This window comes from Azospirillum oryzae, assembly GCF_008364795.1.
Lineage (GTDB): Bacteria > Pseudomonadota > Alphaproteobacteria > Azospirillales > Azospirillaceae > Azospirillum > Azospirillum oryzae.
The window spans coordinates 336,331-392,116 of the sequence record NZ_VTTM01000001.1 but is presented as its reverse complement, the minus strand read 5'-3'; the positions used below and the strand labels follow the sequence as shown (position 1 = coordinate 392,116).

General features: G+C 68.1%; 53 protein-coding genes, 1 tRNA gene and 1 riboswitch (2 of these 55 running past the window's edge). Of the genes, 26 read left to right on the top strand and 28 right to left on the bottom strand.

What is annotated here, in order from left to right:
• The 4 genes in view from serS to FZ938_RS01885 are tightly spaced (at most 8 nt apart) and all read left to right on the top strand, a layout consistent with a single transcriptional unit that may run on beyond the window.
• Positions 1–824, top strand: the 3' portion of a protein-coding gene (gene serS, locus FZ938_RS01900) for a serine--tRNA ligase (RefSeq protein ID WP_149197010.1). Its footprint begins 448 nt before the window's first position; the window shows 824 of its 1,272 coding nt (coding positions 449–1,272); the start codon falls outside the window, past its left edge; the stop codon is at positions 822–824.
• Complete coding sequence (surE, locus tag FZ938_RS01895; RefSeq protein ID WP_149197009.1) at positions 824–1,606, top strand: 5'/3'-nucleotidase SurE; 783 nt, start codon at positions 824–826, stop codon at positions 1,604–1,606. The genes serS and surE overlap by 1 nt, the downstream gene beginning before the upstream one ends.
• Complete coding sequence (locus FZ938_RS01890) at positions 1,603–2,256, top strand: protein-L-isoaspartate(D-aspartate) O-methyltransferase (protein WP_149197008.1); 654 nt, start codon at positions 1,603–1,605, stop codon at positions 2,254–2,256. The genes surE and FZ938_RS01890 overlap by 4 nt, the downstream gene beginning before the upstream one ends.
• 8 nt (positions 2,257–2,264) lie before the next feature.
• Entirely contained in the window at positions 2,265–3,557 is a 1,293-nt protein-coding gene (locus tag FZ938_RS01885; protein ID WP_246457425.1) for a peptidoglycan DD-metalloendopeptidase family protein, read from the top strand.
• Here FZ938_RS01885 and FZ938_RS01880 read toward each other — a convergent pair.
• Positions 3,514–4,380 (bottom strand): ATP-binding protein, encoded by an 867-nt coding sequence (locus FZ938_RS01880; protein ID WP_149197006.1) that lies wholly within the window; start codon positions 4,378–4,380, stop codon positions 3,514–3,516. The two genes, FZ938_RS01885 and FZ938_RS01880, sit on opposite strands and share 44 nt — an antisense overlap.
• Before the next feature lie 252 nt (positions 4,381–4,632).
• Here FZ938_RS01880 and yajC point away from each other — a divergent pair, with 252 nt between their 5' ends.
• The 6 genes from yajC to FZ938_RS01850 all read left to right on the top strand — a co-directional run bounded on the left by yajC (position 4,633) and on the right by FZ938_RS01850 (position 8,785).
• Positions 4,633–5,058, top strand: coding sequence for a preprotein translocase subunit YajC (gene yajC, locus FZ938_RS01875; protein WP_149197005.1), 426 nt, complete (start codon positions 4,633–4,635; stop codon positions 5,056–5,058).
• A 125-nt stretch (positions 5,059–5,183) separates the two neighbouring features.
• Positions 5,184–6,782, top strand: a complete 1,599-nt coding sequence (secD, locus tag FZ938_RS01870) for a protein translocase subunit SecD (protein ID WP_149197004.1) — start codon at positions 5,184–5,186, stop codon at positions 6,780–6,782.
• Positions 6,783–6,793: 11 nt separating this feature from the next.
• A complete protein-coding gene (secF, locus tag FZ938_RS01865) occupies positions 6,794–7,750 on the top strand; it encodes a protein translocase subunit SecF (RefSeq protein WP_149197003.1) in 957 nt (318 codons plus the stop codon).
• A 30-nt stretch (positions 7,751–7,780) separates the two neighbouring features.
• A complete protein-coding gene (locus FZ938_RS01860; protein WP_149197002.1) occupies positions 7,781–8,158 on the top strand; it encodes an Mth938-like domain-containing protein in 378 nt (125 codons plus the stop codon).
• Between the two features lie 62 nt (positions 8,159–8,220).
• On the top strand, positions 8,221–8,436 hold the full coding sequence (locus FZ938_RS01855) for an AbrB/MazE/SpoVT family DNA-binding domain-containing protein (RefSeq protein WP_149197001.1): 216 nt from the start codon (positions 8,221–8,223) through the stop codon (positions 8,434–8,436).
• Complete coding sequence (locus tag FZ938_RS01850; protein ID WP_149197000.1) at positions 8,423–8,785, top strand: type II toxin-antitoxin system PemK/MazF family toxin; 363 nt, start codon at positions 8,423–8,425, stop codon at positions 8,783–8,785. The genes FZ938_RS01855 and FZ938_RS01850 overlap by 14 nt, the downstream gene beginning before the upstream one ends.
• Before the next feature lie 63 nt (positions 8,786–8,848).
• Here the strand turns inward: FZ938_RS01850 and FZ938_RS01845 are convergent, their stop codons facing one another.
• The 4 genes from FZ938_RS01845 to FZ938_RS01830 all read right to left on the bottom strand — a co-directional run bounded on the left by FZ938_RS01845 (position 8,849) and on the right by FZ938_RS01830 (position 12,696).
• Positions 8,849–9,442 carry a superoxide dismutase gene (locus tag FZ938_RS01845; protein ID WP_109075681.1) on the bottom strand — a complete coding sequence of 198 codons (594 nt, stop codon included), beginning with the start codon at positions 9,440–9,442 and terminating at the stop codon, positions 8,849–8,851.
• 5 nt (positions 9,443–9,447) lie between these two features.
• On the bottom strand, positions 9,448–10,824 hold the full coding sequence (gene hpnE, locus FZ938_RS01840; protein ID WP_149196999.1) for a hydroxysqualene dehydroxylase HpnE: 1,377 nt from the start codon (positions 10,822–10,824) through the stop codon (positions 9,448–9,450).
• Positions 10,824–11,753 carry a presqualene diphosphate synthase HpnD gene (gene hpnD, locus FZ938_RS01835; protein WP_246457424.1) on the bottom strand — a complete coding sequence of 310 codons (930 nt, stop codon included), beginning with the start codon at positions 11,751–11,753 and terminating at the stop codon, positions 10,824–10,826. Before hpnD ends, hpnE begins: the two co-directional genes overlap by 1 nt.
• Before the next feature lie 70 nt (positions 11,754–11,823).
• The gene (locus tag FZ938_RS01830; protein ID WP_149196998.1) at positions 11,824–12,696 is read right to left on the bottom strand and encodes a squalene/phytoene synthase family protein; all 873 of its coding nucleotides are present in this window, start codon (positions 12,694–12,696) and stop codon (positions 11,824–11,826) included.
• Positions 12,697–12,819: 123 nt separating this feature from the next.
• Here FZ938_RS01830 and FZ938_RS01825 point away from each other — a divergent pair, with 123 nt between their 5' ends.
• On the top strand, positions 12,820–13,674 hold the full coding sequence (locus FZ938_RS01825) for a phytoene/squalene synthase family protein (protein ID WP_149196997.1): 855 nt from the start codon (positions 12,820–12,822) through the stop codon (positions 13,672–13,674).
• A 22-nt stretch (positions 13,675–13,696) separates the two neighbouring features.
• On the opposite strand, the gene trmFO is transcribed toward FZ938_RS01825, so the two are convergent.
• From trmFO to FZ938_RS01790, 7 genes are all read right to left on the bottom strand, one after another.
• Positions 13,697–15,040, bottom strand: a complete 1,344-nt coding sequence (gene trmFO / locus FZ938_RS01820; RefSeq protein WP_149196996.1) for a methylenetetrahydrofolate--tRNA-(uracil(54)-C(5))-methyltransferase (FADH(2)-oxidizing) TrmFO — start codon at positions 15,038–15,040, stop codon at positions 13,697–13,699.
• A gap of 51 nt (positions 15,041–15,091) precedes the next feature.
• Positions 15,092–15,499 carry a nucleotidyltransferase substrate binding protein gene (locus tag FZ938_RS01815; protein ID WP_149196995.1) on the bottom strand — a complete coding sequence of 136 codons (408 nt, stop codon included), beginning with the start codon at positions 15,497–15,499 and terminating at the stop codon, positions 15,092–15,094.
• Positions 15,487–15,792 carry a nucleotidyltransferase family protein gene (locus FZ938_RS01810; RefSeq protein WP_149196994.1) on the bottom strand — a complete coding sequence of 102 codons (306 nt, stop codon included), beginning with the start codon at positions 15,790–15,792 and terminating at the stop codon, positions 15,487–15,489. The genes FZ938_RS01815 and FZ938_RS01810 overlap by 13 nt, the downstream gene beginning before the upstream one ends.
• Before the next feature lie 149 nt (positions 15,793–15,941).
• On the bottom strand, positions 15,942–16,136 hold the full coding sequence (locus FZ938_RS01805) for a hypothetical protein (RefSeq protein ID WP_149196993.1): 195 nt from the start codon (positions 16,134–16,136) through the stop codon (positions 15,942–15,944).
• 62 nt (positions 16,137–16,198) lie between these two features.
• A complete protein-coding gene (gene uvrA, locus FZ938_RS01800) occupies positions 16,199–19,066 on the bottom strand; it encodes an excinuclease ABC subunit UvrA (RefSeq protein WP_149196992.1) in 2,868 nt (955 codons plus the stop codon).
• 158 nt (positions 19,067–19,224) lie between these two features.
• Complete coding sequence (locus FZ938_RS01795; protein ID WP_149196991.1) at positions 19,225–20,832, bottom strand: CYTH and CHAD domain-containing protein; 1,608 nt, start codon at positions 20,830–20,832, stop codon at positions 19,225–19,227.
• Positions 20,833–20,915: 83 nt separating this feature from the next.
• Entirely contained in the window at positions 20,916–21,434 is a 519-nt protein-coding gene (locus FZ938_RS01790; protein ID WP_149196990.1) for a SixA phosphatase family protein, read from the bottom strand.
• A 175-nt stretch (positions 21,435–21,609) separates the two neighbouring features.
• On the opposite strand from FZ938_RS01790, the gene FZ938_RS01785 reads away from it, so the two are divergent.
• The gene (locus FZ938_RS01785; protein ID WP_149196989.1) at positions 21,610–23,757 is read left to right on the top strand and encodes an RNA degradosome polyphosphate kinase; all 2,148 of its coding nucleotides are present in this window, start codon (positions 21,610–21,612) and stop codon (positions 23,755–23,757) included.
• A 23-nt stretch (positions 23,758–23,780) separates the two neighbouring features.
• Positions 23,781–25,373, top strand: coding sequence for a Ppx/GppA family phosphatase (locus FZ938_RS01780; RefSeq protein WP_149196988.1), 1,593 nt, complete (start codon positions 23,781–23,783; stop codon positions 25,371–25,373).
• Positions 25,374–25,423: 50 nt separating this feature from the next.
• Here the strand turns inward: FZ938_RS01780 and FZ938_RS01775 are convergent, their stop codons facing one another.
• Positions 25,424–26,188 carry an SDR family oxidoreductase gene (locus FZ938_RS01775; RefSeq protein WP_211101030.1) on the bottom strand — a complete coding sequence of 255 codons (765 nt, stop codon included), beginning with the start codon at positions 26,186–26,188 and terminating at the stop codon, positions 25,424–25,426.
• A 599-nt stretch (positions 26,189–26,787) separates the two neighbouring features.
• Between FZ938_RS01775 and FZ938_RS01770 the strand changes: the two genes are divergently transcribed.
• A complete protein-coding gene (locus FZ938_RS01770; RefSeq protein WP_149196986.1) occupies positions 26,788–28,002 on the top strand; it encodes a DUF2252 family protein in 1,215 nt (404 codons plus the stop codon).
• Here the strand turns inward: FZ938_RS01770 and FZ938_RS01765 are convergent.
• Genes FZ938_RS01765 through FZ938_RS01755 form a run of 3 tightly spaced genes read right to left on the bottom strand, consistent with a single transcriptional unit; the run spans position 27,978 to position 30,562 of the window.
• Positions 27,978–29,267, bottom strand: coding sequence for a CCA tRNA nucleotidyltransferase (locus FZ938_RS01765; protein ID WP_149196985.1), 1,290 nt, complete (start codon positions 29,265–29,267; stop codon positions 27,978–27,980). The two genes, FZ938_RS01770 and FZ938_RS01765, sit on opposite strands and share 25 nt — an antisense overlap.
• Positions 29,268–29,324: 57 nt before the next feature.
• On the bottom strand, positions 29,325–29,963 hold the full coding sequence (locus FZ938_RS01760) for a CoA pyrophosphatase (protein WP_149196984.1): 639 nt from the start codon (positions 29,961–29,963) through the stop codon (positions 29,325–29,327).
• A gap of 32 nt (positions 29,964–29,995) precedes the next feature.
• Positions 29,996–30,562 carry a DUF1285 domain-containing protein gene (locus tag FZ938_RS01755; protein WP_149197647.1) on the bottom strand — a complete coding sequence of 189 codons (567 nt, stop codon included), beginning with the start codon at positions 30,560–30,562 and terminating at the stop codon, positions 29,996–29,998.
• A gap of 327 nt (positions 30,563–30,889) precedes the next feature.
• Between FZ938_RS01755 and FZ938_RS01750 the strand changes: the two genes are divergently transcribed.
• From FZ938_RS01750 to FZ938_RS01730, 5 genes are all read left to right on the top strand, one after another.
• A complete protein-coding gene (locus FZ938_RS01750; RefSeq protein ID WP_149197646.1) occupies positions 30,890–31,855 on the top strand; it encodes an AAA family ATPase in 966 nt (321 codons plus the stop codon).
• A gap of 20 nt (positions 31,856–31,875) precedes the next feature.
• Entirely contained in the window at positions 31,876–32,793 is a 918-nt protein-coding gene (locus FZ938_RS01745) for a DUF58 domain-containing protein (RefSeq protein ID WP_149196983.1), read from the top strand.
• Between the two features lie 69 nt (positions 32,794–32,862).
• A complete protein-coding gene (locus FZ938_RS01740; protein WP_149196982.1) occupies positions 32,863–35,586 on the top strand; it encodes a DUF4159 domain-containing protein in 2,724 nt (907 codons plus the stop codon).
• Positions 35,587–37,692 (top strand): glutamine amidotransferase, encoded by a 2,106-nt coding sequence (locus FZ938_RS01735; protein ID WP_149196981.1) that lies wholly within the window; start codon positions 35,587–35,589, stop codon positions 37,690–37,692.
• 120 nt (positions 37,693–37,812) lie between these two features.
• Positions 37,813–37,887, top strand: a tRNA-Gln gene (locus FZ938_RS01730).
• A 31-nt stretch (positions 37,888–37,918) separates the two neighbouring features.
• On the opposite strand, the gene FZ938_RS01725 is transcribed toward FZ938_RS01730, so the two are convergent.
• On the bottom strand, positions 37,919–38,773 hold the full coding sequence (locus tag FZ938_RS01725) for a helix-turn-helix transcriptional regulator (protein ID WP_149196980.1): 855 nt from the start codon (positions 38,771–38,773) through the stop codon (positions 37,919–37,921).
• A gap of 98 nt (positions 38,774–38,871) precedes the next feature.
• On the opposite strand from FZ938_RS01725, the gene FZ938_RS01720 reads away from it, so the two are divergent.
• Positions 38,872–39,636 (top strand): class I SAM-dependent methyltransferase, encoded by a 765-nt coding sequence (locus FZ938_RS01720; RefSeq protein WP_149196979.1) that lies wholly within the window; start codon positions 38,872–38,874, stop codon positions 39,634–39,636.
• Here FZ938_RS01720 and FZ938_RS01715 read toward each other — a convergent pair.
• Complete coding sequence (locus FZ938_RS01715; RefSeq protein WP_149196978.1) at positions 39,633–40,814, bottom strand: MFS transporter; 1,182 nt, start codon at positions 40,812–40,814, stop codon at positions 39,633–39,635. The two genes, FZ938_RS01720 and FZ938_RS01715, sit on opposite strands and share 4 nt — an antisense overlap.
• A gap of 130 nt (positions 40,815–40,944) precedes the next feature.
• Here FZ938_RS01715 and FZ938_RS01710 point away from each other — a divergent pair, with 130 nt between their 5' ends.
• Positions 40,945–41,847: a LysR substrate-binding domain-containing protein gene (locus FZ938_RS01710; RefSeq protein WP_149196977.1), complete on the top strand. Its 903-nt coding sequence runs from the start codon at positions 40,945–40,947 to the stop codon at positions 41,845–41,847.
• 71 nt (positions 41,848–41,918) lie between these two features.
• Here FZ938_RS01710 and FZ938_RS01705 read toward each other — a convergent pair whose 3' ends face one another.
• From FZ938_RS01705 to FZ938_RS01695, 3 genes are all read right to left on the bottom strand, one after another.
• Positions 41,919–42,416, bottom strand: coding sequence for a single-stranded DNA-binding protein (locus FZ938_RS01705; protein ID WP_149196976.1), 498 nt, complete (start codon positions 42,414–42,416; stop codon positions 41,919–41,921).
• 351 nt (positions 42,417–42,767) lie between these two features.
• The gene (locus FZ938_RS01700; RefSeq protein ID WP_149196975.1) at positions 42,768–43,196 is read right to left on the bottom strand and encodes a response regulator; all 429 of its coding nucleotides are present in this window, start codon (positions 43,194–43,196) and stop codon (positions 42,768–42,770) included.
• A gap of 206 nt (positions 43,197–43,402) precedes the next feature.
• Positions 43,403–44,167 carry a hypothetical protein gene (locus FZ938_RS01695; RefSeq protein ID WP_149196974.1) on the bottom strand — a complete coding sequence of 255 codons (765 nt, stop codon included), beginning with the start codon at positions 44,165–44,167 and terminating at the stop codon, positions 43,403–43,405.
• Between the two features lie 269 nt (positions 44,168–44,436).
• Here FZ938_RS01695 and FZ938_RS01690 point away from each other — a divergent pair, with 269 nt between their 5' ends.
• Positions 44,437–46,116 carry a hypothetical protein gene (locus tag FZ938_RS01690; RefSeq protein ID WP_246457421.1) on the top strand — a complete coding sequence of 560 codons (1,680 nt, stop codon included), beginning with the start codon at positions 44,437–44,439 and terminating at the stop codon, positions 46,114–46,116.
• Positions 46,117–46,192: 76 nt separating this feature from the next.
• On the opposite strand, the gene FZ938_RS01685 is transcribed toward FZ938_RS01690, so the two are convergent.
• The 3 genes from FZ938_RS01685 to FZ938_RS01675 form a co-directional block, all read right to left on the bottom strand.
• A complete protein-coding gene (locus FZ938_RS01685; RefSeq protein ID WP_149196973.1) occupies positions 46,193–46,747 on the bottom strand; it encodes a hypothetical protein in 555 nt (184 codons plus the stop codon).
• Positions 46,744–47,346, bottom strand: coding sequence for a hypothetical protein (locus FZ938_RS01680; RefSeq protein WP_136705638.1), 603 nt, complete (start codon positions 47,344–47,346; stop codon positions 46,744–46,746). The genes FZ938_RS01685 and FZ938_RS01680 overlap by 4 nt, the downstream gene beginning before the upstream one ends.
• A 174-nt stretch (positions 47,347–47,520) precedes the next feature.
• Complete coding sequence (locus FZ938_RS01675) at positions 47,521–48,648, bottom strand: acetoin utilization protein AcuC (RefSeq protein WP_246457420.1); 1,128 nt, start codon at positions 48,646–48,648, stop codon at positions 47,521–47,523.
• Between the two features lie 147 nt (positions 48,649–48,795).
• Positions 48,796–48,902, top strand: a riboswitch (TPP riboswitch).
• Positions 48,903–48,949: 47 nt separating this feature from the next.
• On the opposite strand from FZ938_RS01675, the gene FZ938_RS01670 reads away from it, so the two are divergent.
• The 4 genes from FZ938_RS01670 (at position 48,950) to FZ938_RS01655 (ending at position 52,384) form a co-directional block, all read left to right on the top strand.
• Positions 48,950–49,681 (top strand): ABC transporter ATP-binding protein, encoded by a 732-nt coding sequence (locus FZ938_RS01670; RefSeq protein WP_246457419.1) that lies wholly within the window; start codon positions 48,950–48,952, stop codon positions 49,679–49,681.
• On the top strand, positions 49,678–50,445 hold the full coding sequence (locus tag FZ938_RS01665; RefSeq protein ID WP_149196970.1) for an ABC transporter permease: 768 nt from the start codon (positions 49,678–49,680) through the stop codon (positions 50,443–50,445). The genes FZ938_RS01670 and FZ938_RS01665 overlap by 4 nt, the downstream gene beginning before the upstream one ends.
• A gap of 47 nt (positions 50,446–50,492) precedes the next feature.
• Positions 50,493–51,434, top strand: coding sequence for an ABC transporter substrate-binding protein (locus tag FZ938_RS01660; protein WP_149197644.1), 942 nt, complete (start codon positions 50,493–50,495; stop codon positions 51,432–51,434).
• A gap of 122 nt (positions 51,435–51,556) precedes the next feature.
• Positions 51,557–52,384 (top strand): universal stress protein, encoded by an 828-nt coding sequence (locus FZ938_RS01655; protein WP_149196969.1) that lies wholly within the window; start codon positions 51,557–51,559, stop codon positions 52,382–52,384.
• A 104-nt stretch (positions 52,385–52,488) separates the two neighbouring features.
• Here FZ938_RS01655 and FZ938_RS01650 read toward each other — a convergent pair whose 3' ends face one another.
• The 4 genes from FZ938_RS01650 to hflX all read right to left on the bottom strand — a co-directional run.
• Complete coding sequence (locus FZ938_RS01650; protein WP_149196968.1) at positions 52,489–53,301, bottom strand: inositol monophosphatase family protein; 813 nt, start codon at positions 53,299–53,301, stop codon at positions 52,489–52,491.
• Between the two features lie 37 nt (positions 53,302–53,338).
• The gene (locus FZ938_RS01645) at positions 53,339–53,950 is read right to left on the bottom strand and encodes a hypothetical protein (RefSeq protein ID WP_149196967.1); all 612 of its coding nucleotides are present in this window, start codon (positions 53,948–53,950) and stop codon (positions 53,339–53,341) included.
• A gap of 84 nt (positions 53,951–54,034) precedes the next feature.
• Positions 54,035–54,343: a hypothetical protein gene (locus tag FZ938_RS01640; protein ID WP_149196966.1), complete on the bottom strand. Its 309-nt coding sequence runs from the start codon at positions 54,341–54,343 to the stop codon at positions 54,035–54,037.
• Between the two features lie 164 nt (positions 54,344–54,507).
• Positions 54,508–55,786, bottom strand: the 3' portion of a protein-coding gene (gene hflX / locus FZ938_RS01635) for a GTPase HflX (protein ID WP_149197643.1). Its footprint extends 14 nt past the window's final position; the window shows 1,279 of its 1,293 coding nt (coding positions 15–1,293); its start codon lies off the right edge, out of view — the gene reads right to left on this strand; its stop codon occupies positions 54,508–54,510.

Genomic DNA, 55,786 nt, shown 5'->3' with positions numbered 1-55,786 from the left:
TCGAGGCGGCGGCCCGCATGTCCGGTGCCCGCTTCACCGTGCTGAAGGGCGGGCTGGCCCGTCTCGAGCGCGCGCTCGCCGATTTCATGCTAGACATCCACACCGGCGAGCACGGTTTCACCGAAATCGCCCCTCCGCTGATGGTGCGCGACAACGCCCTGTTCGGCACCGGCCAGTTGCCGAAATTCGAGGAGGATCTGTTCAAGACCACCTCGACCGACCATTACCTGATCCCGACCAGCGAGGTTCCGCTGACCAATCTGGTCAACGACCAGATCGTGGCGTCTGAGGAATTGCCGCTGCGCTACACCGCGCTGACCCCCTGCTTCCGCGCCGAAGCCGGGTCGGCCGGGCGCGACACCCGCGGCATGATCCGCCAGCACCAGTTCTGGAAGGTGGAGATGGTCGCCATCACCACGCCGGAACAGTCGGAGGACGAGCACCAGCGCATGACCCGCTGCGCCGAGACGATCCTGGAGCGGCTGGGGCTGCCCTACCGCACCATCGTTCTGTGTACCGGCGACATGGGCTTCTCCTCGCGCAAGACCTATGACGTCGAGGTCTGGCTGCCCGGCCAGAACGCCTACCGCGAGATCTCCAGCATCTCCAATTGCGGAGATTTCCAGGCGCGGCGGATGAAAGCCCGTTGCAGGCCGAAGGGCGAGAAGCAAACTCAATTCGTGCACACCCTCAATGGATCGGGTGTGGCGGTCGGGCGCTGCCTGATCGCGGTGCTGGAGAACTACCAGCAGCCCGACGGTTCGATCCTGGTTCCGGAAGCGCTCCGCCCCTACATGCGCGGAGTGGAGAGGATTTCCATCTGATGTTCGACCTGCCGCTCGACCTGTCCCGGACACGCATCCTCGTCACCAACGACGACGGCATCCATGCGCAGGGATTGAAGGTCCTGGAAGCCATCGCGCGCGAGCTGTCCGACGACGTCTGGGTCGTCGCGCCGGAGATGGAGCAGTCGGCGGCCAGCCATTCGCTGACCATCAACCGGCCGCTGCGCCTGCGCAAGCTGGACGAACGCCGCTTCACCGTCGACGGCACGCCGACCGACTGCGTGCTGCTGGCGGTCAACCATGTGATGAGGGACGCCCGTCCGACGCTGGTGCTGTCCGGCGTCAACCAGGGCTCCAACATCGGCGAGGACGTGACCTATTCCGGCACCATCGCCGCGGCGATGGAAGCGACGCTGTTGAACGTCCCGGCCATCGCCATGAGCCAGCATTACGAGCCGGGCCAGCCCATCGACTGGTCCGCCGCTGCGGCCCATGGCGCCGACGTGGTGCGCAAGGCGGTGACGGTGGCGTGGCCGAAGAACGTGCTGCTGAACGTCAACTTCCCGGCCCGTCCGGCCGCGGAGGTGACGGGCATCCAGGTGGTGCGCCACGGCAAGCGCAAGATCGGCGACGAGCTGTTGGAGCGTGTGGACCCGCGCGGCAAGCCCTATATCTGGATCGGCACCCTGCGCGGCGAGGCCGACGTGGCGGACGACACCGACATCCATGTCGTGTTCAACGGCGGCATCTCGGTGACGCCGGTCTATCTCGACCTCACCCACACGCCGACGTTGCAGACGTTGAGGCAGGCTTTCGTGTGACATACAACCCGCGCAAGATCCGCTTGCTGATGGCCCTTCGCGGGGCCGGCGTCACCGACACGAAGGTGCTGGCGGCGATCGAGCGGATCCCGCGCGAGCTGTTCGTCCCGGAAGCCTTCCAGGACCGGGCGTGGGAGGACACGGCGCTGCCGATCGACCTTGGCCAGACCATCAGCCAACCGCTGGTGGTCGGGCTGATGACCCAGGCGCTGGAACTGCAGCCGCGGCATCTTGTCCTGGAGGTCGGTACCGGCTCCGGCTATCAGGCGGCGGTGCTGTCGCGGCTCTGCCGCCGGGTCTTCACCATCGAGCGGCTGAAACCGCTTCTGTGCGAGGCGGAGGCGCGGTTCAAGGCGCTCGACATCGGCAACATCACCACGCGGCTCGGCGACGGGACGCGGGGCTGGCCGGAGCAGGCGCCGTTTGCCCGCATACTGGTCACAGCCGCCGGTGGGCCGGAGCCGCCAAAAGACTTGACGGATCAACTCGCCGTTGGTGGTGTCTTGGTCATTCCGTTGGGGACCGATCACCGCGGCCAGAGGGTCGTGCGTTTCCGGCGCTCCGAAGCTGGCCTTATCCGGGAGGACCTGTGGCCCGTCCGTTTCGTTCCGCTGCTGTCCGACCCGCCGCAACCGGTCCGTTCCGCATGAAATCCGCCATGCCCAAGCACCTGCTGTCCGCAATGGTCCTGTCCACAGCCGTCCTGGCGCTTGGCGCTTGCGAACGGGTGGGCGGGCTGGCGCCCTTCACCACCGTCTCCGATGTGCCGGATTCGGCCGGCGGCGCCATCACGGTGCAGAAGGGCGACAGCGCATACAGCCTGTCGCGCCGGTACAATGTGCCCCTGCGCGACCTGATCGAGGCGAACAAGCTGGCGGCGCCCTACCGGCTGGAGGTCGGCCAGCGGCTGGTCCTGCCGACCTCGCGCCAGTACATCGTTCAGAAGGGCGACAGCCTTTACAGCATCTCCCGCATGTACAATGTCGACGTCAGCGAACTGACGCGGCTGAACAACCTGACGCCGCCCTATGCCGTGAAGGTCGGCCAGCCCCTGCGTCTGCCGGGCGCCAACGATGGCAGCGGCACCATGATGGCATCCGGCGGCGTGGCGAGCGGCGGTGCCGTCGCCCTGACGCCGCAGGGGAATGCGCCGGGTGGCTCGACGGCCGGGCATGGCTCGATCCAGTCGGCCGACCTGCCGCCGCCGGGTGCATCCTCCCCGTCGGGCGGTATCTCGGCCACGCCGCTGCCGCCACCTTCGAAGCCGGGTGCCGTGCCGGAGCCGTCCGCCCAACAGACGCCGTCCGCGCCGTCCGTCCAGGGTGACACGCCCTACCAGCCGGGGCAGGCGCCGACCATGCTGCGCCCGCCCGGCAGCAAGCCGGCTCCGACGCCGACCCCGGCCCCGGCCCCGGCCCCGGCGGCAACCACGCCGCCCCCGGCAGCGCCCCAGCAAGAGGTGGCCACCGCCGCGCCGCCGCCCAAGCCGGAGCCGAAGGCCGAAGTCGGCGCGCCGCCGCCGCGCGGCAGCGCCCGCTTCCTGTGGCCGGTGAAGGGCAAGCTGATCTCCGGCTTCGGGCCGAAGCCCGACGGGCTGCACAATGACGGCCTGAACATCGCGGCGCCGAAGGGCACGGCGGTGGTCGCCGCCGACAACGGCGTGGTCGCCTATGCCGGCAATGAGCTGCGCGGCTTCGGCAACCTGCTGCTGCTGAAGCATTCCGACGGCTGGATCACCGCCTATGCCCATCTCGACAAGATCGAGGTGGAGCGGGGAGCCACGGTGAAGCGGGGGCAGGTGATCGCCCGGGTCGGCCAGACCGGCGGCGTGTCCTCGCCCCAACTTCATTTCGAGCTGCGCAAGGGCAGCCAGGCCGTCGACCCGAGCGACCAGATGGACCGCAAGGTCAGCGAAGGGGCTTCCCGAGGCGGCCAGCCAGGTCCTGGATGAACTGCCAGGCCACCCGGCCCGACCGGCTTCCGCGCGTGACCGACCATTCCACGGCCTCCGCGCGCAGCCGGTCAGCCGGGATGTCCAGGCCGAAATGGCGGACATAGCCCTCGATCATCGCGAAATAGGTGTCCTGGTCGCAGTTGTGGAAGCCCAGCCACAGCCCGAAGCGGTCTGACAGCGACACTTTCTCTTCCACTGCCTCGGCCGGGTTGATGGCGGTCGACCGCTCGTTCTCGATCATGTCGCGCGGCATCAGGTGGCGGCGGTTGGAGGTGGCGTAGAACACCACATTGTCCGGCCGCCCTTCGATCCCGCCGTCCAGCACTGCCTTCAGCGACTTGTAATGGGCGTCGTCATGGTCGAAGGACAGGTCGTCGCAGAACAGGATGAAGCGGCGCGCCTCGCCCTTCAGCCGGGTGAGCAGGCGGGGCAGGGTGGGGATGTCCTCGCGGTGGATTTCCACCAGCGCCAGTTCGCCCGGCCGCTCGGCGCAGATGGCGGCATGGGCGGCCTTGACCAGCGAGCTTTTGCCGGTGCCGCGCGCGCCCCACAGCAGGGCGTTGTTGGCGGGCAGCCCGGCGGCGAAGCGGCGGGTGTTGTCCAGCAGGATCTCCCGCTGCCGCTCGATCCCCTGCAGAAGCATGATGTCGACGCGGTTGACCACCGGCACCGCTTCCAGCCGGTCGGGATCGGGATGCCAGACGAAGGCGTCCGCCGCGCCGAAGTCCAGCGGCCGGTCGGGCGGCGGGGCCAGACGCTCCAGCGCCTCGGCGATGCGGGTCAGCAGGGGGACGAGCGACTGATCTGCACCAGCGCCCATGCCTGAGCTATTGACGGATTGCGACATAATTTTCCGGATATTTTTTCAGGATGTTCCATGGAAAGTGGGCGCCCGCGCAGCCATCTTTCCGACGCCTTCGCACGGTAACACAGCAGGGCAAGCACACAAGCTGTGGCCGCCCTGCGGATTGTGGCGCATCACCATTGCATCCCGATCATGGGCGGCTATAGTCGCGGCGTCCCGGCGGAACGCCGATCCGGTGCCGAGACCAAACCTGTAAGGAGCTTCCAGATGTTCGTTTCGACGGCTTATGCACAGACGGCGGCCCCGGCTGGCGGCGGCGGTGACATGCTCGTCCAGTTTCTGCCGCTGATCCTGATCTTCGTCGTCTTCTACTTCCTGCTGATCCGTCCGCAGCAGAAGAAGATGAAGGAGCATAAGACCATGCTGTCGGCCATCCGCCGCGGCGACCGCGTCGTGACCGGCGGCGGCATCATCGGCACCGTGACCAAGGTCGGCACCGACGACGAGATCACCGTCGAGATCGCGGAGAATGTGCGTGTGCGCTGCCTGCGCTCCACCGTGAACCTCGTGCTCGCCAAGACCGAGCCGGCCGGCAAGTCCGGCGGCGACGCCACCCCGGCCACCGAGGGCGAGGCCAAGCCGGCCGAGACCCCCGCCGCCGGCGGGATCGGCAAGCTGTTCGGCCGCAAGTAAGCCGCAGCCGGGCCCCTCTTCCGCGGGTCGGCCCGAAGGCGCTTCCCGTCCGGCCCGGCCGTCGTCCGCCCGCAAGCGGCGGACCGGTCGCCCGGACCGGGTGTCTGATCGGATTCGAGTGACGCATGCTCTATTTTTCGCGCTGGAAGATTTACCTGATCCTGGCGACCTGCATCGCCGGTTTCATCCTGATGCTGCCCAACTTCCTGGGCCGCGACACGTTGGCGGCGCTGCCGTCCTGGTACGCCAACACCCGGGTGTCGTTGGGTCTCGACCTGCGCGGCGGATCGCATCTGTTGCTTGAAGTCGACATGGCCACCGTCATCCGCGACCGGGTGGAAGGTCTCGTCGACGGCGCCCGGCAGCAGCTGCGCACCGCCAATGTCGGCTACACCGCGCTTAACGCCGGCGAGCGCGCCGTGACCGTCCAGCTGCGCGACCCGGCCCAGGCCGAGGAGGCGGTGAAGGCCCTGCGCCAGCTCGCCAGCCCGGTCGGCCGCACCGGTCTGGGCGGCGGGCAGCCCGACCTCGAGGTGACCGTGAACGGCGGTACGGTGACCGTGGCGTTGAGCGAGGTCGCGCTGCGTGACCGCGCCACCCAGGCCATCGAGCAGTCGATCGAGATCGTCCGTCGCCGCATCGACGAGACCGGCGTGAACGAGCCGACCATCGCCCGCCAGGGCAACGACCGCATCCTGGTCCAGCTGCCCGGCGTGGAGGATCCCGACCGCATCAAGCGGCTGCTGGGCACCACCGCCAAGATGACCTTCCGTCTGGTCGACGTGAATGCCGATCCCAACACCGGCCGCGCCCCTCCGGGTTCGGAGATCCTGCCGTCGGCCGAGGGCGATCGCTACCAGTCCAAATACGTCATCCGCAAGAAGGTCGAGGTCGACGGCGCCACGCTGCAGAACGCATCGGCCGGCACCAACAGCCAGACCGGCGAGTGGGTGGTGAATTTCGAATTCAACAGCGCCGGCGCCAACCGCTTCGCCGAAGTGACCAAGCAGAATGTCGGCCGGCCCTTCGCCATCGTGCTCGACAACAAGGTCATCAGCGCCCCCGTCATCCGCGAGCCGATCACCGGCGGTCGCGGCCAGATCAGCGGCAACTTCACCGCCGCCGGCGCCAACGACCTTGCCGTGCTGCTGCGCGCCGGCGCCTTGCCGGCCCCGCTGAAGGTGATCGAGGAACGCACGGTCGGTCCCGACCTTGGCGCCGATTCCATCCGCGCCGGCCTGACCGCCGTGGTCGTCGGCTTCCTGATGGTCTGCGTCTACATGATCGCCTGCTATGGGCTGTTCGGCGCCTTCGCCTGCTTCGCCCTGCTGGTCAACATCGTGCTGACCATCGCGGCGCTGTCGCTGCTGCACGCCACGCTGACGCTGCCGGGCATCGCCGGCATCCTGCTGACCTTGGGTCTGGCGGTCGACGCCAACATCCTGATCAACGAGCGCATCCGCGAAGAGACGAAGAAGGGCCGGGGGGTCTTCGCGTCGATGGAGGCCGGTTTCAGCCGCGCCTACAGCACCATCGTCGACTCCAACCTGACGACGGCCATCAAGATGGCGCTGCTGTTCATCTTCGGCACCGGCACCATCAAGGGCTTCGCCGTCACCATCACCTTCGGCATCCTCATTTCCATGTTCACCGCGACGGTGCTCGTGCGCCTGATGATGGTGACGTGGCTGCGCCGGACGCGTCCGGCCGTGTTGCCGGTCTGAGAGGTCATCCGATGTTCCATCTCCGCCTCGTCCCCGACAACACCAAGATCCCGTTCATGAACGGCCGCATCGCCGGCCTCGTGGTGTCGGCGATCCTGTCCATCGCGTCCGTCATCCTGTTCTTCCACCCCGGCCTGAATTACGGCATCGACTTCCGTGGCGGCATCGTCATCGAAGCCCGCACGCCACAGGCCGCCGACTTCGCCTCGCTGCGCCACACACTGTCCGGCCTCGGCATGGGGCAGGTGGCGTTGCAGGAGTTCGGATCGACTCAGGACGTATTGATCCGCCTGGAACGCCAGCCCGGCGACGATGCCGCCCAGCAGGTGGCCGCCGACAAGGTGCGCAACACGCTGGCGCAGGCGATCCCCGGCACCCAGGTCCGCCGCGTCGAAGCGGTCGGCGCCTCGGTCAGCGGCGAACTGTTCGCCAACGGCATGCTGGCGCTCGGCCTCGCCATGCTGGCGATGCTGGTCTACATCTGGTTCCGCTTCGAATGGCAGTTCGGCTTCGGCGCGGTGGTGACGCTGATCCTCGACATCACCAAGATCGTCGGGTTCTATGCCATCACCGACATCCAGTTCAACCTGACGGCCGTGGCTGCGATCCTGACCGTCATGGGCTATTCGGTGAACGACAAGGTCGTGGTCTATGACCGCATGCGCGAGAATCTGCGCATCTACAAGAAGATGCCGCTGCGCGACCTGATCGACATGTCGATCAACGAGACGCTGAACCGCACCGTCGGCACCTCGGTCTGTACCCTGCTGTCCATCATTCCGCTGGCGCTGTTCGGTGGCGAGGCCCTGCAGGACTTCGGCATCGTGCTGATCTTCGGCGTTATCCTTGCGACCAGCTCGTCGGTGTTCATCGCCGCACCAATCTTGCTGTTCCTTGGTGAGAACCGCCTGCGGCGCGGCGCTCCCGATGCCGCTTCGGCGGGCAACACTCCGGCAACCACGCCGTAAGGCCGGGCGTTTAGCGAAGGAGAGGGCAGCATGGCCGACATCATGCCGATGATCCCGTCGGACCGTCAGGTCATCGACGGCTACGGTCCGGGACAGTTCTGCATTTCCGGCCAGTGGCGCGTCGGCGCGGTGATCGTCCTGCCCGACCGCACCGTAGTATGGGAGGCGACCGATGCCGCCTCCCTGTCGGTGAGCGACTTCTCGTCCGTGTTGGAGGCCGAGCCGAAGGTGGAAATCCTGCTGCTCGGCACCGGTCCCACCATGCGGATGATCCCGAAGGACCTCCGCCTAGGCCTGCGCGAGCGGGGCGTGGTGGTGGAACTGATGGACAGCCGGGCGGTTTGCCGGACCTACAACGTCCTGCTGGCCGAGGGCCGGCGGGTCGCGGCGGCGATGCTGCCGGTTTAGCTGTTATTGAAGCTGTAGCGATCGGGCACTAAGGTAAGGATGTTCCTTACCGCGGTGCCCCCATGATCACCAGCAAGTTGACCAGCAAGGCCCAGACGACGATTCCGCAGCCGGTACGGGCTGCTCTGGGTCTGCACGAGGGCGACGAGATCGCCTATCGCATCGAAGACGGCCGCGTCATCCTGACCAGGGCCGCTCCGGCTGCTGCCGAAGACCCGTTCCGCTGCTTCACGGAATGGGACAGTGAAGCGGATCGGCAGGCCTATGCCGACCTTTGAAATCTGGAACATCGTCAAGGTCCCATTCCCCTACGCCGACCGTCCGGCTCGCCAGCGTCGCCCGGCATTGGTCGTCGCGGCTGAAGACCTGGAAGCAAGCCACAGCCTGCTATGGGTTCTGATGATCACCAGCGCCGAAAACCGGGGATGGCCGTCGGATGTGCCTGTCGGCGACCTCGAAACGGCAGGACTTCCAGCCCCCTCCGTCGTGCGCACGGCCAAGGTCGCGGTGATCGACGCCCGTGATGCCGAACCTCTCGGCTCGCTTGCCGCCGGTGATCGCGGGGCCGTCAGCCGGCAGGTTGGCCACCATCTTGCCGGGATGCTGAAGGCGGGCAGGGACGCTTGACCTCGGAAACGACAAAGGCGCCCTTTCGGGCGCCTTTGCACTCACAACCCTCGACGGGAAGGATCACGCAGCCAGCTGCTCGGCGGCGAAGTCCCAGTTGGCGAGGTTGTCGATGACCGCCTTGACGAAATCGGCGCGGCGGTTCTGGAAATCGACGTAGTAGGCATGCTCCCACACGTCGATGGTGAACAGCGGCTTCTGGCCGTGCGCCAGCGGGGTGTCGGCGTTGCCGGTCTTGCCGACCTTCAGCTTGCCGCCGTCCAGGTACAGCCAGGCCCAGCCCGAACCGAACTGGGTCAGGGCGGCCTGGGTCAGCTCTTCCTTGAACTTCTCGACGCTGCCGAAGTCGGCGACGATGCGCTGCTCCAGGGCCGCCGGCATCTTGCCGCCGTCCTTCTTCAGGCACTGCCAGAAGAAGGTGTGGTTCCACACCTGGGCGGCGTTGTTGAAGATGCCGACCTTGGACGCATCGCCGGCAGAGGCCTTGATGACCTCCTCCAGGCTGGCGTTGGCCAGCGGGGTGTCCTTGGTCAGGTTGTTCAGGTTGGTGACGTAGGTCTGGTGGTGCTTGTCATGGTGCAGGTGCAGGGTCTCCGACGAGATATACGGAGCCAGAGCGTCGTACGCATACGGAAGCGGCGGAAGTTCGAACGCCATTTGATTTACCCTCTCTTCTTTGATTGTCCTTCCGGGCCGGGCCTTGCGAGCACGGCACCTCCGTCCGTCCAAATAGGCCGATGACGGAAGCTTGTGAAGGCCGGAAACACTCTCGAACGTCGTATAGGGTTATTTCCGTTCGACAAAGTGGCCTCGGCCGCCCGGTTTCCCGAGCGCACGGCTGCCTCCAACGTCGCGGGAAGCCCCGTTTCCGTCCAGTCGCCGGCCAGCGTCAGATTGCTCCAGCGGGTGCGGGCACCCGGACGGCGCGCCACCGATTCGGGAGACTGATCCGGCGTCGCCCGCCGCTCCTTCACCACCCGGAAGGGAGGAATCGCCCCCCCGAGTCGCAGGTGAGGGGCGACCTCCGTCCACAGCCGCGCGGCGATCTCCTCGGCCGGCAGGTCGGCCAAGGCGTCGGCATCGCTTACGGTGACCGACAGCAGGTCGTCGCGGGCGAACAGCCATTCCGCGGTGCCGCCGACCAGCCCGACGAAGGGGAGGCCGCCCGGCAGCCGCACCGGCCCGTCCAGCCGGACATGCAGGTTGACGATGGCCGGACCCGGCGGCGGCACGGCCAGCCCCGGCACCAGCCGCGCCGCCACCCAGGCCGGCGCGGCGAGAACCACGCTGTCGAGCGCACCGAGCGTCACGGCATTGCCGCCGGCGGAAAAGCCGGTCACGCGGCCATCCTCGAAGGTCAGCCCCTCTACCCGCGCGCCCAAATTCAGCGCCGCACCGGCGGCCCGCAGCCGCGCCAGCGCCGGGTCGACGAAGGCGGCGGACAAGCCCCGCGGCGCCAGCACCGGCCGGCAGGCCGCCTCGCCGCGCAGCAGCGTCTCGCGCAGCACCGCACCGAACAACCGGGCGGAGACACGCTCCACCGGCCCGTTGAGTGCGGAGACCGCCAGCGGGCGCCACAGCGGCTCGAACAATGCTCCGTCGGGTGACAGGCAATCGGCGACCGACTGGCCGCGCCGGGCGGTCAGGCAACGCAGGGATGCCAGATAGTCGAGCGGCCGGCTGCCGGGCACCCGACGGGCCGGATCGAACAACCACAGCCCGCCGGGGCGCAGCGTCCAGGCGGCACCGGTGCGCAGGTCGAGGAATGGAAAGGCGGCCGGGCGCAGTTCCTCCAGCGCATCGCCGCCGCCGGTCCGCCGGGCATAGCCGAGCAGTTCCCGGTTGCCGCTGAGCACCATATGGCTGCCATTGTCGATCGACCGGCCGAGCGTGGCATCGTGGAAGCTGCGGCAGCGCCCGCCGGCCTGCGGTGCCTGCTCATAGACCGCGACGCGCCGGCCCGCCTCCACCAGCCTGATGGCGGCCGCCAGCCCGGCCAGCCCGGCGCCGATCACATGGACGGTGCCAGCCTTGCTCATCAGGCCGCCGGGGGAAAGCCGAGCATGCAGCGCACCGCCACCCAAGCGCTTTCACGCCGGCCGACCCGGACGCGCGCGTTCAGATCGCGCCAGCCGGCCGCACGCAGCCGTCTCAGCAGCCGGTGATACAGCACCATCATCGCGGTGGCCGCCCACAGCGATCCGCGCCCATGGCCGGCGACGGTGGACCGCGCCTCGGCAAAACGGGCCTCCGCCAGTTCGGCCAGCGCCTCGCAGGCGCGGGGCAGGGCGGGGTGGGCCAGGACTTCGTCCGGGCGGTCGCCGTCGATGCCGGCGGCCAGCAGTAGTTCCCGCGGCAGGTAGAGCCGGTCGAGTTCGGCATCCTCGGCCAGATCGCGCAGGATGTTGGTCAGTTGCAAGGCCTCGCCCAATGCCAGGGCGAAGCGCTCGGTGGCCGGATCGGCGCGGTCGAACACGCGGATGGCCAGCATGCCCACGGCACCGGCGACCCTGCGGCAATAGAGCCGCAGCGTGTCGAGGTCAGGCGCCCGCATGCCGCCGGAACCCGGATCCTCCCCGGCGACATCCATCGCCATGCCGTCGATCAGCGCCTCCAGCTCCGCCCGCGGCAGGCCGTACCGCTCGATCGCGCCTTTCAGCGCGGCGGTCAGCGGTCCACCGGGAGCCCCGCCGGCATAGAGATCGCGGATGTCGCACCGCCAGAGGTCCAGCGCCGCCCGTTTGGCGGCTGGCTCGCCCGGTTCGTCGGCGATGTCGTCGATGCGGCGGCAAAAGGCATAGATGGCGAACATCGCCGCCCGCTTGGAAGCGGGCAGCAGACGCATCGGCCAGTAGAAGGTGCTGCCCGACTTCGCGGTGACGCTGGTCGCCGTATCGGGTGCCTTGTCGTCCGGCAACGTCGTGGATACCGGTTCCAGCGGGGCCGTCTCCAGCGGCGGAGGGGTCATCTGTAGCATCCTGGGCATTGCCCGTCCTGACGTGCCTCTAGGGAAACGTCGCGACGTGTGGCCCCGGAGTTTATGCGGCGGAGAAGCTCCGCGCCAGCCCCCGCGCCACCGCGGCCAGCTTGTGGTGCGTGCCCAGCGTCACGCGCGCCTTCATCGGGTCACGGGCCTTCAGCCGGCGCGACAGCGATTCGGCGAGGCTGAGGATCACTGCCGCCTCCATCCGCAGGCCACGATGCTGGATCAGGCCGGGCAGGGCGGCGGCACGTTCCAGCAGCCGGTCGGTATGCTCCAGCGCCTGATCGAAGATGGCGCGGAGGCGGGCGTCGCTCTCGACCTCCACCAGACGTTCGACGCTGATTCCCGCCTCGTCGAACCAGCCAAGCGGGATGTAGCAGCGGCCGAGCTGGGTCCAGTCCTCCCGCGCGTCCTGCAGATGGTTCAGCACCTGCAGGGCGGAGCACAGCGCATCCGACGCCGGCCCGGCCGCCACGCCCTCGCCATGCAGATCCAGCAGATAGCGGCCGACCGGGTTGGCGGAGAAGCGGCAGTAGAGAAGCAGATCGCTCCAGCTGTGGCAGCGGGCACCGACGGAGTCGCGGCGGAAGGCGCGCAGGATCTGGCGGGCATGGCGGTCGCTGACGCCGGTCTTCTGCAGGCTCTCGCGCAACTCGGTGGCTGGCTTCAGATAGGCGTGTTTGGCTTGGCCGGAGGTCAGCGCCCGTTCCAGCGCCTCCAGATAGGCCAGCTTGGTCTCCGGTTCGAGATCCGGATCGTCGGCGATGTCGTCGGCCAGACGCACGAAGCGGTAGAAGGCGATCACATGCGGACGCAGGTGCTTCGGAATAAGGCGCGAGGCGACCGGGAAATTCTCACCCGTCTCGTCCTTGCGGGCGATCGGGCCGGTCTTGCGGGGTTTCGTCGGGGCGATGTTGAAATCCGTCATGGGATCCCTGCCTGCTGCGCGTCGGGGCTGGCGGTGCGACCGTGTGTGCTTCATATAGGCGTAGCAACAGGCTTTGGCCCGTCCTTCCAACGCTCCTCCCCTCTTTTTCCAATCGGGCATCCCATGGTGAAGGCTGCGACCGACCTGTCCTATTGCGGACGGGAGGTTCGGAAATATGACAACGACCACTTTCTGGCAGGTCTGTTCACCCCCGCCGACAGGCGCGAGGCGACTTTTGCGCTATACGCCTTCAACCTGGAGATCGCGAAAACGCGGGAGGTGGTCAGCGAACCGATCCTGGGCCAGATGAGACTTCAATTCTGGCGCGACGGCATCGAAGCCGTCTATGAGGATGGACCCGTACCCCGGCATGAGGTGATGGACCCGCTGGCGCAAGCCGCCCGTGGGCTGGAACTGAGCCGCGCCTTGTTCGACAAATTGATCGACGCGCGCGAAGCCGATCTGGACGACACCCCGCCGGCCGACCTGACCTGTCTCGTCAATTATGCCGAGGTGACGGGCGCGCCGCTGGTCCAGCTGGCCCTGGAGATCCTGGGCGTGCGGAACGCGGCGGCGATGGCGGCCGGCCGGCATATCGGCATCGCCTATGCCCTCGCCGGCATCCTGCGCGCCGTGCCCTTCCTGGCCCGCCAGAATCGGCAGCGCCTGCCGGAAGACCTGATGCAACGCCATGGCGCCAAGAGCGAGGACCTGTTCGCCGGCCGCTCGACGCCGCAACTGCGGCCGGTGGTGGGGGAGGTGGCCGAGGTCGCCCGCAAGCATCTGGCCGAGGCCCGCGTCCTGCGTCGCGAAGTGCCCAAGGCCGCCGTCCCGGCGCTGCTGCCGGCGACGCTCGCCGACCTGCATCTGGGCGTAATCGCGCGGGAGGGCAACGACGTGTTCGCCCCGCGCGTGATGCTGGCCAACCCGTTCCGTCAGCTTCGTCTGGGCTGGGCGGCGATGCGCGGGCGCTACTGACGCCCGCGCTTGCGGTTGCCTGTCAGCCCTTCAGCCAGCCGTCGAGATCGGCCAGCGCCCGGCGGGTATAGGCCAGCTTGCGGTCACGCCCGCGGATCTTGTCGTCCACCGGAGGGAAGAGGCCGAAATTGACGTTCATCGGCTGGTAGGTCTCCGCCTCCGCCCCGCCGGTGATGTGGCCGAGGATGGCGCCGAGCGCCGTGGTCACCGGCGGCGTGCTGATCTCCTGGCCCAGCCGTTCCGCCGCGGCGAAGCGGCCGGCGAGCAGGCCGACGGCGGCACTCTCCACATAGCCCTCGCAGCCGGTGACCTGCCCGGCGAAGCGCAGGCGGGGCAGCGACTTCAGCCGCAGGGCGCCGTCCAGAATGCGCGGGCTGTTCAGGAAGGTGTTGCGGTGCATGCCGCCCAGCCGCGCGAACTCGGCATTCTCCAGGCCGGGGATCATGCGGAAGATGCGGGCCTGTTCGGCATGGCGCAGCTTGGTCTGGAAGCCGACGAGGTTGTAGAGCGTGCCAAGTGCATTGTCCTGGCGCAACTGGACCACCGCATAGGGGCGTCGTTCCGGCTTGTGCGGGTTGGTCAGGCCGACCGGCTTCATCGGGCCGTAACGCAGGGTGTCGACACCGCGCTCCGCCATCACCTCGATCGGCAGGCAGCCCTCGAAGTAGGGGGTGTTCTTCTCCCACTCCTTGAAGTCCAGCTTCTCGCCCTCGATCAGTGCGGCGATGAAGGCGCGGTACTCGTCCTTCTCGAAGGCGCAGTTGATGTAGTCCTTGCCGGTGCCGCCGGGGCCGGGCTTGTCGTAGCGCGACTGGAACCACGCCTTCGACAGGTCGATGCTCTCCAGATAGACGATGGGGGCGATGGCGTCGAAGAAGGCCAGCGACTCCTCGCCGGTCTGGGTGCGCACAGCCTCGGCAAGGGCAGGCGAGGTGAGGGGGCCGGTGGCGACGATGACGCTGTCCCATTCCTCCGGCGGCAGGCCGGCGACCTCCTCGCGCTGTATGGTGATGAGGGGATGGGTGGAGACGGCCTCCGTCACCGCATCGGCGAAACCGTCGCGGTCCATGGCGAGCGCGCCGCCGGCCGGCACCTTGTGCGCGTCGGCGCAGCGCAGGATCAGCGAGCCGCAGCGCCGCATCTCCTCATGCAGCAGCCCCACCGCATTGTATTCGGCATCGTCCGACCGGAAGGAGTTGGAGCAGACCAGCTCCGCCAGCTTGTCGGTGTCGTGGGCCTCGGTCTTGCGGACCGGCCGCATCTCGTGCAGCACGACGGGCACGCCGCGGGAGGCGAGCTGCCAAGCGGCTTCCGAGCCGGCGAGACCGCCGCCGATGACATGGACGGGGCGAAGGGTGTCGGTCATTGGACTTTCCAGAACACTGTGCGATGAGCAGAGGGGCGAAGAGCAGGCGGATCAGGGGCGGGTTATGGCGCTCTGCATCGCCGAGATCCAGGATTCAATGAGCGCGGCGTGGGCGGGAAGGCGGGAAAACAGTTCCTCAGCCTTTTCTTCGTCGTAGGTGTGAACCGTCAGGTTCCGGTCATTCATCATCGCGAGGGCGAGTTCCGTCTGATCCTCGGTCAAGAATCCGGCGATCTGGCTTTCACGGACCATGGCTTTTGGGCTTGCCGAGTTTAGGCGTTCGGCCCCCATCTGGTCGGCGATTACCGACCTTGCGGCTTTCCACACCGTCTCCGTTGCCAGGGTGAAGCGCAGGATCGCAGAGTCGCGAACGACATCATCCACGGGGCGGGCGAGGACTTCCTGAAGCCGCGCCAGTGCTTGGCGCGCGATGTCGAGCTTCCGGGTTACCTTGTCCATTCAATCCCTTCCCGTTCTACCTCTTGCCGGAACTCCCGCCGGGCTGTCCGAAGATCCACCACATCGACGAAGTATGGAACAGTGCTCTCTTCCAACTCTTCGTTGATCTCCCCGATCAGACCGGGTGGTAGCGGCTCTAACGGGTCGATGGCCACGTCGATGTCGCTCCAATGACCGACATCCCCGCGGGCGCAGGAGCCGAACAGGTAGACGCGGGCAGGGTGCCCTGCCAATCGCTCAAAGACGATGCGCTTCACAGTGTCGAGGGCGCGCAGGCGTACCGGGTTCATCATTGCCGCAGTTTAACACAATTCGGGCCGGGATGCGGTCGCAGGAAAAGGCCGGCCCCCGCAAGGAAGGCCGGCTGCAAGTCGATCAGGAGTCAGTCAGAACATCGAACTGGGAAGAACATCGATCCAAAAACGTCAACCTCGGCGGAGGCTCACTCGCTCTTGGTCGTCGTGCTGCGTTCAATGGTGGTGGCGCCGGACGGGGCCGGGGTCACGGTGGTCGAACCATAGCCGGGGGTGGTGGTCGTGGTGGTCGTCGTGCTGGTGGTGGAGCCGTCGGAGCCACATGCGGCCAGCAGAAGCGCGGCCCCCAAGGCGGTGCCCACACCGGTCAGAATCGTCTTCATGCTCCTCATCTCCCATGCAGTGCTAACTCTGCAGGGGAGAACGCGGCGCAGCTTGCGTTTGTTCACGCCCTCTTTCGGGTTGCCGATTTCCGCACCGCCGGCTTCTCTTTAAGGTAGGGGGCGAGGTATCGTCCGGTATAGCTGCGCTCCACCTTCGCGACATCCTCCGGCGTGCCTTCGGCGACGATCTCGCCGCCGCCGGTGCCGCCCTCAGGTCCCAAATCGATGATCCAGTCGGCGGTCTTGATGACCTCCAGATTGTGCTCGATCACAAGCACCGTGTTGCCCTGGTCGACCAGCGCATGCAGCACCTCCATCAGCTTTTCGACGTCGGCAAAGTGCAGGCCGGTGGTCGGTTCGTCCAGGATGTACAGCGTGCGGCCGGTGGCGCGGCGGCTCAGTTCCTTCGACAGCTTGACGCGCTGCGCCTCGCCGCCCGACAGGGTGGTCGCCGCCTGCCCGATGTGGATGTAGCCGAGGCCGACGCGTTCCAGCGTGTCCATCTTGTCCCGGATGCCGGGCACCGCCTTGAAGAACTCCTTGCCTTCCTCGACCGTCATGTCCAGCACGTCGGCGATGGTCTTGTCGCGGTAGGTGACTTCCAGCGTTTCGCGGTTGTAGCGTTTGCCGTGACAGACGTCGCAGGTGACGTAAACGTCGGGCAGGAAGTGCATCTCGATCTTGATGACGCCGTCGCCCTGGCAGGCCTCGCAACGCCCGCCCTTGACGTTGAAGGAGAATCGGCCGGGGCCGTAGCCGCGCGCCTTCGATTCCGGCAGGCCAGCGAACCAGTCGCGGATCGGCGTGAAGGCGCCGGTGTAGGTCGCGGGGTTCGAGCGCGGGGTGCGGCCGATCGGCGACTGGTCGATGTCGATGACCTTGTCCAGATGCTCCAGCCCCAGCACCGCGTCATGGTCCGCCGGATGTTCGCGGGCGCCCATCAGCTTGCGCGCCACCGCCTTGTACAGCGTCTCGATGATCAGCGTCGACTTGCCGCCGCCCGACACGCCGGTCACGCAGGTGAAGGTGCCGAGCGGGATTTTGGTCGAGACGTTCTGCAGGTTGTTGGCGCGGGCGCCCTGCACCTCCAGGAACTGGCCGGGATGGCCGGGCCGGCGGGTGTCGGGCACCGGAACGAAGCGGGTGCCGTTCAGGTACTGGGCGGTGATGCTGTCGGGGTTCTTCTGGACTTCTTCCGGCCGACCCTGGGCGATGACGGTGCCGCCATGCTGGCCGGCGCCGGGACCCATGTCGACCAGATAGTCGGCGCTGCGGATCGCGTCCTCGTCATGCTCAACGACGATGACGGTGTTGCCGATGTCGCGCAGACGCTTCAACGTCTCCAGCAGACGGTCGTTGTCGCGCTGGTGCAGGCCGATCGACGGCTCGTCCAGCACATAGAGCACGCCGGTCAGGCCGGAACCGATCTGCGAGGCCAAGCGGATACGCTGGCTCTCGCCGCCCGACAGGGTGCCGGACCCGCGGCTGAGCGTCAGATACTCAAGCCCGACGGCGTTGAGGAATCCCAGCCGCTCGTTGATCTCCTTGAGGATGCGATAGGCGATCTCGCGGTCCTTCGGGCGCAGATGCTCGTTCAACTCGCTGAACCACGCACCGGCACCGGCGATGGACAGTTCCGCCGCCTCCGAGATGTTGCGGCCACGGATCTTGACCGCCAGCGCCTCCGGCTTCAGCCGCGCGCCCTTGCAGACTTCGCAGGGCTGGGAGGACTGGTACTTGGACAGCTCGTCGCGCGTCCAGGCGCTGTCCGTTTCGCGGTAGCGCCGCTCCAGATTGTTGACGATGCCCTCGAACGCCTTGTTGGTCTGGTAGCGCCGCAGCCCGTCGTCATAGGTCATGGTGATCGCCGACCCGCCCGAGCCGAACAGGATGGTCTGGCGGACCTTTTCCGGCAGATCCTGCCAGGGCGTGGTCATCGACGCGCCGAAATGCTCGCAGATGCTCTCCAGCGTCTGGTCGTAGTATTTCGAGGTCGATCCGGCCCACGGCGCGATTGCGCCCTTGGCCAGCGTCAGCCGCTCGTCCGGCACCACCAGCATCGGGTCGAAATAGATCTTGCTGCCCAACCCGTCGCAGGCCGGGCAGGCGCCGAACGGGTTGTTGAAGGAGAACAGCCGCGGCTCGATCTCCGGAATCGTGAAGCCGCTGACCGGGCAGGCGAATTTCTGCGAGAAGACGGTCAGCTCGTTGGTCTCGGCATTCTCGACCCAGACGATGCCGTCGGCCAACCCCAGCGCGGTCTCCAGCGAATCGGCCAGACGGTTGCCCAGCCCCTCGCGCACCACGATGCGGTCGACCACCACCTCGATGTCGTGCTTCAGCTTCTTGTTGAGCGCCGGCACCTCGTCGATCTCGTACATGGTGCCGTCGACCCGCACGCGCTGGAAGCCGCGCTTGCGCAGGTCCTGGATTTCCTTCTTGTACTCGCCCTTGCGGCCGCGCACGAAGGGCGCCAGCAGCAGCAGGCGTGTGCCCTCCGGCATCGCCATGATGCGGTCGACCATCTGGCTGACCGTCTGGCTTTCGATGGGCAGGCCGGTGGCCGGCGAATAGGGGATGCCGACGCGCGCCCACAAGAGGCGCATGTAGTCGTAGATCTCCGTCACCGTGCCGACGGTGGAGCGCGGATTCTTCGAGGTCGTCTTCTGTTCGATGGAAATGGCCGGCGACAGGCCCTCGATCGAATCGACGTCCGGCTTCTGCATCAGCTCCAGGAACTGGCGCGCGTAGGCCGACAGGCTCTCCACATAGCGCCGCTGCCCCTCGGCATAGATAGTGTCGAAGGCAAGCGACGACTTGCCCGACCCCGACAGGCCGGTGATGACGATCAGCTCGTCGCGCGGCAGATCCACATCGACGTTCTTCAGGTTATGTTCCCGCGCGCCGCGGACGCTGATGTACTTGTTCATGGAGTGTTCTTTTACCCGAAGCCTATCCGGATGGAAAGCGGCAAGGCGCCGCGACGCATGACAAAATCGGCCGGCCGGAACGCGGTGCCCCTTCGGCCGGCCGGCTGACGATATATGCGCTGGGCGCGCCATTGCCACCGGCGCCCGGCGCGGGTCGGTCATGACCAGAAGGGCGGCACCGCGCGGAAGCGCTTCCACAGATCCGGCAACGCCTTGCGCCGCTTGTCGGACTGGCGGTCGATCCAGGCGGCGACGGCGCCCACCGTCTTCGGGTCCGCCCCGGTCAACGAGCCCAGCATGCGGGCGCCGGTGACGGCGTCCTGATCGGCGTCCAGCGCCGCCTGCAAGGGCTCCAGCGCAGCGAAGAAAGGCAGAGTGGCGGCCTCCGGATAGAGCCCGCGGAAGAAGTCGGCGGTGTAGCGCAGCGTCCGCAGCCGGCGGCGCAGCTTGTCGCGTCCCTTGGCATCCTCCGGCGGCTTCGCCGACTTGCCGAGCTTCGCCATGCGCGCCGACAGCCAGCCGCCGGCCACCGTCGTGACCGGAGCCGACAGCGCGGCCCGGCGGTCGCCGTCCGCCTCCGACATCCAGCGGCCATGCTCCAGCCACGCGGCGAGCGCCAGGACCATGGTCGTGCAGCCCGGCGCCAGGATGGCCGCAACGGCTTCCCGCGCCGGCCCGGCGCCGGAGGTCCGGGCGAGTGCGGCCAGCCGCCTCAGTGCGGTGCGGTCGATGCCGGGCGCCGCCTTCGGATCGGCGAGAAGCGGGTCGATGATGCCGGACATCAGCACATCCCACCCGCGCGCCGGCCCCAGCCGCTTGGCCAGCGCACGGCTTTCCTCCACCAGCCGGTCGGCCTCGGGCGAGGCGACCAGCGGTGCGAAGAAGCGGTGTGCGATGCGCAGACGGCGCAAGGCCACGCGCATGCGGTGCAGCCCTTCCACATCGCCGCCCGCCAGCGCGCAGGATTCGTTGGCGAGGAACTGGCGCAACGCCTGCCGCAGGATGTGCCGATAGGCCTCCGCCACCGTTGTCAGCGGCGACAGGCCGAGCGGCTCGGCCTCCACCGGCCCCGGCGCCTTGCCGGTGACCAGCCGCAGCCCGGCCTCCGCCTTGCTTTCGGTCCCGATGCGCATGGGGATGGCGGCTTGCAGGGTCAGCGCCAGGTCGAACAGGCTGGCGACCTTGCCGGCCTTCAATTCCAACTCCACCTCGCCGACCGGCAGAGAGTTGCCGCCGGCATAGATGGCACCGTCGTCCACAGCCAGTTCGACCGCCGTCAGCGTATCGGGGCGAAGCAGCAGGGTGGTGCGGCGGAAATCGGTGATGAACAGGCAATCCAGCGCGTCGAGCGCCGCCGCCGGAACCAGCCCGGCGACAGCGGGATCGCTCAGCACGCCGATGTCGACCGCTTCGCCCGCGACGATCCATTCCCATTCCCGCCGCACCGCCACGGCGGCGGAATCGCCGGGGCTGGCGCTGTTCACGGTCTTCAGGGTCTGGATGAAGCGGTCGCCCTCCTGCCGCACGCGCAACGCCACCCCGTTCGCGGCCAGCTTCAGGTCGGGGGTATCGAAATAGGCGGTGCGCAGCCGCTGCGTCGCGGCCGGACCATCGGCCAGCGCCTGCAGCGCCGGAAGGGCGGCAACCCGCGCCAGATCCGCGGACGCGGCATGGAGCTTCAATTCCACCTCGCGGAAGGCGGCGGGGGGGGAGGTCTGCGCATCGGGGAGTGCGGACGGGCTGACGGGCGGAATGGCGGGTGGCAAGGGTCGGCATCCTCCCGTATCCGGCCGGGAACGGCCTGGAATGACTCAGGTGGTTCCGTGGATACTCCAACCGCCGCCGCAGGTTAAGAGAGTTTACGCGGCTGCACAAAATCCGCCAGCCGCCCCGCCCCCAGTTCTAGGTCGGCCCAATGCAGCGTTTCGAAGACGAGGACGGCGCAGGCGCCGGTCGGAAACTTGTCGGCCAGCGCATGGCGCAGCCCGTGGTCGCCGCTGCCGGTCAGGGCGTTGGCCAACTCGTGCAGGTCCGGATTGTGCGCCACCAACAACAGGCCGGTCGCCGAGTCCGGCGCATCGCGCAGCCGTTCCAGCAGCGTGTGGGCGCCGCACAGGTACAGTCCCCGCTCATGCTCCACCGGCGGGAAGGGCGCGCCGATGGCCGCCATCACGCGCTTGCGCGTTTCCACCGCCCGCACCGCGGTGGAACACAGCACGAGGTCGATGTGGGCATGATGCCTGGCCAGATGGCCGCCGACCAGAGTGGCCGCCTTCTCGCCGCGGGCGTTCAGCGGCCGGTCGTGGTCGCCCAGCGACGGATCGTCCCAGGAGGATTTCGCGTGGCGCAGCAGGAACAGCGTCTTCATGGCGGCAATCGGTCGCGGCAGGGGAGGGGGAGGGGGAGGTCGCAGCCTATAGCCAAATGGGAGTCCTGAAACCGTAACGCATATGGGATACTCTGTCTGCCCACCATATAACCGTCGTCGGCACCGCTGAAAGGCAGGCGCCGGCGCTCAGGGTTTCAAGATTTCAGAGGTCGACGTGACGCAACTCCAGGAACTCGATTCGGTCGGTATCGAGCCAAACGCTCCGGAACGCTTCATCAATCGGGAGCTGTCGTGGCTGGCCTTCAACCAGCGCGTCCTGGACGAGGCCGCCAACCCCCATCACCCGCTTCTGGAGCGGTTGCGCTTCCTGTCGATCTCTGCCAGCAACCTCGACGAATTCTACATGGTCCGCGTCGCCGGCCTGAAAGGGCAGGTGGCCGCCGGCGTGAAGGCGCCGAGCCCGGAGAATCTGACGCCCGCCCAGCAGCTGGCCGCGGTGAAGCAGCGCATCGCAGCGTTGATGGAAAGCCAGCAGACGATGTGGCGCACACTGAAGGGCGAACTGCGGGAGGCCGGGATTTCCGTGGTCGATCCCAAGGACCTCAGCGAGGGCGAGCTGGACTGGCTGGAAGCGAAGTTCCTGGACGACATCTTCCCGATCCTGACGCCCATCGCCGTCGATCCCGCCCACCCCTTCCCGTTCCTGCCCAATCTCGGATTCTCGCTGGCGCTGCAACTGCATGACCCGGTCAAGGGCCGGCACATCGACGCCCTGGTGCCGCTGCCCTCGCAGTTGGAGCGGTTCCTGCGCCTGCCCGGCTCGGACATCCGCTTCCTCCAGCTGGAAAAGGTGGTGATGCAGTTCATCGACCGCCTGTTCCCTCCGTTCCAGGTCAAGGCGCACGGCGTCTTCCGTGTCCTGCGCGACAGCGAGATCGAAATCGAGGAAGAGGCGGAGGATCTGGTCCGCACCTTCGAAAGCGCGTTGAAGCGCCGCCGCCGCGGCAGCGTCATCCGGCTCGCCACCGACAGCGGCATGGCGGCCGACCTGCGCGATTTCCTGCGCCATGAGCTGAACGTCGCGTCGGACGACGTCTTCATCCTAGATGGGTTGATCGGCCTGACCGACACCAAGCAGCTGATCGTCGACGAGCGGCCGGATCTGGTCTTCCGCCCGTTCAACGCCCGGTTCCCGGAACGCATCCGCGATTTCGGCGGCGACTGCTTCGCGGCGATCCGCCACAAGGACATCGTCGTCCACCACCCGTACGAATCCTTCGACGTGGTGGTGCAGTTCATCCGGCAGGCGGCGCGCGACCCGCAGGTGGTGGCGATCAAGCAGACGCTCTACCGCACCAGCAAGGACAGCCCCATCGTCGCCGCCCTGATCGAAGCGGCGGAGGCCGGCAAGTCGGTGACCGCGCTGGTCGAGTTGAAGGCCCGCTTCGACGAGGAGGCCAACATCCGCTGGGCGCGCGATCTGGAACGCGCCGGCGCCCAGGTGGTCTACGGCTTCGTCGACCTGAAGACCCACGCCAAGGTGTCGCTGGTGGTGCGGCGCGAGAAGAAGGCGTTGCGCAGCTACGTCCATTTCGGCACCGGCAACTATCACCCGATCACCGCGAAGGTCTACACCGACCTGTCCTTCTTCACCTGCGACCCGGCGCTGTGCCACGATGCCGCCGTCATGTTCAACTTCATGACCGGTTACGCGACGCCGAAGGTGCTGGAGAAGATCGCCATCGCGCCGATCACGCTGCGCCAGCGCCTGTTCGACCTGATCGAGGCGGAGATCGCCCATGCCGCCGCCGGCCGTCCGGCGTCGATCTGGGTGAAGCTGAATTCGCTGGTCGATCCGGTCATCATCGACAAGCTGTACAAGGCGTCGCAGGCCGGGGTGCAGATCGACATGATCATCCGCGGCATCTGCTGCCTGCGGCCGGGGGTGAAGGGGCTGTCGGAGAATATCCGGGTGCGCAGCATCGTCGGCCGCTTCCTGGAACATGGCCGCGTCATCTGCTTCGGCAACGGCCATCCCATGCCCAGCAACCAGGCCAAGGTGTTCATCTCCTCGGCCGACTGGATGACCCGCAACCTGGATCGCCGGATCGAAACGCTGGTTCCCATCGAAAACCCGACGGTGCATGAACAGGTGCTCGACCAGATCATGGTCGCGAACATGAAGGACGACGCAAGCACCTGGAAGCTGGGCCCCGATGGCGTGTACCATCGGATCAAGGCTGGCCCGGACGCGTTCAGCGCCCATAATTACTTCATGACCAACCCCAGCCTGTCCGGCCGGGGCAGCGCGCTCAGCAGCAAGCGCACGCCGCCGCGGCTCATGCTGCACGCGGTGTCCTGAGGGCGGGTGACGGGAGCGAGAGTATGAACAAGGACAAACGCGCGTCCGCCATCCCGGGCGACGTCGGGCAGGCGGGCGCCGGCGGATTCGGCATGGCTTCCGCCCCCGATCGCGGCCCCAATCAGGCCGGCGAGAATGCTGGCGAGCGCGTCGGCGTGATCGACATCGGTTCCAACTCGATCCGTCTGGTCGTCTATGACGGGCTGACCCGGTCACCGCTGGCCCTGTTCAACGAGAAGGTGCTGTGCGGCCTCGGCCGCGGTGTCGAGAAGTCCGGCGTGCTGAACCCCGATGGCGTCGCCCAGGGGCTGGTGGCGCTGGAGCGTTTCGCCACGCTGGCCCAGGGCATGCGCGTCGGGCGGCTGGACGTGATCGCCACCGCCGCCGTACGCGACGCCCGCGACGGTGCCGCCTTCGTCGATGCCATCCGCCGCCGGGCGGGCCTGACCGTCCGCGTCATCAGCGGCGAGGAAGAGGCGCGGCTGTCGGCCATGGGCGTGCTGTCCGGCACCCCCGGCGCCGACGGCCTTGTCGGCGATCTGGGCGGCGGCAGCCTGGAACTGGTGACGCTCGACCGCGGCGTGATCGGCAAACAGGTCACGCTGCCGCTCGGCCCGCTGCGGATGATGGAGGTGGGCTCGACCAAGGGCGGGCCCGTCAAGCTGATCGACCAGCATCTGGAATCGCTGCCCTGGCTGCCGGCGATGAAGGGGCGGCCCTTCTACCCGGTCGGTGGAAGCTGGCGCGCCATCGCCAAGCTGCATATGGAGCAGTCCGGCCACCCACTGCACATCATCCACCACTACACCATCCCCGCCGTCGACGCGCGGGAGTTCACCGGGCTCATCGGCCGGCAGAGCCGTTCGTCGCTGGAAAAGATGGCGGGGTCGCGCCGCCGGCTCGACACGCTGCCCTTGGCCGGGCTGGTGCTGGAACGGCTGCTGCGCATCGCCCAGCCGTCGAAGCTGGTCTTCTCCGCCTATGGCCTGCGTGAGGGGCATCTCTATTCGCTGCTCTCGCCGGAGGGACAGCGCGCGGATCCGCTGATGGCGTCCTCCGCCGATTGGGCGCGGCGCTTCGTGCGGATGGGCGATCCGGCCCTGCTGATGTCCTGGACCGCCGGGCTGTTCGCCGGGGAGGACGACAACGCCATCCGCCTGCGCCATGCCGCCTGCCTGCTGAGCGACGTTGGCTGGGCCGATCATCCCGATTACCGGGCGGAGCATGCCTTCCTGCGCGTGCTGCGTTATCCGTTTCCGGCGCTGGACCATGACGAACGGGCGTTCCTTGCGCTCGCCGTCCATGCCCGCTATTCCGGCACCATCGACGTGCCGCTGACCGCACCGGTGCGGACGCTGGTGACCGAAGGGCAGGGCATGAAGGCGCTGGTGCTGGGGTTGGCGCTCCGCCTCGCCCACACCTTGTCGGGCGGCGCCACGGCGCTGCTGGAGCGTACCAGCCTGAAGGTGGGCGACGGCCGGGTGGTGCTGACCCTGCCCGACGACGGCAGCGTCCCGTCGGGCGAAGCGGTCCAGCGCCGCATCGACGCGCTTGCCAGGGCGATGAATCTCAAAAGCGACGTGGTTCAGCCGCTGCGGCCGCAGGCGGCTGAATAGGGCAGGGCAGGTGGGCCGCCCGTTGGTGATCGGCGGGCGGCCCTGCCCCGTCAGGTTCGGGTGATCGACACGCCGCCGTCGACCAGCAGCGCGGTTCCCGTGGTGAAGCTCGACATGTCCGATGCCAAATAAAGCGCGGACTGCGCGATTTCGCATGGCGTGGCGAGCCGTTTCAACGCATGAAGACCTTGGACGAAGGCCAGAGCATCGGGAGTGCTCGACACGGCGCGTCCCATCGGCGTGTCGGTCCCGCCCGGCAATAGCGCGTTGGCGCGGATGCCCTGCGGCCCATATTCCGCCGCGATCACCCGTGTTAGCCCGATCAGTCCGGCCTTGCTCGCCGCATAGGCGGCCATGCCGGGAAAGCCGACGGTGTGACCGACGAAGGTGGAAGTGAAGATCAGCGATCCGCCGCCACGGGCGAGCATGGCCGGAATCTGATGTTTGGCGGCATGGAAGGCGCTGGTCAGGTTGGTGTTGATCACCTCGTTCCACGTCTCCGCCGTCATTTCCGGAACCGGCACCATCGCGCCGGTGGTTCCGGCATTGTTGAAAGCGACGTCCAGGCCGCCGAACCGCCGCGTTGCGACCTCCACGGCTTCGTGTGCGGTTTCTGCGTCCGCGACATTGCCGGCCACGGCGACGGCATCGCCGCCATTGTCCCGGATCTCGTCGGCCAGCCGTTCCAGTTCGCCACGCCGCCGGGCGACAAGCACGAGTTTCGCGCCATGTTCGGCGAACAGCAGCGCCGCCTCGCGCCCGATCCCGGAGCTGGCGCCCGTGACGATTGCAATTTTCCCGTCGAGCTGCCTCACGACCATTCTCCCTTGCGATGAATGGCCCGAGAGTGGCGAAGGCGATCCTGTACCGGCTATCCGGTTCTTGCTTTCGAATTCGCAAGGTCCGGACAGCCGGTCACGGATTTATTTTCCATAACCTTCCTTATGTGTTTTTCATTCACCCTCACCGGCGGTATTTCCAACTAATACTTTAACGCCGTAACGCCAGAGCACAGTTGTTAGGCGGCCCGACTCCGACTATCTTCGGGGAAGGCGCGCTGAGGGTACCAGCCTCAGCACGCCCGCCCGATCAGCGGTTCAGGTATTCAAGCACGAGCTTGAGCACCTGCAACAGTCAGGATCAGGAACTTGAGGAAATCTAACATCCTCTCTCTCCTAGCGGAGCGGCGGTGGCGGCCAGCCCGCCACCGCGTCCGCACATTGGTTATAGCCAGTGACAGTTTCTTGCGGGAGTAGAGACGAGCGGCAATTTGTCAATTTCGCGCAGAAAATTCCTTGTTGAAAAAAATGGCTCAACACAGCCGTGACAGCGCACGGATGGCTTGACTGATTGGTGCGTGGCAATTCGGACCTCCGCTACCCATTTCCGGCGTCGCACCTTCGGACCCGGATGGATGATGTCGTCGAAAAACCAGCCCACCCTGCCCGACCAGCGTCAGGCGGTTCTGTCCCAGCGTCGCAACCTCAAGATGGCCGAATCCGCCCACGCCTATGTGCGCGGCAGCACGGTGAAGTTCTACGAATGGCTTGAGCAGTCCGGCGGCAAGGTGCCGGACGGGCCGCCGGTCTGGATTTGCGGCGACTGTCACGTCGGCAATCTCGGGCCGGTCGCCAATGCCAAGGGCAACATCGATATCCAGATTCGCGACGTCGACCAGACGGTGGTCGGCAATCCCGCCCACGACCTGATCCGGCTCGGCCTGTCGCTTGCCACCGCGGCGCGCGGGTCGGATCTGCCCGGCGTCACCACCGCGCTGATGCTGGAGCAGATGATTGAGGGCTACATGATGACCCTCGATGGAGACCTCGGCGGCGAGACCCTGCGGAAGAAGCCATCGGTCGTCCGCGTGGGCATGCGTCAGGCCATCGGTCGCACCTGGAAGCATCTGGCCAAGGACCGCATCAAGGACATCCGCCCGACCATCCCGCTCGGCAAGCGCTTCTGGCCGCTGACCGACGACGAACGCGCGGCGGTGGAGGATCTGTTCGCCAAGGATAAGGTGCGCCGTCTGGTGACTGCCCTGCATTCCCGCGACGACGACGGCCGGATCGAGCTTCTGGACGCCGCCTATTGGGTCAAGGGCTGCAGTTCGCTGGGCCGGCTTCGGGTCGCGGTGCTGCTCGGCGTCGGCGAAGGCCATTACGACGAGGGCGGTCTCAGCCTGATCGACATCAAGGAGGCGGTGCAGGCTGCCGCTCCGCGCGCCACGAAAAATGGCATGCCGCGCGACAATGCCGAACGCGTGGTGACGGGGGCGCAGAATCTCTCGCCTTATCTCGGCGATCGCATGCGCCCTGCCCGCCTGCTCGACCGCGCGGTTTTCCTGCGTGAACTGCTGCCGCAGGACATCAAGCTCGACTTCGACCATCTGACGCGGGAGGAAGCGACCCGCGCCGCCTTCTTCCTGGCCGCCGTGGTCGGCAAGGCGCATGCCCGCCAGATGGACGAGGCGACGCGCAAATCATGGCGGAACGAGTTGGCGCGCAACCGCACCAAGAGCCTGGATGCGCCGTCCTGGCTGTGGTCCAGCATCGTCGATCTGATCGTCGGCCACGAGGCGGCCTATCTGGAGCACTGCCGCCGCTACGCCGAGCGCCCTGACGCCTGATCCTCGATCTCCCGGTCCAGCAGGCCGCGCGCCATTTCCAGGCAGGCGTCGCGGTCCGGCCGGAAATCCTCGGCGATCCACCACGCTTCCACCCGCCTCAGGGTTCCACCGACCGCCGGTCCGCGCGGAATACCGATTTCCAGGAGGTCGCGGCCGGCGATGGGGAGCTTCAGGCCTGGCAGCTCGTCGGCCACCGCCAGCGCCCTGCGCAGCGCCGTCAGGTCCAGCGGACCATCGTGAATGGCCGCGGCGACCAGCAGCAGGTCGCCGAAAAGTTCTGCATCGCCAAGGCGGTAGAGTGCCTGACGCAGGGCTTTGCGGTCGCCAGCGGGTACCAGTGGGGCCAGCGCCAGTGCGACCGGCGGTTCGACCATCGCCAGCAGACGGTCGCGCTCGTGGTTGGACAGGCGCAGCGCCTCGGCGGCCCGCACTGCGCCCGGCCGGTCGCTGTCCAGCACCGCAGCCAGCCGGCGGGTCGGATCGGGCGTCACCACCAGATCGCGCTCCACCGCGATCAGCCGCTCCAGCCGGTCGGTATCCATGGCTTCCGGCAGCAGGTGGACCATGATCCCCTGCCCCATCATCAGCCGCCAGACCGCCGCGGCGCAGGGGGCGGTCAACAGGCGGAACAATTCCCCTCGCACCCGCTCGCCCGACAGGGTCGGCAGGCGCGGCGCCAGTTCGCGGCAGGCGGCCATCGCCTCGGCATCGGGCTCGCCACGGCCGTAATGGGCATGGAAGCGGAAGAAGCGCAGCAGGCGCAGCACGTCCTCCTCGATCCGCCGCCGCGCCTCGCCGACGAAGCGGACGCGGCCGGCGGCAAGGTCGGCCAGACCGCCGAACGGGTCGAACATGGAGCCGTCGGGCGTGCAGCTCAGCGCGTTCATGGTCAGGTCGCGGCGGGCGGCGTCCTCGATCCAGTCGTCGGTGAACTCGACGCGGGCATGGCGGCCGAAGGTCTCCACATCACGCCGCAGCGTGGTGATCTCATACGGCTTGCCGCCGCACAGCGCGGTGACGGTGCCATGGGCAATGCCGGTGGGGATGACGCGGATCCCGGCGCCTTCCAGCAGTTCCATTACCCGTTCCGGCGGAGCGTGGGTGGCGATGTCGATGTCCTTCACCGGCCGGCCGAGCCACGCGTCGCGCACGCAGCCGCCGACGAACCGCGCATCGGCGCCGCCCGACGCCAGGGCGTCGAACACCGCGAGGCTTTCGGGGGCGGTCATCCAGGGTTGGGGCGACAGGCGTGCGGCAACGGTCATGGCGCGCGACGCTATCCGATTCCTGTTTCCCGTTCCATCGTTGTCAATTTGGCGTCGTCAATCCGCCCCCTCGCCCGTTTCGCGCGCGGCGGCGCCCAGCACGTCGCGCAGGTTCACCAGCATGCCGGCGGTCGCCCCCCAGATGTAGCGCTGCGGATAGGGGAAGGCGTAGAACCAGCGCGGCTTGCCCAGGAATTCGCGGCTGTGGCGCTGCGGGTTGGACGGGTCGAGGATGAAGGACAGCGGCACCTCGAACACCTCCGCCACCTCGGTCGGGTCGGGCGTCAGCATGAAGGGCGGCGTCACCACGCCCACCACCGGCGTCACCCTGAATCCGGTGCGCGTGACATAGGTGTCCAGCCGGCCGACGATCTCGATCCGGGCGCGCTCCAGCCCGATCTCCTCTGCCGTCTCGCGAAGCGCGGTGTCCTCGGGGCCGGCATCCTCCGGCTCCATCCGTCCGCCGGGGAAGCTGATCTGGCCGGCATGGGCGCTCAGCGTCGCCGTGCGCTGGGTGAAGATGACGGTCAGTTCCTCCGGCCGGTCGACCAGAGGGACCAGAACCGCCGCCTCGCGCAGGGTGGATGGCGGCCCCATCTCCGGATTGAGGTCGTGGTCGCCCCTGATCTTGGCCGCCGCCCTGGGCGGCATACGGTTCGAATGAACGGCGTTTTCGACGGCCGCGTCGGTGCTCATCGCCGGAAAGCGCCGGCGAACCTCCTCCAGGCTCAGTCGCCAGGCAGCTTGCCCAGCGCGAAGAAGACCTTGTTGCTCCATAGACCCACCTCGGACTCGCCGGTTTCGGTTCGGCGCGTGTCGCTGCGCTCCACCATGTCGTAGAACACGGCCCGCAGGATAAGCGCCTCCAGCCGGCTTCTGATTTCGATGTAGGGTGCCGGCTCCCCGGTTTCAGGGTTCACGGCGACACGGATCGGGTGTTCGGGGCCGGCCTCCACCCAATGGTCCAGGTTGGTTCGGAAGGACAGGACCTGATCGGTCCCGCTGCCTGCCACCGTCATCTCCACCGCGACGAAGGGAGCGTCCTCCACGACGATCTTGCCGCGTTCGACCGGCGTGACCAGCCAGTAATCGCCGTCGTCGTCGCGCTTCAGGACGGTGGAGAACAGCTTCGCCAGTTCGATACGGCGAATGGGATCGCCATTGTGGAACCAGGTGCCGTCGCGCGCAATGCGGATGTCGTACTGCTCCAGCGTCGGCGTCCTACCCAGCGCGGCCGGCAGTTCCGGCGGCGTCCCCGAAACGGTTTGCCCATCTGAGCGCTTGTCATTCGCCATCGCGTTACCGACCTTCATGGAGTTGGGAGCCGTTTTGTCCCCGGACATGCGCATTTTCGCCACACTCGACCGTTAGGTCCACCCCGTTGGTCCTTGCGCCTCCATCCGTCGGTCTGCATGTCCGGCGGCGGGAATCGGAAAATGGGTGTCGACAAGGCGCAGGAACAGGGCCAACCATGCGGATCCCGTGTTTCACGTCATGGCATCCTTACCAAGGGTGGCCATGACGACGACACCGACCGGCCCATCATCGGGGAGCAGCAGACCTTGAGCGCACAGGACATCCTGAGGGGGCAGCCTCCCGTGCCGGAGGACCCGCAACGGCTGATGGAGGAGATCGAGGCGCTGGGCGACCGCCTGGCCTCGGTCCGCGACCGCATCGGCCGCGTGATCTTCGGCCAGCAGGAGGTGATCGACCGCACGCTGGTCACGCTGCTTGCCGGCGGCCATGTCCTGCTGATCGGCGTGCCCGGCCTTGCCAAGACGCGGCTGGTGGAAACGCTGGGCACCGTGCTGGGCCTCGCCGAGAAGCGGATCCAGTGCACGCCAGACCTGATGCCGGCCGACATCCTGGGCTCCGAAGTGCTGGAGGAAGGGGAAAGCGGCCGACGGTCCTTCCGCTTCCTGCCCGGCCCGGTGTTCAGCCAGCTTCTGATGGCGGACGAGATCAACCGCGCCAGCCCGCGTACCCAGTCGGCCCTGCTTCAGGCGATGCAGGAAGGCCGGGTGTCGGTCGCCGGCCAATATCATCCGCTGCCCCAGCCCTTCCACGTGCTGGCCACCCAGAATCCGCTGGAGCAGGAAGGCACCTATCCGCTGCCGGAAGCCCAGCTCGACCGTTTCCTGATGCAGATCGACGTCGATTACCCGGACCGTGAGGCCGAGCGGCGGATGATGATCGCCACCACCGGATCGACCGACGAGCGCGCGGTGACGGTGCTGTCTGCCGCCGATCTGCAGGCGGCACAGCGCCTCGTCCGCCGCGTCCCGGTCGGCGAGGGAGTGGTGGACGGCATCCTCGACCTCGTCCGCCGTGGCCGGCCGGAGACCTCCGAACTGATGGAGGTGCGCCAGCATGTCGCCTGGGGCCCCGGCCCGCGCGCCAGCCAGGCGCTGATGCTGGCCGCCCGCGCCCGCGCGGTGCTGGACGGCCGGCTGTCGCCGTCGCTGGACGACGTGGTGGCGCTCGCCAAGCCGATCCTGAAGCACCGCATGGCGCTGAACTTCGCCGCGCGGGCCGATGGGGTGACGCTCGACGACGTCATCGACCGCCTCTGCGCCCCCCTGATGTGACCCCCCGCAGCGGAGCCGCAATGCCGCGAAGCCCAGCCTCCCCGCAAACGAGTCAGCTGTCGAACACCCTGCTGGCGCGCCATCGCGCGGAGGAGTTGGCATCCGCCCTGCCGCCTCTTCTGGTCGCGGCGGAGCGGGTGGCCGCCACCGTCGCCCAGGGCGTCCACGGCCGCCGCCGCGTCGGGCTGGGCGAGACCTTCTGGCAGTTCCGCCGCTACCAGCCGGGCGATGCGCCGTCGATGATCGACTGGCGCCAGTCGGCCAAGACCCAGCCCGTCTATGTCCGCGAGAACGAATGGGAGGCGGCGCAGAGTGTCTGGCTGTGGCGCGACCGCTCCGCCTCGATGGATTTCCGCTCGGCTTCGGCGCTGCCGACCAAGCGCGAGCGGGCCGATCTGCTGACGCTTGCCACCGCCGTCCTGCTGGCCCGTGGCGGCGAGCGGGTGGCCCTGCTGAACAGCGGCGTGCGCCCCGACCATGGCAAGACCGCCATCGACCGCATCGCCCGGCTGATGACCGACCCGCAGGCCGCCGTCGCGCCCGACCCGTTGCCGCGGGTGGAACCCCTGCCCCGGCATGCCCAGACGGTTCTGTTCGGCGACCTGCTGTCCCCCTTGCCGGAGATCCACGCCACCGTCGCCGGGCTGACCGGCCGTGGCCTGCGCGGTCATCTGGTCCAGATCCTCGATCCGGCGGAGGAGACGCTGCCCTATGACGGCCGCGTCGATTTCCACGGCATGGAGGGTGAACAGAATCTGCTGGTCCCCCGGGTGGAGGCCGTCCGCGAAGCCTACCGCGAGCGGCTGAAGGCCCAGCAGGATGGGCTGGCGGCACTGGCCCGCACCGCCGGCTGGAGCTTCGCCGTCCACCGCACCGACCGCTCGCCGCAATCCGCGCTGCTCACCCTATGGGGTGCGATGGCGATGGAGGCGGTGTGACGCGCCGGCCGACCACGTCACCCTCTTACCCTTTTCCCCCTTGCCCTTTCCCCTCGTGAAGACGCGCCAATGCTGGGTCTAGGACCGATCGCCTTCGCCGCCCCCTGGGTCTTGACCGCACTGGCAGCCCTGCCGGTCCTGTGGTGGCTGCTGCGCGTCACGCCGCCGGCGCCGCGCACCATCCGGTTCCCCGCCATTCGCCTGTTGCGCGACCTGACCGCGCAGGAGGAAACGCCGGCCCGAACCCCCTGGTGGCTGTTGCTGTTGCGGCTGATCGTGGCGGCGCTCATCATCCTGGCGCTGGCCGGGCCGCTGCTGAATCCGCGCGCAGCTCTGCCCGGCGGCGGGCCGCTGTTGCTGGTGGTCGACAATGGCTGGGCCGCCGGACGCGACTGGCCGACGCGCAAGCGCACGATGGACGAGCTGATCGCCCAGGCCGACCGCCAGCAGCGCCCGGTGATCCTGCTGCCCACCGCCCCGCCGGCCGACGGTCAGCCGATCCATGCCAGCGCCATCGTCCCGGCGCAGGAGGGGCGCCGTCTGGCCCAGGCGATGGTCCCCCTGCCCTGGCCGACCGACCGCGCGGCGGCGTTGGAGGCACTCAAGACGGTTGCGGCGCAGGCCGCGGGACGCGGCTCCATCCATGCGGTGTGGCTCAGCGACGGCATCGGCGACAACCAGGCCGCCGCACTGGCCGCGGGATTGCAGCGGCTGGGGTCCGCCGACGTCCTCGACGATTCCGCCGAGCATCCGCCGCACCTGCTTCTCCCGCCGTCCAGCGAGGGCACCGCCCTGACCGCCCGCATCGTCCGTGCCGACTCGTCCAAGCCGGAGCCTGTGACCGTCCGCCTTGCCGCCACCGACGGCCGGCTGCTGACCCGCCAGACGGTCGCTTTCGAAGCCGGCCAGAAGATACGCGAGGTGAGGCTGGACGTGCCAACCGAACTGCGCAACGACGCCGCCAGCCTGCGGGTGGAGGGCGACACCACCGCCGGCGCCACCGTCCTGCTCGACGAGCGCTGGCGCCGCCGTCCCGTCGGTCTCGTTTCCGGCCGGTCGGAGGGGGAAAGCCAACCGCTGCTCTCCGACCTCTATTACCTCGAACGCGCGCTGTCCCCCTACAACGAGGTGCGGCGCGGCGAGACGCTGGACCTGCTGAAACGCGATCTGGCCGTGCTGATCCTGTCCGACATCGGCGCCCTGACAGGCACCGAGGTGCAGGACATCGAGGACTGGGTGAAGAAGGGCGGCGTCCTGATCCGCTTCGCCGGCCCGCGTCTTGCCCAGCATGCCGATACGCTGGTACCGGAGCGGCTGCGCATCGGCGACCGCGCGCTGGGCGGAGCCCTGTCCTGGTCGGAACCGGCGCGGCTCCAGCCCTTCCCACCCAAATCGCCCTTCGAAGGTCTGACCATCCCGCCCGACGTGCAGGTCAACCGGCAGGTGCTTGCGGAGCCCGCCCTGGATCTGGCCGACCGCACCTGGGCGAGGCTGGCCGACGGCACGCCGCTGGTCACCTCGCAGAAGCGCGGCGACGGCTGGGTCGTGTTGGTCCACACCACCGCCAGTCCGGATTGGTCGAACCTGCCGCTGTCCGGTCTGTTCGTCGACATGCTGCGCCGTCTGGTGGCGCTCAGCGGCGGCGTGACGGGAACGGCGGCGACCACCTCGCTTGACCCGGTGGAGGTGCTGGACGGTACCGGCCGGCTGGTTCCGCCGCCGTCGACCGCCTTCCCGATCCCCGGCAACGCCACCGCCGACGTGATCGGGCCGCGCCACCCGCCGGGCTTCTACGGCACCGACGATGCGCGCCGCGCGCTGAACCTGTCCGCCGCCGTAACCTCAATCGACCAGCTGCCGCCGATGCCGGCCGGGGTGGGGCGCGACGGCTATGGCGCCCGCGGCGAGGTTCCGCTGAAGCCCTCGCTGCTGGCGGCGGCGCTCGCCCTGCTGTCCATCGACCTGCTGATCGCGCTGGCCCTGCGGGGCCTGCTGCGCGCGCCGCGCCTGCGCCGTGGCGCCGGGGGTGCCGCGGCCGGCCTGCTGCTCGCCCTGGCGCTGTCGTCGGCCCCGCAGCCCGCCCGTGCGCTTGATGAGGACAAGGCGATCAAGGTGACGGAGGAAACCTACCTCGCCTATGTCCGAACCGGCGACAGCAGCATCGACGACACCGCCCGCGCCGGGTTGGAAGGGCTGGTCAGCGTGCTCGGCCTGCGCACGGCGGTGGAAGCCGCGGGCGCGGTCGGCGTCGATCCCGAACAGGACGAGCTGGCCTTCTATCCCCTGCTCTACTGGCCGGTTTCCGACCGCCAGAAGCCGCTGTCCGATCAGGCGCGCCAGCGGGTGAATGAGTATATGCGCAACGGCGGCACCATCCTGTTCGACACCCGCGATCAGGCGCCGGGCGGCGGTCCCGCCGTGCTGCAAACTCTGGTGGAGGGGCTGGACATTCCGCCGCTGGCCCCGGTGCCGCAGGACCATGTGCTGCGCAAGTCCTTCTACCTGCTGTCCGACTTCCCCGGCCGCTATGCCGGCGGCCAGCTGTGGATCGAAGCGCGGGAGGGGATGGCCAATGACGGCGTGTCCTCCGTCGTCATCGGCGGAAACGATTGGGCGTCGGCCTGGGCCGTCGGCCGCAACGGCCAGCCCCTGTTCGCTGTGATCCCCGGCGGCGAGCGCCAGCGCGAGATGGCCTATCGCTTCGGCGTCAACCTCGTGATGTACGCGCTGACCGGCAACTACAAGGCCGATCAGGTCCATGTGCCCGCCATCCTGGAAAGGCTCGGCCAGTAAATGCCCGTCGATCTGCTCTCCGGACTTTCCGTGGCGCTGGCGCCGCTGCTGCCCTGGCTGGTGCTGGGCGTCCTGATCGGCTTCGCCCTTCTCGTGGTGCTGGTCGCGGCGCTGCGCCGGGCGCGCGGGACATGGCTGCGCCTGCTGGCGGTGGCGGTTCTGGCGCTCGCGCTCATCAACCCCTCGCTGGTCCAGGAAAAGCGCGACCCGATCAAGGACGTCGCCGTCGTGGTGATCGACGATTCGCCGAGCCAGGCCATCGGCGACCGCCGTGCCCGCACCGAACGCGCGGCGGAACAGCTGACGGAGCGGCTGAAGCGCTTCAACGACCTGGAGGTGCGCGTCGTCCGCAGCACGGAGGGTGCGGAGAATGGCGGCTCGATCAACGAGACGCATCTGTTCGACGCGCTGAACCGCGCCATGGCCGACGTGCCGCGCCGCCGCATGGCCGGTGCCGTCTTCATCACCGACGGTCAGGTGCACGACGTCCCGCAGGTGCCCGGCAAGCTGGCCGACATCGGCCCCGTCCACACCCTGCTGACCGGCGATCGCGACGAGGGCGACCGCCGCATCGCCATCGTGCAGGCGCCGAACTATGGCATCGTCGGCAAGCCGGTGGAATTGACCATCCGCGTCGACGACATGCCCGGCCACCAGTCCGCCGATGCCGCGGTGACGCTGCGCCAGGATGGCGGCACGCCGGGCACCATCCGCGTGCCTGTCGGCCGTGACGTGCGTGTCGATCTTCCCGTCACCCATGGCGGCCAGAATGTCCTTGAGCTTGAGGTGGAGCCAGCGAAGCAGGAACTGACGCTCGCCAACAACCGCGCCGCGGTGGTGGTCAACGGCGTGCGCGACCGGCTGCGCGTCCTGCTGGTTTCCGGCGAGCCCCATGCCGGTGAGCGCACATGGCGCAACCTGCTGAAGGCCGACCCGGCGGTCGATCTGGTCCATTTCACCATTCTGCGCCCGCCGGAAAAGCAGGACGGCACACCGATCCGCGAGCTGTCGCTGATCGCCTTCCCGATCCGCGAGCTGTTCGAGGTGAAGCTGGACGAGTTCGACCTGATCATCTTCGACCGCTACCGTCGCCGCGGCGTGCTGCCGCAGATGTATCTTGAGAACATCGCCGACTATGTCCGCAAGGGCGGCGCCCTGCTGGAGACCTCCGGCCAGGGCTATGCCGGCCCGCTGTCGCTATACCGCACGCCGCTGGGCTCGATCCTGCCGGCGGCCCCCAGCGGCCAGACGGTCGACCGTCCCTTCCTGCCGACCGTCACCGACGTCGGTCGCCGCCATCCGGTGACCGCCGGGCTTCCCGGCGACCGGCTGGACGCTCCGCCGACCTGGGGCCGCTGGTTCCATCAGGTCGATGTGACGCCGAACAACGGCACGGTGGTGATGCAGGGTGCCGACAATCGTCCCCTTCTGGTGCTCGACCGCGTCGGCAAGGGCCGGGTGGCTCAGCTCGCCTCCGACCAGATCTGGCTATGGAGCCGCGGCTTCGAAGGCGGCGGTCCGCAGGCGGAGCTTCTGCGCCGCCTCGCCCATTGGCTGATGAAGGAACCGGAGCTGGAGGAGAACGACCTGCGCGCCCATGTCGATGGCAACCGCATCACGGTCGAACGCCGCTCCCTCACCCCCGATCCGCGCGCGGTCACCATCACCGACCCGTCTGACCAGACCAGCACACTGCAACTGACCGACGACCGCACCGGCCGCGCCATCGCCACGGTGACCGCGGCCGCTCCCGGCATCTACCGCATCTCCGACGGGGAACGGACGACGCTGGCCGTGGTCGGCGCGGTGAACACGCCGGAGTTGGCCGACGTCCGTTCCACCGGCGACCGCATGAAGCCGGTGGCCGAGGCGACCGGCGGCGGCATCCATTGGGTGACCGACACCGACAGCGGCCCCAACCCCGGAATCGATGTGCGCCGCACGCAGCCCGACCGCAGCCAGACCGGTTCCGGCTGGATCGGCCTGCGTGCCAACGGCGACTATACGGTGACCGGAGTGACCGACGTGCCGCTGCTGCCGGTGGGCGCGGTGCTGGCCCTGGTGCTGGGCGGACTGCTGATGGCATGGCGCCGGGAGGGTCGATGAACGGTCTTGCGGTTGTCTGATTTGACAGGAAAAATTTTCTGAAAACAGCCTGTTGCGTTCAGCCGGGCTTCCGATTATGGTGCCGCTCCTTCCGGCGATACGAGTGATCGCCGCGCCGGTTGGGGCGTCGCCAAGTGGTAAGGCAGCGGTTTTTGGTACCGCCATTCCCAGGTTCGAATCCTGGCGCCCCAGCCAACTTTCCCGATCATAAAAAATCCGACAGCTCCTAGGCCGCTCCTTCCGCGGGCTCCAGCAGCATGACCAGCGTGTAGGCAGACCGGCCGCCGGGGCGCAGGGTCAGCTGTTCCAATGTCAGTGGCCCATCCAGCGGATGGTCGAAGCGGCGCACGCCTCCTTCGCGCTCCAGAACGCCATGATCGTCCCACATTCGTGAGAAAAGCGGGCTCTCCCGCCTCAGCCCGGCGACCAGCGCCTGCACTGCGGGATCTTCGGGATGACGGGCGGTTTCGGCACGGAACTCCGCCAGGAGGCGGCGGGCGCGATTGTCCCAATCCAGGATGAAGCTCCGGGCCGTGAGATCGAGGAAGACGTAGCGCAGCAAGTTGCGCTCCCCACCGCCTTGACTTGAGCCACCCGGCCCCAACCAGCCGCCGAACAGCCGTTCCGCCGCAGGATTCCAGCCGACCGCGGTCCAAAGCCGGTCGAGCAGATAGGCCGGCGCCGTCATCGCTTCCAGCGCCGCCAGCAGCGACGGCGGTGGCTGATCCCTCAGACCGGCCGGCGGCGCATCCGGATCGCGCTTGCGCGTCATTTCGAACAGATAGCTTCGTTCGGCCGCCGTCAGACGCAACGCCTCGGCCAACCGGGCAAGCGCCTGGGGTGAAACCGACACGTCCCTCCCCTGTTCCAGCCAGCTGTACCAAGTCGGGCTGATGCCGCAGAGCTGCGCCAGTTCCTCGCGCCGCAGACCGGGTGTGCGGCGGCGGGTGGAGCCGCCCTGCAACCCGGCCTCCGCCGGAGTCAGCCGCTCGCGATGGCGCCGCAGAAAGGCGCCGAGCAGACGCCGCCGCTCGGCGGACGGGTCGGCGGCGGCAGTGATTTCAGAGGTCGCAGAGGCCATGGTGGCAGTGTTTATACCAGGATAACCACCCGCCTTGTACCCGGTTGAAAACGGCGCGACGCTTGCCTCATCAGCCCCCGTCACAAGGAAACCCCTCCATGTACCAAAGCCACCATGGCGTCGTCGCCGAGAACTACGGCCCGCGCGCCGACGCCTATGTGTCCAGTGCCGTCCATGCCGGAGGTGCCGACCTGGACCAGATCGAACAGGCTCTGCGCGGCCGATCCGATGCGCGGGTGCTGGATCTGGGCTGCGGCGGCGGCCATGTCAGCTACCGAGCCGCGCCGCATGTGGCGGAGGTCGTGGCCGCCGACCTGACGCCGGAGATGCTGGAGGCGGTGACCCGCACCGCAGCGGAGCGCGGCCTGACCAACATCGCCACCCGGCAGGCGCCGGCCGAACGGCTGCCCTTCGAGGACGGCCGGTTCGACGTGGTGCTCTGCCGCTTCACCGCCCACCACTGGCGCGATTTCGAGGCGGGCCTGCGTGAGGCGCGGCGCGTGCTGGCGCCCGGCGGCACCGCGATCTTCATCGATTGCATCGCCCCGGCTGCCGCCGTGCTGGACACCCATCTGCAGGTGGTCGAGGTGCTGCGCGATCCCTCCCATGTCCGAAACTACACGGCGGCGGAGTGGATTGCGGCACTGGCGCGGGCGGGTTTCGCCGTCCGGTCGCTGACTCCGCGTCGCCTGCGCATGGAGTTCCCGGTCTGGACCGCCCGCACCCGCACGCCGGACCTCCATGCCCAGGCCATCCGCTCGCTCCAGCGCAGCGCGTCGGCGGAGGTCCGCAGCCATTTCGACATCACCGAGGATGGCAGCTTCCTGCTCGATACGCTGACGCTGGAAGCTGATGCGGTTTAGCAAACCGCCGGATCGGTCCTCTCCCGCCGATCGAGCGCTCCGCTCGCCAGCGTCAGGACCAGACCGCCCAGGACGAACAGTCCGCCGACCCAGGGCGTGGCGCCGAGACCGAGCGGGGAGGACACCACCTGCCCGCCGAAGAAGGCGCCCGCCGCGATGCCCAGGTTGAAGGCGGCGATGTTCAACGCCGACGCCACATCCACCGCCCCCGGCGCATGGCGTTGCGCCAGTTGGACGACATAGAGCTGAAGCCCGGGAACATTGGCGAAGGCCAGCGCCCCCATGCCGGCCAGCGTGACCAGCGCCGGGATCTTGGCATCCGCGGTGAAGGTGAAGACGATCAGAACCAGCGCCTGCAAGGCGAACAGCCAGGCCAGCGCCCGCACCGGCCTGCGGTTGGCCAGCTTGCCGCCGACGAGGTTGCCGACCGCGATGGCGGCACCGTACAGCACCAGCACGAGGCTGACGGTGGAGTTGGAAAATCCGGTGATCGTCTCCAGGATCGGCGCCAGGAAGGTGAAAGCGACGAAGGTGCCGCCATAGCCCAGCGCAGTGATCGCGAAGGCCAGCAGAAGCCGCGGCTTCGCCAGCACGCCGACCTGCACCCCCAAACCGGCCGCCGGGGGCTGGCTGAGCCGCGCCGGAACCAGCGCCGCGACGCCCACCCCGCCGACGACGCCCAACGCCGACACCGCGAGGAAGGTGGCGCGCCAGCCAAAGGTCTGGCCGATCCAGGTGCCCAGCGGCACGCCGGTGACAATGGCGATGGTCAGGCCGGAGAACATCATGGCGATGGCGGAGGCGCGCTTGTCCTCCGGCACCAGATCGGCGGCGATGGTTGACCCGACCGAGAAGAAGACGCCATGGGCGAAGGCGCTCAGCACCCGCGCCACCAGCAGCGTCTCGTAATTGGGGCTGACGCCGGCCAGCAGGTTTCCGGCGACGAACACCCCCATCAGCCCGAGCAGCAGCGGTTTGCGCGGAACCCGGCCGGTCAGCGCGGTCAGCACCGGCGCCCCGAAGGTGACGCCCAGCGCATAGACGCTGACCACCATGCCGGCCAGCGGCAGGCTGACACCCAGGTCGGTCGCCACGGTGGGCAGCAAACCGACGACGACGAACTCAGTCGTCCCGATCGCATAGGCGCTGATCGCCAGCGCCAACAGTGCGAGAGGCATTTCAAAAGTCTCCATTCCAAGAAGGACTGTGCTGGGGAGACGATGTGCGCCATAAGGTCGGGAACGGGAATGCCCACCCAATTCCCATGATTTTGTCATTCAGAGACAAGATGAGAGCGGAGATGCCGGCATGAGCGATCCACGCGCCTGGGAAATGCGGGTGTTCCTGCAGGTTGCCGCCCGCGGCAGCTTCAGCGCCGCCGGCCGCGATGTGGGGATGACGCCGTCATCCACGGCGAAGCTGATCGGCCGTCTGGAAGAGCGGCTGGGTGTGCGGCTGGTCGAACGGTCCACCCGCAGGCTGCGGCTGACGGCCGAAGGGGAGTTGTACCGTGAGCGGGCGGAGGCGCTGCTCGGGGAGATGGACGCGCTCGATGCGGAAATCGCCGGCGGGGCCCGCGCGCCGACCGGTCTGATCCGCGTCAATGCCTCCGTCCCCTTCGGCCAGCATTGCCTGCTGCCACTGCTGCCGGACTTCCTGCGCGACCATCCCGGCATCACACTGGACGTGACGATGACGGACGAGGTGGTGGACCTCTATGCCGCCCGCGTCGATGTCGCCTTCCGCGCCGGCCCCTTGAGCGATTCGGCTCTGCTGGCCCAGCGGCTGGGCGTCGTCCGGCGCCGGATCGTCGCCTCGCCAGCCTATCTGGAACGAAAGGGTGTGCCGACAACGGCCGCCGATCTTGAGACCCATGACTGCCTGGGCTTCAACTTCCGCCGTGCCGCCGCGGTCTGGCCGCTGAAGTCCGGCGGGCGTCTGGTCGACCGCGAAGTGCCGACCCGCATCCTGGCAAACAATGGCGAGACCGTGCGCCATATGGCCCTGCTCGGCCTGGGGCTGGCGCGGCTGGCCGATTATCACGTCCGCGCCGATCTGCGCGAGGGCCGGCTGGTGGCGGTTCTGGACGATGCGCTGGTCGACACCGAGGAGATCCACGCCGTCTATACCGGCCGCGACCGCGCGCCGCGCCGTGTGCGCGCCTTCCTCGACCACATGGCGCCGCGCTTGCGGGCGATGCTCGCCGATTGATCGGCCTGAAAAAGAAATCGGCCGGATGACGGGCATCCGGCCGATGGTTCCTACCGCTGTGGCGTGCCGCCTCAGAACGGGATTTCGTCGTCGAGGTCCTCGTGACGGGGCGGAGCGCCGCCGCCACCGCTACGGCCGCCGCCAGACGAGCCGCTGCCGTAGTTGCCGCCGCCACCGCCATAGCCGCTGCCGCCACCACTGCCGCCGCCACGCGATTCGTAGCCGCCGCCACCGCCGCCGTAGCTGCCGCCGCCCTCTTCACGGGCGCCGCCGGTGAAGTCGATTTCGGCCACGCGGACCGAGAGGCCGGCGCCGCGGGTGCCGTCGCGCTTCTCATACTCGCGCAGGGTCACCTCACCCGACACGACGACGCTCTTGCCCTTGGTCAGGTGCGGAGCGAGCGACTCGGCGCGGCGGCCCCAGATCGAGCAATCGACCCATTGGGTCGTCTTGCGCTCGCCGAAGCCGACATCGTTGGCCACGCGGAAGCCCAGCACCTTCTCGCCGCTCTGGGTCGTGCGCAATTCGCCGTCCGCGCCCAGGCGTCCCGTAAACGTCCAAACATTCATCGCTCGTTGCTCCTAAGCGCGAGTGTCCCAGCATCCATGCCGACCCGTCAGGATGCCCGGCGGAGGCATCCAGATGCCGAGGGTTCCCATTCGCAGGGCCGGCTGTTCAATGGCGACCATCCCCCCGGTCCCGCGCAACGAAGCACGAGGGACCGACGCCGGTCAACCGCCGTCGGACATGCCCCGGCGATGCCCGGACCGGCGCACTCGCCCAGCCGTTCCGCACCAGAACACTCCATGAACAAATATAGCAGAGCAGAGGGCGTCGGAAAACCGATTCCTTCGCCGTAGCGCAGGATTCCTACCGGCCCAAGCGAGACCACCGAAGGCTGCTTTCAAGGAAAGCTGGGTTCAGCGGAGCCGGCGGGCGGCAAGATCCAGCGCGATCTTCAACTGGGCATGGGAAAACGGTTTGTGCACGACACCGAGCGGATAGGTCTCGGTGATGCGGGCCATGGTGCCGTGGTCGCTGTTTCCGGACAGGTAGATGGACCGCAGGCCATGGTCCAGATTCAACCGGCGCGCCGTGGCGATGCCGTCCCCGCCGCCGAACCGCACATCGGTCAGGGCCAGATCCGGCCGCTCACGCTGTGCCAATTCCGCCGCTTCGATCTCCGTACGCGCGACGCCGCAGACGGCGTGACCCAGGTCCGCCACCAGGACGGACAAGGCGTCGGAAACGGCATCGTCATGTTCAAGCACCAGCACGCGAAGCGGCTGCCCGGGCGACCGGACGCGCTGGGGCATATTCCGCTTGGCGATGGAGTCGATCCTGAGCATGCGACCGACCTCGGGCGTTCCCAGTGTTGCGCAATAAGCGGCGTATTTTGGTAAATTTTCGTTTACCGATACGCCGTTTGTACTAGAACCAACCCGAATTTGCAAGCTCAATCGTTCAGATCCTGACCTTTTGCGCCCACACGCGCACGAGAGTAATCGACCCGAGTCGCAACCCGGCTACTCAGTTTCCAGACATCGGAAAAAGGTCAACGCCCTGCCGGTCCGAGCCAGTCGATACCGCCCGAAGTGCGCTGCCCGCCGCCACTCGCCCGCACCGTCGCGGCGCGCGAAGGCGGCGGTGCCGGCGCTGGTTCACCGGCCAGCCAGGATGCGTGTCCTTCCGACACCCGGGCCTCGGGCGTGGCCGACGGCCGGGCCTCCGCCGGAGCGGTCAGGAACGGCTCCGCGACCGGCACGGGCGAACGGGGCTCCGGCGGAAGCGGTGCGGCCAGCGCCGGCCGCACCGCGCGGATTGGCGGTTCAGCCGGACGCGGAGGCACCGTATTGAGCGGGGCCGGAGCCGGGTCGATCTCCTCATCCATGTCGCCGCCGCCAGATCCTGCGTCGGTATGGTCGTCCCAAGCCGCTGCGGCTGGGTGTCGCAGGCGCGGCGCGTCGGCGGCGCCCAGCCAGGACGGGCGCTCGTCGTCCGACAGCGGACCGGTCTGGGTATTGAGCTGCCGCGCCTGCTCGCGAATATCCAACAGGGTGGTTACCGCCAGCTGCAGCAGCGGGGCCAGGACCATGGGGTCGGCCATTTCCTCCGCGCTCAGCGCGGCGAAACGGTCGCGCACGATCTCGACCGCATGTTCCACGCCGTCGCGCAGGACGCCGGCCTCATGCGCCAGCCGCTCCACATCCTCGCGCAGTGCGGAAATTTCGCACGCCTGCCGCAACTCGTGGAAGCCGATACCCGCCCCCGGGAGGGATGCGGATCGCCGGTCCCGTGATGAACCAAAATCGTGAGGCATCTTGGCCTTACCCCGGTTCCAAGCCCAGCCCGATGAAGGCGCCCGGCCGGCATGATGCGGCAGTGCCCCCCTATGGCAACCCGCGCAACCGACAGCCGGTTCCAAAAGCCGACATGATGGCGCCAACTGCCGGAACGTCGGCGAAGTTGCACCAGTCACGGCCCGCCCCTGATCGGGCAACGATGTTTAGCGCCGTTGATGTCGTTTGGAAACCGTTTGCGCGTGATGGCCGCTTGTACTATTTTTTCGGCCCCAGGGGAATGGATTCCTTGCGATCCAACATCCAGGCGCTTCCCCGCCGCCATTTCATCTTGCCGGAATCCCATACGGTGTCGATCGACCGCTCGGAACTTGAACGGCTCCTTGCCGATCGCCCGGCTGGCAACCGCAGCGCCATGCAGGCGGTGCGCGAAAGCTACGCCGACATCGGGCTGATGCGCGAACGCGGCCTGTCCTGGGCCGAGATCTCCGATCTGCTGGCGAAGCTGGGCGTGACCGCCCGCGACAACCAGCCGATTTCGCCCGTCACCCTGCGATCCGCCTTCTTCCTTGTCGGGAACGAGGGGCGCGGCGAGGCTGCCGAGGACCATGCCGGCGTCTCCGTCATGCCGGCGGAAACGCTGGCCGCCGTTCACGAAGCCGCGTTGTCCGCCGGTTTGAACGACGATGCGGAGGAGGACGAAGAAGCCGGCTCCGATCCGGAAGCTGCGGACGAGGCGCCGGCTCTTGAGCCGGAACCTGCGGCGGAGGCCGCCGAAGAAGCCGTCCAGGACGCCGCCGCGGAAGCGGTGGCGGTGGAGGAGCCGGCAACGGAAGAGCCGGAGTCGGCATTGCCGGAGCCCGCATTGCCGGAATCCGATGTCGCCGCGGCGCCGCCGCAGGCGGACGAGGCCAAAGCCGCCCCCGCCTCCTCCGCCCCGGACCTGCTCGCCCCGGCGCCCCCGGTTGCCGAAGAGGGGCCGGCGGAGATTAGCGGCGCCGACGACAGCGTGACGCAAGACGTCTCTTCCGCCTCCAAGATCTCCAAGCCGGAACCACAGCCGGCCTCCTACCAGACCCCCGCGGCGGCTGTGCGGGACACCGGTTCGCCGGCGTCCCCGCCTGTGCCTCCCACGACGACCCAAGACGAATCAACGAACGCATACTGGAAAGGCGATCGCATGCTGGGCACGATCTTCGTCCTCAATGACCGCGGCGGCGTCGGCAAGACGCTGCTGTCCCATCACCTGATGGCGACCGCCATGCTGGAAGGCCTGCAGCTGAAGGTCGTCGAGTACGAGGTGAACGAGCGTCTCGCCCGCCTGTTCGGCCCGGACGTGGTCGAACATCGCCGCATCACCCAGGACTTCATGAACATGATGGGGTCGGGTGACGGCTTCTACGAGTTCTGGGACCTCATCGGCCCGGAGCTGCAGCGCGGCGGCCGTTTGTACGACTTCGGCGGCAACATCTCGCAGTGGTTCTTCAACTGGGCCGAGGTGTCGGGCTTCGACTATTACGTCGGAGAAGGCGAACGGCTGACCTTCATGGTCCCGGTGACCGTCGATCTCGCCTCGCTGTCCACCGGCATGACGACGCTGGAGCGGGTGGCGACCATCGCCCCGAAGGCCAAGCGCGTCCTGGTCGAGAACGGCTTCTCCGGTCCCTTCTCCCAGCTGGAGGACAGCCAGTATGCCCGCCGCAAGGCGGAGATGGTGGAGCGCGAGGGCCTGCAGGTCATCTCCATGCAGCCCTGCACCGCTCCGGCCTGGGCGCGCCTGACCGGGCACCGCCTGGATCAGGTGGCGACGATGACCCGCGAGGATCTGGTGAAGCTGGGCATGACGCCGCCGGTCGCCTCGCGCTCGCTGATCATCATTCACGAATGGCTGCGCAACATGCGTCAGGCGCTCTCGCCCTACCTGCACGACGCCTTCCGCCAGACCCCGGCCACCGCCAAGGCGCGCTGAGGCTGGACCGACAGGTCGGGCTGTTTTCTGCTTCCGGAAGCCCTTCTCCCACCCTGGGAGAAGGGCTTTTCCGTCTCTAGGCCGCGCTGCGGGCGGCGCTGGGGCTGTAGAGGTCTTCCTTGACCGGCGCCACCGACCGCACCTGATAGCCGGGACGCGCGCTGAACCGGCGGTTGGCGCGTTCGGCCGCCTCGCGGTCGGATTCGGCCCAAACCAGATAATTGCGTCCGCGTGCCCATTCGACGGCCAGCGGGTGGGTGGCGTCGATCTCGCCGATCTGCTGGTTCACCACGGTCACCAGCCATTCCTTGTCGCCGGGATTGCGCCGGTCGGTCAGGATCAGAATCTGTGGGCGTCGCTTCGACTGCGCTTCGGTCAGGCGCTGCTGCACTTCGACCTGCTTCTTGCGCAGTTCCACGATGTCCCGCGTCAGCTCCTCGATCTCGGCATGAAGGTTTTCCTCCTCGCGGTGCAGGCGGTGGATGGTGGCGTCCAGCTTGTCCAGCCTGTTGCGCACGCCGCGCACGCGCTGGCGCGCCTGCGACACCCGCTGTTCCACGGTCATCAGCACATTTCCGAGCCATGCGCCGATGGCGACGATCGCCAGCACGATGATGAAGTTGATCATCATGTGGCAGCGCCAGCCTTGGCGCGGGCGGTGGCGGGCGGCACCGGTACGCCCCCCTTGCCGCCGGTCCTCGCGTCGCCGCGCATGAAGGTCTTCTGGAACCCAAGCTTGAAGGGGAAGGCGACGTCGCACATCTGCTTCGCCTCATCGAAGCTGGAGGCCCACACCTCCGCCACGTTGGCGCAGCGCCAGATCGGGTTCACGGGCCCGCGGTCGCCGGCGGCCCTTGCGGCGGCCGACGCCTTCTCCTGCGTGACGGTGGCGACGAACTTCATCAGGCCCGCCTGCGGGTCGCCGACCTCGTGCACGAACATCGGCGGCTGCTCGGCCAGGTCGCGGATCTGCTTCTCCGCCTTGCGGATGTCGCTTTCCAGCCGGCTGCGGTCGGAGGACTGGCTGTTGCGGCGCTGAACCAGCTGGTTGACCCGGTTCTGAAGCTCCTGCGATTCCGCATGCAGCACATAGACGCGGTTCTCGATCTGCTCCAGACCGCTGCTCTTTTCCATGATGTTCGGCAGGAAATCCTTCAGCATCATGGCGACCGGTACAGCGGCCAGCATGATGATGACGATGGCGATCAGGAACAGCGTCGTGTTCGACATCCGCCCGCCCATTCTCCTACCAAAGCCCGGCCCAAGCACGCTCCGATCCAACGTCAACCGACGCGGAAGCTGCACCGGCGCAGTGGAATGAGGATCACCGAACAATCCAGGTCCGTCAACGAATCGTAACGGCTTGGTTCGAAAATCGTCCCAAATGAAACGATTCGCCGCGGATCAGGACAGCGCCATCTCCGCCACCCGTTTCACCGTGTCGCGGACCGTCCCCGGCCGCCGTTCGTCGCCCAGCGTGGTGAACCAGTGTTCCGGCGGATTGCGGCCGGCGGCGCGGCTCCAGGTCAGGGCGCGCAGCACCGTCTCCGCTTCCGCCGTTGGCTTGATTGCCGGGTCGATGCCGTTCATCACCGCCCAGATCCCGGCCCAGCAGCGCCCGACCGACCAGGGGTTATAGCCGCCGCCGCCCACCACCAGCACCCGCGGCGCCAGCGGCAGCAGTGCCGCAACCGCATCCCACAGGGCGCGGTTGGACAGCTCCAGCCGGCTCAGCGGGTCTTCGGCCAGCGCGTCGGCGCCGGTCTGGATCACCATCGCCTGCGGACGGAAGGCACTGGCCAGCGGCAGCACCGCCGCCTCCATCACATGCTCCATCTCGCTGTCGTTGAAGCCCGGCGGCACCGGAAGGTTGCGGGCCATCCCGCCGGCGCGGTCCTCCGCCTTGCCGGTGTAGGGCCAGCGGCCATCCTCATGGATGGAGATCGTCAGAACCCGGTCGTCGTCGGCGAAGGCCTCCTCCACCCCGTCGCCATGATGGGCGTCGAGATCGACGTAGAGCACCCGCTCCAGCCCATGGTCCAGCAGTTCCAGGATGCCCAGCACCGGCGCGTTGAAGTAACAGAATCCGCTGGCCCGGTCGGGCCGCGCATGGTGGGTCCCCGCCGCCGGCGCATAGACCAGACCGGCTGGCCGGTCGCCCAGGATCCGGGCCGCCTGCAACGCCGATCCACTGCTGTGGGCCGGCCGCCGGTACATCTCGGCGAAGATCGGATTCTCCAGCTTGCCGAGATTGTGGCGGGCGGCAGTGGCCTCATCCACCCGCTGTTCGGCCTCCGCCCGTTTCAGCGCCGCGATGTAATCGGCGGTGTGGAAGCGTGCCAATTCCCGTTCGCTCGCCACATGGGTGTCCAGATAGACCTCGTCCGGCAGCCATCCCATGGCGCGGCTGAGGTCGATGGCGGTCGAGACGCGCGGGATCGCCAGCGGATGTTTCGGCCCATAGGTCGAGCCGCGATAGATCTCGCCGCCGATGAACAGCGGGGTGCGAAAGGGCGTGGTCAGGGCTGGCACTCCATGATGCCCGCCAGAAACTAGGCGCGGCCACGCTCCGGTCAAGCGCCTGCTTCCAGGGACCGGCTTCCATGGGCCGGCTTCCAAGGTCCGGAACTCCGATCCGGCAATGCTTGCGGTCACGGATCGTCCGCGCCTATAGTCGCCGCCTTCACTGGGGGGAGCCGATGGGCGGCTGAGAGGTCCTGTTGCGGGACGACCCCTGGAACCTGATCCGGTTCATGCCGGCGTAGGGATCAGTGATGCGGGACCGCACCCTCTCCTTTTTCGACAGAACGACATGCTAGCCCCGATGCTTGCGATGACGCCGCTTTCGGTGACGATCTCGCGCGCCCGGCTGACCTATGGCGGCACGCTGCTGTTCTCGGACCTGACGCTGGAACTGCCGGCCGGCCGGACCACCTGCCTGCTGGGACCGAGCGGCGTCGGCAAGACCACGCTTCTGCGCATCCTCGCCGGTCTGGCCGAGCCGGAACCACCGACGCAAGTCGTCACCGGCGATGGACTGCCGCTGGCCGGCCGCATCGCCTACATGGCGCAGCAGGACCTTCTGCTTCCCTGGCTGACCGTCCTCGACAATGTCCTCCTGGGCGACCGTCTGCGCCACCGCCGCCCCGATCCGGCGCGGGTGGAGCAGGCCCGCGCATTGCTGGACCGCGTCGGTCTGGCAGGGCGGGAGCGCGACCGCCCGGCCGCCCTGTCCGGCGGGCAGCGGCAGCGGGTGGCGCTGGCCCGCACGCTGATGGAGGACAAGCCGCTGGTGCTGATGGACGAGCCCTTCTCCGCGCTCGACGCCATCACCCGGCTGCGGCTGCAGGAAACGGCGGCGGAGACGCTGGCCGGCCGTACCGTCCTGATGGTCACCCACGACCCGCTGGAGGCGCTGCGCATCGGCGACCGCCTGCATGTGATGACCGGCCGTCCCGCCGCGATGGGGCCGGCGCTGGAGCCGTTGGGCCCGGTGCCGCGCCGCGTCGACGATCCCGGCCTGCTGGCGCATCAAGCCGAACTGCTGCGGAGGCTGGCGGAATGAAGGCGCTGCTGCGCGCCGTGGTCACCCTGCTGGTGCTGGTTGCCGCCTGGCAGGCGCTGGTCTGGGCCACCGGCCTGCCGCGCTACCTGCTGCCCAGCCCGCTGGCGGTGGCCGACGCGATGCAGAGGCAGGCGCCCCTGTTGCTGACCCACGGCCTGACCACCCTGTCGGAGATCCTGATCGGATTGGTGGCCGGCGTGGCGCTGGGCGGGGTCAGCGCGTTGCTGCTGGCGCGCTTCCGCACCGCCCGGCGCTGGCTGATGCCGCTGCTTCTGGTCAGTCAGGCGATTCCGGTCTTCGCCCTGGCGCCTCTGCTGGTCCTGTGGCTGGGCTACGGCATGGCCTCCAAGATCGCGATGGCGGTGCTGGTCATCTATTTCCCGGTGACGACCGCGCTGTTCGACGGGCTGCGGCGCACCGATCCCGGCTGGCTCGACCTTGCCCGCACCATGGGCGCCTCCCCCGCCGCCATACTGTGGAGCATCCGCCTGCCGGCCGCTCTGCCCGCCTTCTGGTCCGGCGTGCGCGTCGCCGCCGCGGTGGCGCCCATCGGCGCGGTGATCGGCGAGTGGGTGGGGTCGTCCTCCGGCCTCGGCTATCTGATGCTGCATGCCAACGCCCGCATGCAGATCGACCTTCTGTTCGCCGCCGTCCTGGTGCTGGGGCTGTTCGCGGTGACGCTGTACGCCGCCGTCGATGCGCTGGCCCGCCGCGCCCTGCCCTGGCAACCCGATACCCAACCTGCCGAAGACGCCAACCCTTAAGACGCCAACCCTCGAAGGGGGAGAGACACCCGATGAAGCACCTGCCAATGAAGCACATGTTCGCCGCCGGCCTGATGGCCGCCAGCCTGATGACCTCGCTTCCGGCCCTGGCCCAGGACAAGCTGTCCGTGATGCTGGACTGGTTCGTAAACCCCGACCACGCCCCGCTGGTGGTGGCGCAGGAAAAGGGCTTCTTCAAGGACGCCGGGCTGGACGTGACGCTGACCGCTCCGGCCGACCCCAACGATCCGCCGAAGCTGGTCGCCGCCGGCGGCGCCGACATTGCCGTCTCCTACCAGCCGCAGTTGATCCTGCAGGTGGACGAGGGGCTGCCGCTGGTCCGCATCGGCACGCTGGTGTCGACGCCGCTGAACTCCGTCGTCGTGCTGCGCGACGGGGCGGTGAAGACGCTGAAGGACCTGAAGGGCCGCAAGGTCGGCTATTCCATCGCCGGCTTCGAGGACGCCCTGCTCGGCGCCATGCTGGAGAAGGAAGGGCTGAGCCTGAAGGACGTCGAGCTGGTGAACGTCAACTTCTCGCTCTCGCCGTCGCTGCTGTCGGGGCAGGTCGATGCCGTGATCGGCGCCTTCCGCAACTTCGAGCTGAACCAGATGGAGATCGAGAAGCACCCCGGCCGCGCCTTCTACCCGGAGGAGGAAGGGGTGCCGCCCTATGACGAGTTGATCCTGGTCGCCCGCAAGGACAAGGCGAACGACCCGCGCTTCAAGCGCTTCCTGGCGGCGGTGGAGCGCGCGACGCTCTACATCCTGAATCATCCGGAGGAATCGCAGGCCGCCTTCGTCAAGGGCCGGCCGGAGCTGAACGACGAGTTGAACCGCCGCGCCTGGGCCGACACGCTGCCGCGCTTCTCCCACAGCCCGGCGGCGCTGGATGCCGAGCGCTACACCCGCTTCGCCGAGTTCCTGAAGGCGCGCGGCCTGATCAAGGCGGTGGCGCCGCTCGACCACTATGCGGTCGTGGTCAAGTAACCCCATCTGCTTGCAGACATTGCCATTCGTCGTGGCGGAGCGTTATCTGGAAGGAAAGCGCTCCGCCGGCCCACTGTCGGGCCAATGGCGGGCCAAAGCATAAGATTGGGAGACGCGAGGGCATGCCGATCAAGACCATCCTGCTGCACATGGCCAACGACGACGCCCACGCCAGCCGTCTGGCGGTGGCCGCCGCCCTGGCCAAGCGCTTCTCCGCCCATATCCAGGCGCTCTACATCGCCACCCCGGTGTCGATGCCGGCGGGCGCCACCGGCCGCGCCGCCTCCTACGGTTACATGGCGGAAGCCACCGCCATCGCTCACGAGAATGCCGAACGCATCGAGCGGGAGGTGCGCCAAGCGCTCGACGGCCTGTCCTTCGACTGGACGATCGAGGAAGGCGATCACGTCGATCTGCTGGCGGAGCGGGCCTCCTACGCCGATCTGATCGTGGTGGCGCAGTCGGCCGCGGTGCGGGCGGGCGAAAGGGTGTCGCTGCACCACATCCCCGACCGCCTGCCGCTGGAGACCCCCACCCCGGTGCTGGTTCTGCCGCCGAAGCAGCCGGCCGCGGCCCCCATCGGCCGCCATGTGCTGGTCGCCTGGAAGAACAGTCCCGAATCGGCCCGCGCCGTCCGTGCCGCGATGCCCTTCCTGGAAACGGCAGACTCCGTCACCGTCCTGTCGGTCGAGCCGCCGGGCCAGCACAGCAACGATGCCGCCGATCTGGTCGACTGGCTGCACCGCCACGGCATCGCCGCCCGCCCGCAATCGGTCATCGCGTCGGGTGGCGAGGTCGGCGACATGATCCTGTCCTGCTGCGGCGACCAGGGCGCCGATCTGCTGGTGATGGGCGCCTACGGCCATTCCCGTCTGCGCGAACTGGTATTGGGCGGCGCCACCCGCACGGTGCTGGAAGGGCTGACCCTTCCGGCACTGCTGACGCATTGAGGTGTTGCGGGGAGGATGGTTGCGGTGGTTGCCCCCACCCCAACCCTCCCCCGCCCAGCGGGGGAGGGTTGGGGTGGGGGCAACCACGCCCCTAACCACTCAACTCACCCAAAAAGCTGCCCGCGCAGCGCCTGCCAGCTTTCGCGGTCGGGCGCCAGCAGGATGCTGCCGCGCAACAACCCCGGCCGGTAGGGCGTGCCGTCGATCAGCGCCGAATAACCGCCGGCCTCCGCATGCATCAGCACCCCGGCCGCATGATCCCACGGCATCAGCCGGTGATAGAGCGAGTAATGCGCCCGCCCCTCCAGCAGCCGCAGATACTCCTGCGCGGCGCTCGACAGGCACACGCGCTCGCCCAGTCCGGCGCTGCGCTCCTCCAACTGCCGCCCCATCTCCTCGGGGCAGAAGCGCGTCGACAGCGCGCCAACCATCCGCGGCAGCGGCACGGCCGGCGCGACATGGACGCCGCTGCCGTTCAGCCGTGCACCCTGCCCTTTCACCGCCATCGCCATCCGGCCATCGACCGGATCGTGGATCCAGCCGGCGACCGTCTCGCCCTTCCAGGCAAGCGCCACGATCACCGCGAACATCGGCCGGCCCTGGGCGAAATTGATGGTGCCGTCCACCGGATCGATGATCCACACCGGATCGTCGCCATGGATGCGGTCGAGCACGCGCTCGTCCTCCGATGCCGCTTCTTCGCCGATGACGCGGCTGCCCGGCAGCAGGGCGGACAGCGCCGGGGTCAAGGCCCGCTCCGCCGCCTCGTCCGCCAGCGTGACGAGGTCGGTCGGGCCGGTTTTCTGCCGGATGCCCGATGCGTCGAGCTTCTGGAAATACGGCATGATCTCCGTCCGTGCGACGGAGCGGATCAGGTCGGAAACCTGGTCGATGTCGGGAAGCGGGAAACCCGTCATGGTCGGAAGGTTCCTGATTGCTTGAGGTGATGGCGGTTCAGCGCTTCGCCGCCGGCTGGCTGCCGGGCGCGCCGTCCAGTTTCAATACGGGATCGCCGCCCTTCGGGTCGGTCAACAGAACCCTGCCGTCCAGCCCGCTGTCCTTCAGCGCCTTCGACAGCGCATCGAAGGTGGCGCGGTCGGCGGCGGCGGCAGCGGCCTCCTTGGCGGGATCGGGCGGCGGGGGCGGCACCGGGCCACCCCGTGCCGGCTCACGCGGCGCTTTGGGGTCCGGCGGCGGGGGCGGTGGCGGAGGGCCCGCGGTTTCCTTTTCAGGTTCCGGAGGAGGAGGCGGGGGCGGTTGCCACAGGCGGAAACAGTCGGTGAAGGCCTGCTGCTTGCAGTCCTTCAACAGTTCCGCAGCATCCGGCGCGACGATCAGCGGTTCGTCGGGTGCCAACGGCAAGGGCTTCGGCGGAGGGGGAAGCGGATCCTCGGGCGGCACCGCCGGTTCCTCGACATATCCGGGCGGCAGCGGCATTCCGTAACGCACCGGCTCGGCCGCCACCGGCTGGGCAATTGCCAGAAGCAGCGGCAGTGCCGGGATCAGCAGCGCCGGGAATAGGCGGCCGGCGCCGGTCAGGACGGTACGGGAAGGGGAACGGAGCACGACGGGACCGCGGCGATGGCGAACGGCCCATTATGGCCCGTCATCGCCTGCGCAGTCATCCCTCAAGCATGTGTCAAATCACCGTCAGGCTGCGGCGCGGTGGTCGTGATGGGGGTCGTGGCGGGTTCCGCCGGTGAAGCCGCCATAGCCCCAGGCAGCCAGCTCACGGCAGATCGCATCGATCTTCGCGGCTTCTTCGGCATTCGGCTCCCGCTGGGCGGCGGATTCGATCAGGCTCATCAGGGTCGCACGGCCTTCGGGGGTGCGCGAAAGCTCCTGCAACCGCAACAATGCGGCGCCAGGCGGCAGCTTTTCCTGACGGGCGACGATAGCAACCTGATCGGCGAGGAAAGCCGTGATCGAAAAGCACGACGGATCGGTTTGCAACCGCATTGGCAGTCCTCCTGATGGGGGAGCGCACCGCTCCGTTCCCATAATCGGACCCCAACGGGGAAATAACCACGCCGCATTCGTCGTAAGACCGGAGTGGGGTGCAACAGGTCATAGACCCGGTGTCGCACCCCCTTCCTTCGGCCAGGAGTACAGGCCCGCGCCGCCTAAGGTTGCGACTGGACCTGCTCGGTCGGCTGTTCGGCCGGCTGGAACCGCTTCTCGAAACGGGCGAGATCGACGGGGTCGATGGAGACCTGCAGATGCGCATGCTCCTCGTCGTCGCGCCGGTCGAGAACCTCGCTCCTGGCATAGAGCCAGGCGAGCGCCGCCCCGTCGCCAAGGTCGACGGACAGGTCGACGACCTGCCGGTTGACGTTCATCCGCTGGTCGAGCAGGCGATCGAGGTCGTCGATCCCCTCCCCCGACAGGGCCGAGACCGCCACGGCGCGCGGATTGCGCCCGGTCTGGGCCAGGACCGCCGCGCGGCTTTCCTCGTCCAGAGCATCGATCTTGTTCAGCACCTCGATCACCCGGTCGTCCGTCTCCGGGTCGATGCCCATGTCCGACAGCACCTCGTGGACGTCGGCCTTCTGGGCCTCGCTGTCGATGTGGGCGATGTCGCGGACATGCAGGATGATGTCGGCGGCGTCCACCTCCTCCAGCGTGGCGCGGAAGGCGGCGACGAGGCCGTGCGGCAGGTCGGAGATGAAGCCGACCGTGTCCGACAGGATCACCTTGCGCCCCGACGGCAGCGTCACCTGCCGCATGGTCGGGTCGAGCGTGGCGAACAGCAGGTTCTGGGCGAACACATCCGCATTCGCCAGCCGGTTGAACAGCGTCGATTTGCCGGCGTTGGTGTAGCCGACCAGCGCCACCACCGGGTACGGCACTTTGGCGCGCGCCTTGCGGTGCAGGCCACGGGTGCGCCGCACCTCCTCCAGTTCCTTCTTGATCTTGATGATCCGATCGCCGATCAGGCGGCGGTCAAGCTCAAGCTGCGATTCGCCGGGGCCGCCGAGGAAGCCGAAGCCGCCGCGCTGCCGTTCCAGGTGGGTCCAGGACCGCACCAGCCGGGATTTCTGGTAGGTCAGGGACGCCAGCTCGACCTGCAGCATGCCTTCCCGCGTCCGGGCGCGGGCGCCGAAGATCTCCAGGATCAGACCGGTGCGGTCGATGACCTTCGCCTTCAGCGACCGTTCCAGGTTGCGCTGCTGGACCGGCGACAGGGCATGGTCGAGGATGACGAGGGTCGCCTCGCTCTCCTCCACCACCTGTGCCAGTTGCTCCACCGTGCCGGAGCCGAGCAGGGTCGATGGCTGCGGCCGGTTCACCTTGGCGCATTCGGCATGGACCACGTCCAGCTGAATGGCCTGGGCTAGACCGACCGCCTCCTCGAGCCGGGATTCGGGAGGGCGCATGTCCCCGTCCGCCTCGCTGCGGAGG

Excerpts from the sequence above, each read along its gene's own strand:
- surE (WP_149197009.1), top strand. The coding sequence starts at position 824 with ATGTTCGACCTGCCGCTCGACCTGTCCCGGACACGCATCCTCGTCACC.
- FZ938_RS01885 (WP_246457425.1), top strand. The coding sequence starts at position 2,265 with ATGCCCAAGCACCTGCTGTCCGCAATGGTCCTGTCCACAGCCGTCCTG.
- FZ938_RS01880 (WP_149197006.1), bottom strand. The coding sequence starts at position 4,380 with ATGGGCGCTGGTGCAGATCAGTCGCTCGTCCCCCTGCTGACCCGCATC.
- yajC (WP_149197005.1), top strand. The coding sequence starts at position 4,633 with ATGTTCGTTTCGACGGCTTATGCACAGACGGCGGCCCCGGCTGGCGGC.
- secD (WP_149197004.1), top strand. The coding sequence starts at position 5,184 with ATGCTCTATTTTTCGCGCTGGAAGATTTACCTGATCCTGGCGACCTGC.
- secF (WP_149197003.1), top strand. The coding sequence starts at position 6,794 with ATGTTCCATCTCCGCCTCGTCCCCGACAACACCAAGATCCCGTTCATG.
- FZ938_RS01860 (WP_149197002.1), top strand. The coding sequence starts at position 7,781 with ATGGCCGACATCATGCCGATGATCCCGTCGGACCGTCAGGTCATCGAC.
- FZ938_RS01855 (WP_149197001.1), top strand. The coding sequence starts at position 8,221 with ATGATCACCAGCAAGTTGACCAGCAAGGCCCAGACGACGATTCCGCAG.
- FZ938_RS01850 (WP_149197000.1), top strand. The coding sequence starts at position 8,423 with ATGCCGACCTTTGAAATCTGGAACATCGTCAAGGTCCCATTCCCCTAC.
- FZ938_RS01845 (WP_109075681.1), bottom strand. The coding sequence starts at position 9,442 with ATGGCGTTCGAACTTCCGCCGCTTCCGTATGCGTACGACGCTCTGGCT.
- hpnE (WP_149196999.1), bottom strand. The coding sequence starts at position 10,824 with ATGAGCAAGGCTGGCACCGTCCATGTGATCGGCGCCGGGCTGGCCGGG.
- hpnD (WP_246457424.1), bottom strand. The coding sequence starts at position 11,753 with ATGACCCCTCCGCCGCTGGAGACGGCCCCGCTGGAACCGGTATCCACG.
- FZ938_RS01830 (WP_149196998.1), bottom strand. The coding sequence starts at position 12,696 with ATGACGGATTTCAACATCGCCCCGACGAAACCCCGCAAGACCGGCCCG.
- FZ938_RS01825 (WP_149196997.1), top strand. The coding sequence starts at position 12,820 with ATGGTGAAGGCTGCGACCGACCTGTCCTATTGCGGACGGGAGGTTCGG.
- trmFO (WP_149196996.1), bottom strand. The coding sequence starts at position 15,040 with ATGACCGACACCCTTCGCCCCGTCCATGTCATCGGCGGCGGTCTCGCC.
- FZ938_RS01815 (WP_149196995.1), bottom strand. The coding sequence starts at position 15,499 with ATGGACAAGGTAACCCGGAAGCTCGACATCGCGCGCCAAGCACTGGCG.
- FZ938_RS01810 (WP_149196994.1), bottom strand. The coding sequence starts at position 15,792 with ATGATGAACCCGGTACGCCTGCGCGCCCTCGACACTGTGAAGCGCATC.
- FZ938_RS01805 (WP_149196993.1), bottom strand. The coding sequence starts at position 16,136 with ATGAAGACGATTCTGACCGGTGTGGGCACCGCCTTGGGGGCCGCGCTT.
- uvrA (WP_149196992.1), bottom strand. The coding sequence starts at position 19,066 with ATGAACAAGTACATCAGCGTCCGCGGCGCGCGGGAACATAACCTGAAG.
- FZ938_RS01790 (WP_149196990.1), bottom strand. The coding sequence starts at position 21,434 with ATGAAGACGCTGTTCCTGCTGCGCCACGCGAAATCCTCCTGGGACGAT.
- FZ938_RS01780 (WP_149196988.1), top strand. The coding sequence starts at position 23,781 with ATGAACAAGGACAAACGCGCGTCCGCCATCCCGGGCGACGTCGGGCAG.
- FZ938_RS01770 (WP_149196986.1), top strand. The coding sequence starts at position 26,788 with ATGATGTCGTCGAAAAACCAGCCCACCCTGCCCGACCAGCGTCAGGCG.
- FZ938_RS01765 (WP_149196985.1), bottom strand. The coding sequence starts at position 29,267 with ATGACCGTTGCCGCACGCCTGTCGCCCCAACCCTGGATGACCGCCCCC.
- FZ938_RS01760 (WP_149196984.1), bottom strand. The coding sequence starts at position 29,963 with ATGAGCACCGACGCGGCCGTCGAAAACGCCGTTCATTCGAACCGTATG.
- FZ938_RS01755 (WP_149197647.1), bottom strand. The coding sequence starts at position 30,562 with ATGGCGAATGACAAGCGCTCAGATGGGCAAACCGTTTCGGGGACGCCG.
- FZ938_RS01750 (WP_149197646.1), top strand. The coding sequence starts at position 30,890 with ATGGAGGAGATCGAGGCGCTGGGCGACCGCCTGGCCTCGGTCCGCGAC.
- FZ938_RS01745 (WP_149196983.1), top strand. The coding sequence starts at position 31,876 with ATGCCGCGAAGCCCAGCCTCCCCGCAAACGAGTCAGCTGTCGAACACC.
- FZ938_RS01740 (WP_149196982.1), top strand. The coding sequence starts at position 32,863 with ATGCTGGGTCTAGGACCGATCGCCTTCGCCGCCCCCTGGGTCTTGACC.
- FZ938_RS01735 (WP_149196981.1), top strand. The coding sequence starts at position 35,587 with ATGCCCGTCGATCTGCTCTCCGGACTTTCCGTGGCGCTGGCGCCGCTG.
- FZ938_RS01725 (WP_149196980.1), bottom strand. The coding sequence starts at position 38,773 with ATGGCCTCTGCGACCTCTGAAATCACTGCCGCCGCCGACCCGTCCGCC.
- FZ938_RS01720 (WP_149196979.1), top strand. The coding sequence starts at position 38,872 with ATGTACCAAAGCCACCATGGCGTCGTCGCCGAGAACTACGGCCCGCGC.
- FZ938_RS01715 (WP_149196978.1), bottom strand. The coding sequence starts at position 40,814 with ATGCCTCTCGCACTGTTGGCGCTGGCGATCAGCGCCTATGCGATCGGG.
- FZ938_RS01710 (WP_149196977.1), top strand. The coding sequence starts at position 40,945 with ATGAGCGATCCACGCGCCTGGGAAATGCGGGTGTTCCTGCAGGTTGCC.
- FZ938_RS01705 (WP_149196976.1), bottom strand. The coding sequence starts at position 42,416 with ATGAATGTTTGGACGTTTACGGGACGCCTGGGCGCGGACGGCGAATTG.
- FZ938_RS01700 (WP_149196975.1), bottom strand. The coding sequence starts at position 43,196 with ATGCTCAGGATCGACTCCATCGCCAAGCGGAATATGCCCCAGCGCGTC.
- FZ938_RS01695 (WP_149196974.1), bottom strand. The coding sequence starts at position 44,167 with ATGCCTCACGATTTTGGTTCATCACGGGACCGGCGATCCGCATCCCTC.
- FZ938_RS01685 (WP_149196973.1), bottom strand. The coding sequence starts at position 46,747 with ATGATGATCAACTTCATCATCGTGCTGGCGATCGTCGCCATCGGCGCA.
- FZ938_RS01680 (WP_136705638.1), bottom strand. The coding sequence starts at position 47,346 with ATGTCGAACACGACGCTGTTCCTGATCGCCATCGTCATCATCATGCTG.
- FZ938_RS01670 (WP_246457419.1), top strand. The coding sequence starts at position 48,950 with ATGACGCCGCTTTCGGTGACGATCTCGCGCGCCCGGCTGACCTATGGC.
- FZ938_RS01665 (WP_149196970.1), top strand. The coding sequence starts at position 49,678 with ATGAAGGCGCTGCTGCGCGCCGTGGTCACCCTGCTGGTGCTGGTTGCC.
- FZ938_RS01660 (WP_149197644.1), top strand. The coding sequence starts at position 50,493 with ATGAAGCACATGTTCGCCGCCGGCCTGATGGCCGCCAGCCTGATGACC.
- FZ938_RS01655 (WP_149196969.1), top strand. The coding sequence starts at position 51,557 with ATGCCGATCAAGACCATCCTGCTGCACATGGCCAACGACGACGCCCAC.
- FZ938_RS01650 (WP_149196968.1), bottom strand. The coding sequence starts at position 53,301 with ATGACGGGTTTCCCGCTTCCCGACATCGACCAGGTTTCCGACCTGATC.
- FZ938_RS01640 (WP_149196966.1), bottom strand. The coding sequence starts at position 54,343 with ATGCGGTTGCAAACCGATCCGTCGTGCTTTTCGATCACGGCTTTCCTC.